General features: G+C 58.7%; 45 protein-coding genes, 2 tRNA genes and 2 rRNA genes (2 of these 49 running past the window's edge). 30 read left to right on the top strand and 19 right to left on the bottom strand.

Features of this window, described 5'->3' with window-relative positions; all coding sequences use genetic code 11:
- On the bottom strand, positions 1-920 hold the 5' portion of the coding sequence (locus Enr13x_RS06250) for an extracellular solute-binding protein (RefSeq protein ID WP_145385213.1). It extends 172 nt beyond the left edge of the window; the window shows 920 of its 1,092 coding nt (coding positions 1-920); it begins with the start codon at positions 918-920; its stop codon lies off the left edge, out of view.
- On the opposite strand from Enr13x_RS06250, the gene Enr13x_RS06245 reads away from it, so the two are divergent.
- The 3 genes from Enr13x_RS06245 to Enr13x_RS06235 all read left to right on the top strand — a co-directional run bounded on the left by Enr13x_RS06245 (position 911) and on the right by Enr13x_RS06235 (position 5,506).
- Positions 911-2,287 carry a hypothetical protein gene (locus Enr13x_RS06245; RefSeq protein ID WP_145385212.1) on the top strand — a complete coding sequence of 459 codons (1,377 nt, stop codon included), beginning with the start codon at positions 911-913 and terminating at the stop codon, positions 2,285-2,287. The genes Enr13x_RS06250 and Enr13x_RS06245 overlap by 10 nt on opposite strands.
- A 109-nt stretch (positions 2,288-2,396) precedes the next feature.
- The gene (locus Enr13x_RS06240; RefSeq protein WP_145385211.1) at positions 2,397-4,319 is read left to right on the top strand and encodes a S8 family serine peptidase; all 1,923 of its coding nucleotides are present in this window, start codon (positions 2,397-2,399) and stop codon (positions 4,317-4,319) included.
- 299 nt (positions 4,320-4,618) lie between these two features.
- Positions 4,619-5,506, top strand: a complete 888-nt coding sequence (locus Enr13x_RS06235; protein ID WP_145385210.1) for a hypothetical protein — start codon at positions 4,619-4,621, stop codon at positions 5,504-5,506.
- 41 nt (positions 5,507-5,547) lie between these two features.
- On the opposite strand, the gene Enr13x_RS06230 is transcribed toward Enr13x_RS06235, so the two are convergent.
- Together Enr13x_RS06230 and Enr13x_RS06225 are read right to left on the bottom strand one after the other, a co-directional pair.
- Positions 5,548-5,979, bottom strand: a complete 432-nt coding sequence (locus Enr13x_RS06230) for a four helix bundle protein (RefSeq protein WP_145385209.1) — start codon at positions 5,977-5,979, stop codon at positions 5,548-5,550.
- 96 nt (positions 5,980-6,075) lie between these two features.
- Positions 6,076-7,158 carry a M42 family metallopeptidase gene (locus Enr13x_RS06225; protein ID WP_145385208.1) on the bottom strand — a complete coding sequence of 361 codons (1,083 nt, stop codon included), beginning with the start codon at positions 7,156-7,158 and terminating at the stop codon, positions 6,076-6,078.
- 900 nt (positions 7,159-8,058) lie between these two features.
- Here Enr13x_RS06225 and Enr13x_RS06220 point away from each other — a divergent pair.
- The 3 genes from Enr13x_RS06220 (at position 8,059) to Enr13x_RS06210 (ending at position 10,629) form a co-directional block, all read left to right on the top strand.
- Complete coding sequence (locus Enr13x_RS06220; protein ID WP_094412462.1) at positions 8,059-8,631, top strand: response regulator; 573 nt, start codon at positions 8,059-8,061, stop codon at positions 8,629-8,631.
- Between the two features lie 219 nt (positions 8,632-8,850).
- On the top strand, positions 8,851-9,363 hold the full coding sequence (moaC, locus tag Enr13x_RS06215; protein ID WP_145385207.1) for a cyclic pyranopterin monophosphate synthase MoaC: 513 nt from the start codon (positions 8,851-8,853) through the stop codon (positions 9,361-9,363).
- A 111-nt stretch (positions 9,364-9,474) separates the two neighbouring features.
- Positions 9,475-10,629: a polyprenyl synthetase family protein gene (locus tag Enr13x_RS06210; protein ID WP_197455836.1), complete on the top strand. Its 1,155-nt coding sequence runs from the start codon at positions 9,475-9,477 to the stop codon at positions 10,627-10,629.
- Positions 10,630-10,654: 25 nt separating this feature from the next.
- Here Enr13x_RS06210 and Enr13x_RS06205 read toward each other — a convergent pair whose 3' ends face one another.
- Positions 10,655-11,278 (bottom strand): glycosyltransferase family 2 protein, encoded by a 624-nt coding sequence (locus Enr13x_RS06205; protein WP_197455835.1) that lies wholly within the window; start codon positions 11,276-11,278, stop codon positions 10,655-10,657.
- A 196-nt stretch (positions 11,279-11,474) separates the two neighbouring features.
- Here Enr13x_RS06205 and hisI point away from each other — a divergent pair, with 196 nt between their 5' ends.
- A complete protein-coding gene (gene hisI, locus Enr13x_RS06200) occupies positions 11,475-11,870 on the top strand; it encodes a phosphoribosyl-AMP cyclohydrolase (RefSeq protein ID WP_145385205.1) in 396 nt (131 codons plus the stop codon).
- A 101-nt stretch (positions 11,871-11,971) separates the two neighbouring features.
- Here hisI and Enr13x_RS06195 read toward each other — a convergent pair whose 3' ends face one another.
- On the bottom strand, positions 11,972-13,132 hold the full coding sequence (locus Enr13x_RS06195) for an outer membrane protein assembly factor BamB family protein (RefSeq protein WP_145385204.1): 1,161 nt from the start codon (positions 13,130-13,132) through the stop codon (positions 11,972-11,974).
- 228 nt (positions 13,133-13,360) lie between these two features.
- Between Enr13x_RS06195 and aroE the strand changes: the two genes are divergently transcribed.
- A complete protein-coding gene (gene aroE, locus Enr13x_RS06190; protein WP_145385203.1) occupies positions 13,361-14,854 on the top strand; it encodes a shikimate dehydrogenase in 1,494 nt (497 codons plus the stop codon).
- 19 nt (positions 14,855-14,873) lie between these two features.
- Positions 14,874-15,422 (top strand): GNAT family N-acetyltransferase, encoded by a 549-nt coding sequence (locus Enr13x_RS06185; protein ID WP_231744120.1) that lies wholly within the window; start codon positions 14,874-14,876, stop codon positions 15,420-15,422.
- Between the two features lie 128 nt (positions 15,423-15,550).
- Here the strand turns inward: Enr13x_RS06185 and Enr13x_RS06180 are convergent, their stop codons facing one another.
- Positions 15,551-17,548, bottom strand: a complete 1,998-nt coding sequence (locus Enr13x_RS06180; RefSeq protein WP_197455834.1) for a redoxin domain-containing protein — start codon at positions 17,546-17,548, stop codon at positions 15,551-15,553.
- Positions 17,549-17,894: 346 nt separating this feature from the next.
- Here Enr13x_RS06180 and Enr13x_RS06175 point away from each other — a divergent pair.
- The 5 genes from Enr13x_RS06175 to Enr13x_RS06155 all read left to right on the top strand — a co-directional run bounded on the left by Enr13x_RS06175 (position 17,895) and on the right by Enr13x_RS06155 (position 24,532).
- Positions 17,895-17,968, top strand: a tRNA-Ile gene (locus tag Enr13x_RS06175).
- 88 nt (positions 17,969-18,056) lie between these two features.
- Positions 18,057-18,129 (top strand) — tRNA-Ala (locus Enr13x_RS06170).
- A gap of 764 nt (positions 18,130-18,893) precedes the next feature.
- Positions 18,894-21,740 (top strand): 23S ribosomal RNA (locus tag Enr13x_RS06165).
- Positions 21,741-21,860: 120 nt separating this feature from the next.
- Positions 21,861-21,969: ribosomal RNA gene (rrf, locus tag Enr13x_RS06160) — 5S ribosomal RNA — on the top strand.
- Between the two features lie 835 nt (positions 21,970-22,804).
- Positions 22,805-24,532 carry an Ig-like domain-containing protein gene (locus Enr13x_RS06155; protein WP_145385201.1) on the top strand — a complete coding sequence of 576 codons (1,728 nt, stop codon included), beginning with the start codon at positions 22,805-22,807 and terminating at the stop codon, positions 24,530-24,532.
- Between the two features lie 199 nt (positions 24,533-24,731).
- On the opposite strand, the gene Enr13x_RS06150 is transcribed toward Enr13x_RS06155, so the two are convergent.
- Entirely contained in the window at positions 24,732-25,202 is a 471-nt protein-coding gene (locus Enr13x_RS06150; RefSeq protein WP_145385200.1) for a hypothetical protein, read from the bottom strand.
- Positions 25,203-25,774: 572 nt separating this feature from the next.
- Here Enr13x_RS06150 and katG point away from each other — a divergent pair.
- The 5 genes from katG (at position 25,775) to Enr13x_RS06125 (ending at position 32,097) form a co-directional block, all read left to right on the top strand.
- Positions 25,775-28,102 carry a catalase/peroxidase HPI gene (gene katG, locus Enr13x_RS06145; RefSeq protein WP_145392142.1) on the top strand — a complete coding sequence of 776 codons (2,328 nt, stop codon included), beginning with the start codon at positions 25,775-25,777 and terminating at the stop codon, positions 28,100-28,102.
- A gap of 511 nt (positions 28,103-28,613) precedes the next feature.
- Entirely contained in the window at positions 28,614-28,940 is a 327-nt protein-coding gene (locus Enr13x_RS06140) for an ArsR/SmtB family transcription factor (protein ID WP_145385199.1), read from the top strand.
- A 70-nt stretch (positions 28,941-29,010) separates the two neighbouring features.
- Positions 29,011-29,382, top strand: a complete 372-nt coding sequence (arsD, locus tag Enr13x_RS06135; RefSeq protein ID WP_145385198.1) for an arsenite efflux transporter metallochaperone ArsD — start codon at positions 29,011-29,013, stop codon at positions 29,380-29,382.
- 131 nt (positions 29,383-29,513) lie between these two features.
- Positions 29,514-31,313: an arsenical pump-driving ATPase gene (gene arsA, locus Enr13x_RS06130; protein ID WP_145385197.1), complete on the top strand. Its 1,800-nt coding sequence runs from the start codon at positions 29,514-29,516 to the stop codon at positions 31,311-31,313.
- 157 nt (positions 31,314-31,470) lie between these two features.
- Positions 31,471-32,097: an arsenate-mycothiol transferase ArsC gene (locus Enr13x_RS06125; RefSeq protein ID WP_197455833.1), complete on the top strand. Its 627-nt coding sequence runs from the start codon at positions 31,471-31,473 to the stop codon at positions 32,095-32,097.
- Between the two features lie 91 nt (positions 32,098-32,188).
- Here the strand turns inward: Enr13x_RS06125 and Enr13x_RS06120 are convergent, their stop codons facing one another.
- The gene (locus Enr13x_RS06120) at positions 32,189-32,500 is read right to left on the bottom strand and encodes a winged helix-turn-helix transcriptional regulator (protein WP_197455832.1); all 312 of its coding nucleotides are present in this window, start codon (positions 32,498-32,500) and stop codon (positions 32,189-32,191) included.
- Between the two features lie 607 nt (positions 32,501-33,107).
- On the opposite strand from Enr13x_RS06120, the gene Enr13x_RS06115 reads away from it, so the two are divergent.
- The 7 genes from Enr13x_RS06115 (at position 33,108) to sugE (ending at position 42,706) form a co-directional block, all read left to right on the top strand.
- Positions 33,108-35,471, top strand: a complete 2,364-nt coding sequence (locus Enr13x_RS06115) for a DUF1592 domain-containing protein (RefSeq protein ID WP_197455831.1) — start codon at positions 33,108-33,110, stop codon at positions 35,469-35,471.
- Positions 35,468-36,721 (top strand): DUF1552 domain-containing protein, encoded by a 1,254-nt coding sequence (locus Enr13x_RS06110; RefSeq protein WP_145385193.1) that lies wholly within the window; start codon positions 35,468-35,470, stop codon positions 36,719-36,721. Before Enr13x_RS06115 ends, Enr13x_RS06110 begins: the two co-directional genes overlap by 4 nt.
- 390 nt (positions 36,722-37,111) lie before the next feature.
- Complete coding sequence (locus Enr13x_RS06100; protein WP_231743739.1) at positions 37,112-38,032, top strand: ISAzo13 family transposase; 921 nt, start codon at positions 37,112-37,114, stop codon at positions 38,030-38,032.
- Between the two features lie 19 nt (positions 38,033-38,051).
- A complete protein-coding gene (locus Enr13x_RS06095) occupies positions 38,052-39,224 on the top strand; it encodes a sialate O-acetylesterase (RefSeq protein ID WP_145385192.1) in 1,173 nt (390 codons plus the stop codon).
- Positions 39,224-40,456, top strand: a complete 1,233-nt coding sequence (locus Enr13x_RS06090) for a two-component system sensor histidine kinase NtrB (protein ID WP_145385191.1) — start codon at positions 39,224-39,226, stop codon at positions 40,454-40,456. The genes Enr13x_RS06095 and Enr13x_RS06090 overlap by 1 nt, the downstream gene beginning before the upstream one ends.
- A gap of 238 nt (positions 40,457-40,694) precedes the next feature.
- Complete coding sequence (locus Enr13x_RS06085) at positions 40,695-42,125, top strand: sigma-54-dependent transcriptional regulator (RefSeq protein WP_145385190.1); 1,431 nt, start codon at positions 40,695-40,697, stop codon at positions 42,123-42,125.
- Positions 42,126-42,394: 269 nt separating this feature from the next.
- Entirely contained in the window at positions 42,395-42,706 is a 312-nt protein-coding gene (gene sugE, locus Enr13x_RS06080; RefSeq protein ID WP_145385189.1) for a quaternary ammonium compound efflux SMR transporter SugE, read from the top strand.
- Positions 42,707-42,783: 77 nt separating this feature from the next.
- Here sugE and Enr13x_RS06075 read toward each other — a convergent pair whose 3' ends face one another.
- The 3 genes from Enr13x_RS06075 to metH form a co-directional block, all read right to left on the bottom strand.
- Positions 42,784-43,203 (bottom strand): GreA/GreB family elongation factor, encoded by a 420-nt coding sequence (locus tag Enr13x_RS06075; protein ID WP_145385188.1) that lies wholly within the window; start codon positions 43,201-43,203, stop codon positions 42,784-42,786.
- A 133-nt stretch (positions 43,204-43,336) separates the two neighbouring features.
- The gene (locus tag Enr13x_RS37745; RefSeq protein ID WP_197455830.1) at positions 43,337-43,498 is read right to left on the bottom strand and encodes a hypothetical protein; all 162 of its coding nucleotides are present in this window, start codon (positions 43,496-43,498) and stop codon (positions 43,337-43,339) included.
- A 307-nt stretch (positions 43,499-43,805) separates the two neighbouring features.
- Positions 43,806-47,495 (bottom strand): methionine synthase, encoded by a 3,690-nt coding sequence (metH, locus tag Enr13x_RS06070; protein WP_145385187.1) that lies wholly within the window; start codon positions 47,493-47,495, stop codon positions 43,806-43,808.
- Between the two features lie 155 nt (positions 47,496-47,650).
- On the opposite strand from metH, the gene Enr13x_RS06065 reads away from it, so the two are divergent.
- The 3 genes from Enr13x_RS06065 (at position 47,651) to Enr13x_RS06055 (ending at position 50,667) form a co-directional block, all read left to right on the top strand.
- Positions 47,651-49,429, top strand: coding sequence for an NADPH-dependent assimilatory sulfite reductase hemoprotein subunit (locus Enr13x_RS06065; protein WP_145385186.1), 1,779 nt, complete (start codon positions 47,651-47,653; stop codon positions 49,427-49,429).
- Between the two features lie 173 nt (positions 49,430-49,602).
- Positions 49,603-50,184, top strand: coding sequence for a c-type heme family protein (locus Enr13x_RS06060; protein ID WP_145385185.1), 582 nt, complete (start codon positions 49,603-49,605; stop codon positions 50,182-50,184).
- A 48-nt stretch (positions 50,185-50,232) separates the two neighbouring features.
- Entirely contained in the window at positions 50,233-50,667 is a 435-nt protein-coding gene (locus tag Enr13x_RS06055) for a GyrI-like domain-containing protein (protein ID WP_145385184.1), read from the top strand.
- A 68-nt stretch (positions 50,668-50,735) separates the two neighbouring features.
- Here Enr13x_RS06055 and Enr13x_RS06050 read toward each other — a convergent pair whose 3' ends face one another.
- The 3 genes from Enr13x_RS06050 to Enr13x_RS06040 form a co-directional block, all read right to left on the bottom strand.
- Positions 50,736-51,167 carry an RrF2 family transcriptional regulator gene (locus Enr13x_RS06050; protein ID WP_145385183.1) on the bottom strand — a complete coding sequence of 144 codons (432 nt, stop codon included), beginning with the start codon at positions 51,165-51,167 and terminating at the stop codon, positions 50,736-50,738.
- Positions 51,168-51,251: 84 nt separating this feature from the next.
- Positions 51,252-51,464, bottom strand: coding sequence for a hypothetical protein (locus Enr13x_RS06045; RefSeq protein ID WP_145385182.1), 213 nt, complete (start codon positions 51,462-51,464; stop codon positions 51,252-51,254).
- 444 nt (positions 51,465-51,908) lie between these two features.
- Complete coding sequence (locus Enr13x_RS06040) at positions 51,909-52,904, bottom strand: IS110 family RNA-guided transposase (RefSeq protein WP_145385181.1); 996 nt, start codon at positions 52,902-52,904, stop codon at positions 51,909-51,911.
- 628 nt (positions 52,905-53,532) lie between these two features.
- Between Enr13x_RS06040 and Enr13x_RS06035 the strand changes: the two genes are divergently transcribed.
- Positions 53,533-53,802 (top strand): hypothetical protein, encoded by a 270-nt coding sequence (locus Enr13x_RS06035; RefSeq protein ID WP_145385180.1) that lies wholly within the window; start codon positions 53,533-53,535, stop codon positions 53,800-53,802.
- Positions 53,803-54,026: 224 nt separating this feature from the next.
- Here Enr13x_RS06035 and Enr13x_RS06030 read toward each other — a convergent pair whose 3' ends face one another.
- The 5 genes in view from Enr13x_RS06030 to meaB are tightly spaced (at most 32 nt apart) and all read right to left on the bottom strand, a layout consistent with a single transcriptional unit that may run on beyond the window.
- Positions 54,027-55,172, bottom strand: coding sequence for a sodium ion-translocating decarboxylase subunit beta (locus tag Enr13x_RS06030; protein ID WP_231744119.1), 1,146 nt, complete (start codon positions 55,170-55,172; stop codon positions 54,027-54,029).
- Entirely contained in the window at positions 55,169-55,564 is a 396-nt protein-coding gene (locus Enr13x_RS06025; RefSeq protein WP_145385179.1) for an OadG family protein, read from the bottom strand. The genes Enr13x_RS06030 and Enr13x_RS06025 overlap by 4 nt, the downstream gene beginning before the upstream one ends.
- Before the next feature lie 3 nt (positions 55,565-55,567).
- Positions 55,568-55,957: a biotin/lipoyl-containing protein gene (locus tag Enr13x_RS06020; protein ID WP_145385178.1), complete on the bottom strand. Its 390-nt coding sequence runs from the start codon at positions 55,955-55,957 to the stop codon at positions 55,568-55,570.
- Positions 55,954-57,507: an acyl-CoA carboxylase subunit beta gene (locus tag Enr13x_RS06015; RefSeq protein ID WP_145385177.1), complete on the bottom strand. Its 1,554-nt coding sequence runs from the start codon at positions 57,505-57,507 to the stop codon at positions 55,954-55,956. The genes Enr13x_RS06020 and Enr13x_RS06015 overlap by 4 nt, the downstream gene beginning before the upstream one ends.
- A 32-nt stretch (positions 57,508-57,539) precedes the next feature.
- Positions 57,540-57,671 carry the 3' end of a methylmalonyl Co-A mutase-associated GTPase MeaB gene (gene meaB / locus Enr13x_RS06010; RefSeq protein ID WP_145385176.1) on the bottom strand. 885 nt of this gene lie beyond the right edge of the window, so the window shows 132 of its 1,017 coding nt (coding positions 886-1,017); the start codon falls outside the window, past its right edge; its stop codon occupies positions 57,540-57,542.

Here is a 57,671-nt window from a genome sequence, read left to right as displayed (position 1 = left end):
TCGGTTTGGGCAGAAACCAGGTAGTCGGCAAGTGTTTCGGCGGCGACGGGGTGGGGGGCGTCTTTCAAGATCGCCAAGGTGTTGGGAATCCGCAGGGTACCCGGTTGGTCGGGTTGCTGGTCCGGAAAGACGATCGCGACCTTTCGCAATTGATCTTTTTCAATGATCGCGTCGTCGGTATCGGTCAGCCCCCAGGCGACTTCGCCGGCCGCGACCGCCAGGGCGACCTGCTTGTTCCCCGACAACACCACCGCGTTGTCGTGAATCTGTTTTAAAAACTGCAGCGTTTCATCATGACCGTCGCGGACGCGGAGCACCGCAAAATGAGTCGCCGTGGTGCCGAACAACGGTCGAGCCATCGCGCAGTTGTGTTTCCATTTCGGATCGATCAGATCGGCCACGCTGGCGGGGTAGTCATCTTTGGAAGGAATCATGTCGGTGTTGATCAGCAACACGCGTGCCCGGGCGGCGAACCCGCACCACGAACCGTCGCTGGCGATCATGTCGCTGGGCCAGCCCGGGGCGACGGCCCATGTCCGCGGTTTCAGCAGACCGAGTTTCTGCAATCGAACGGTGTGCATGATCTCGTTGTTCCAAAACACGTCACAAACCGGCGAATTCTGTTCGGCGAGAATTTGATTGACCAAGCCGACGGTTTTCGTCGATTCGACATCAAATTTGCCGACGATCCCGGTCTCATAGTCCACACTTCGTTCATAAGCCGCAAAAATCGGTGTCGCGAACTGCTCGTCGAGCGCCGAATAGACCACCACGTCCCGCTCCGCCTTCGGAACGCATGCCGCGGTGCAGATCAACAGCGGGCACAACAGAAGTGGGCGGACCAGCAGCGACCACCGCGACGTTGCAAAGGTGAATCGTCGTTTCGTGGCCTGATGGTTACAATGGTGCAATGGTTTCATCTTTTGAAGATCGTTTAGGCAACGTCGGATGCCGCTCCGACACGGCGCGAGATGGCATGTTGCGGCGCATGTTTGGAATGCAGGTGCATGCCCGCTGCCGCCGCGGCATTCTAACACTGATCGGCTTGATCAGCATCGCGGCGCTGAGTGCTCCGGACACCTCGGCGCAATCGCCGCCCCCAATGCAGGCGGTGGAGGGCAAGCACATTGTGCTGAAATCGGATTCGGGCTCACGGGAATCGTTGGTCGAACTGGTGGAAGCCTTTGACGCCGCGGTGCCCCAATGGGAACGGTTTTGGCAACTGCCGCCCGGAACGCTGGCTCGATGGCAGGTCGACGCATTTGTGATGGCCGATCCGCAGCGGTTTCGTGACAGCGGGGATCTGCCGCCAGATTTGAATTTCCCCTTCGGCTACGCCGTCGATTCGAACATCTGGGTGATCCGTCAACGAAGCGATTACTACACACGGCATTTGCTGTTGCACGAGGGCGTGCATGCACTGGCCATCGAACTGTTCGGCGGCACCGGGCCGTCTTGGTTCGCCGAAGGGCTGGCAGAAATGTTGAGCGTTCACCGCGGCACGGGTCGTCAGGTCGAAGTCAACGTGGTCCCCGAATCAACGCAAGTCGTTCCCTACTGGGGGCGTTTCAAGCTTCTTTCACAACGTCGCGACGAACAGCGAATTCCGACGCTCGATGCCGTGCTCCAGTACCCGCCGGATTTGAAAAGCGACGTTGAATCGTACGGCTGGAGCTGGGTCGCGGCGATGTTGCTGACCGAATACCCCGACTATCGACCGGCCGTCTTGGCCGAAGCCAACAATGGCAGCCTGCGAACCGTCGCGTTTTCGATCGCCTTCAAACGACGATTGAGCCGACAGTGGCCGATCGTGCAAGCCCGCTGGCGGATGTTGACGAACACCATCGACTATGGTTTTGATTGGCCTCGCGAGCGAATCGACTTGGCGATCGGCGACAAACTTTGGCGGGGCAACCCGATCGAGACGACGATCCAGGCTGATCGTGGCTGGCAGAGTGTCGGCGTTCGATTCGCCCCCGGCATGCGCGTCAAAATCTCGCCGCGCGGACGATGCAGTCTCGACGACGATCCGAAACCCTGGATCAGCGAACCGCCCGGAGTCACGATTCAATACGCCAACGATCGACCGCTCGGGCAGTTACTGGTGTGCGTGTTGCCCAACAAAACCGACGAGCAACGACAGCTCCAGCCACTGCTCGTCCGCAGCGTCGAATCCGACACCGAACTCGTCATCGACAAGCACTGTTGGTTGCTGTTTCGAATCAACGACCACCTCGGCGACCTGGGCAACAATCGCGGCGGCTACACGGTGTCGATCCGGAGGTAGGAACCACACGACAAAATTGAACCTGACCCGGCGGATCGGTTCTGATACGGTCGGCTCGAACTCGCTGGGTTCCCCGTTCTAATTCTTGCCAGTGTGTGGTGGGTCTGTGATGCGTCGACGAAAAGGATTTCGTGGTGGTGTTCATTTTGCCAGTTACCGACGGCTCGGGGTCGAATCCCTCGAAACGCGTCGACTGCTTGCCGGCGATTCACTTTCTCTTTCACAGCATCCGATTGATGACAGCTCAGCGATCGAAAGCGTCGCCCAACAAATCCAAGACCTTGCTGTCAATTTCACCGCCTCCGATGCCGCCGGGGACACGATGCGGACGGCGGCCGACTTGGGCGTGGTCGACGGAACGCTGCAACGGGCCGGGCGACTCAGTTGGTTCGACCGGATCGATGTGGTTCGTTTCGAAGTCGCTTCCGATGCCAAGGTGCGGATCACGCTGGATCAACTCAATCGCGATGCAGATCTGTATGTGCTGGATCGCAACGGCAATCTGATCGGTTCCTCGAAACGATCATCCAACCGTAGCGAATCGCTTTCGGGATCCCTGCCGGGTGGCGAATACTACCTCGCGATATCCTCGGTCGATTATCGCAGCATTTCCTATCGACTGACCTTGGACGTTCAAACGTCGCAATCCCCAGCGGTTGCAACACCGCCAGCGGCGCCGACGCCGGAACCTCAGCAACCGGCGCCGCCCGAACCGAGCACCGTGACGCCGTTGGCAGACGTGGCCTATTTCGGCGGCAGCCAGGATTGGAACATCAATGCCGTCGCGGCACCGGAAGCCTGGGCGGCCGGTTACCGCGGGCAAGGCGTCACCGTTGCCGTGATTGACACCGGAGTCGATCTGGATCATCCCGACTTGGCCCACAACTTGTACATCAATCCGGGCGAGATCCCTGGCAACGGGATCGACGATGATCGCAACGGGTATGTCGACGACATCACGGGATACGATTTTGTATCCGGTGACGCGGTCCCCGACGACGGCAACGGACACGGGACGCACGTGGCCGGAACGATCGCGGCGGGCGACAACGGTTTCGGCGTGACCGGGGTGGCCCCGGACGCCAAAATCCTGCCCGTTCGCGTGCTCGACGATTCCGGCAGCGGATCCGATGCCGGCGTGGCCGCCGGCATTCGCTACGCGGCCGATTTGGGCGCACAAATCATCAACCTCAGCCTCGGCGGCGGCGTCAGTTCACGGATTGCCAGCGCGATCGACTACGCGACCTCCTTGGGGTCGTTGGTGATCGCTGCGGCCGGGAACGAATCGGCGGCCAGCCCCAGCTATCCGGCCCGGCACAGCGCCGAATCGACCAGCGTGCTTTCGGTCGGCGCCTACGACTCGTCCGGCCGCGTCGCAGGATTCAGCAACGAGGTCGGCGGCAGCGGCGCGGTCCAAGTCGACGCTCCCGGCGTGAGTGTTGTCAGCACCTACGCCGGCGGCGGGTATCGATCATTGAGCGGGACCAGCATGGCCAGTCCGCATGTGGCCGGCGTGGCCGCGTTGACGTTGTCGGCCAACCCGCAGCTCACCTCGGCCGAGTTACGGGAATTGCTCGCCAGCGGAACCGTTGGGCAGGCCACGTCGAGTGATTCGATCGGCAAGGTCAGCACGTTGAACTCGGTCGCCTTTGCCGCCGCGGGACTGACGTCGGCTGGTGACGTCACAGATTCGCAGATCGCGACCTCGGCCACATCGTCGACTGACGTTCGGACGAAGACGGGAGATGGTGTTCCCGCCCCCTCCGATTTTTTGCCCCAGCGACCCGCGGTGGCGGCGGAGGAGCGGTTGGAGGGAGACATCGATTCCTTGCCCGCTGAAGTGAGTGGAATCAAGCAAGTCGCATCCGCCGAACCCCTGTCGTCGCAGGCCGTCGACCATGCGTTGGCGCATGTCGACGTGGATTGGACAGACGCGGTCCAACGTCAACACGATGCCGATTCGTTCATCGAGTTGCCAGGTGATCTCGATGCGGCGGGTAGCGGATTCTCGTTACGAGGCTCCGCCTCGTAACGCACTTCTCACGAGGCTCCGCCTCGCGACTCGGAGGCGGGGAACCTCAATCGTATCAGTGACGGATTTAATCGTCGCGGAAGTCGTCAAGACTTTTGCGAGCCGCCGGCCCTCTCTGGCGTTTGCTTGCTGCGCAAACGCCGTCTCTCCCAGAGGGAGAGAGACTCAATCGGTTTCCAAAAGCTGCCGTTACACAATCGATCTCCCGAGCCTGGGAACGAGTGTGGGTTCGATTGAGCTACTCCCCATCTGCCTTGATCGGCTAGAATGCTCGCATCCTTCCCACCGTGAGCTTCAGGATGACGCATCGGCAGACCAGCGCTTGGAAAAAAACACGCCACCGAACCGGCAAGACGCGGGCGACATCGCCTGGCATGCCCTCCGCTGGGCCTTCTGCTGGGCCTTCGCCGCGTGATCCCGAGGTCTTGGGGCAACTCGCCGGGGAAGTCGCCATCCGGACGTTTCCCGCGTCGCAGCGGGATCAGTGGCGACGCCAGATCTATGAGCAGATGCTGTTGACCAGCCGCTGCATCGACGGGCCGAACTTCCAAAAGGTTTCGCCCGAAGACGTTTCCAGGATGATCCGGTTGTACGACGACCGCTTCTTCGACGGCAAGATTCTCAGCGCGGCCTCGGCCGAAGGGATCACGTTCCATTTGTCGTCGCGGATGACCAGCGTCGGCGGCAAGCTGGTCACCCAGTATCCCGAAGGCAACTATGACGGTCGGCGAAACTTTGAATTGGTGCTTTCCAGCACGCTGCTGTTCCAAACCTTTGAAGACGTCTCGCGTCCGATCGAGGTGGCCGGGTGCGTGTGCCGCGACCGCTTGGAGGCGATGCAACGCATCGCCGAACACGAATTCGTGCATCTGGTCGAAATGTTGATATGGAACGACGGCAATTGCAGCGAGGCCCGTTACCAATCGATCGCCAATCGGTACTTCGGCCACACCGACTATCAACACAACTTGATCACCCAACGCGAACGCGCCGCGGTGCGTTTCAACATCCGCGTCGGCGATGACGTCTTCTTTTTCCACGAAGGCCACCGCATGCAAGGCCGCGTCAACCGCATCACCCGCCGTGCGACCGTGCTGGTCCCCAACGCGGCGGGTCAAAAGTTCAACGACGGCAAACGCTACTCGCGCTACTACGTCCCGCTGGAACGGCTCCGCCGGGTTAAATAGGTTTCAAGTTTCAAGTTTCAAGTTTCAAGTTTCAAGTCACTTCAGCAGATTTGGCTATCGACCATGTAGGGTTCGCGAAGTTCTCGGATGTACTTTCGACCGCGAAAATCAGATTTGTTCAGGTAGTTGATGAATCCGTTGATCAGTCGGCTGATTTCACGACATTTGTTCTGTAGGTCCTCAAACTCGGGCTCGTCGAGGTAGCGTTCATCGTAAGCAACGTAGAGCTGGGATCGAACCTCGCCGCACGAGGCCTTGGCATGCGAAAGGAATTGGACAAATTCCTTGTTGCCATCCCGTTCAAATCCCTCTGCGATGTTGGATGTGATCGAAATCGAAGCCCTTCGTATCTGATCTTTCAGCGCGAAGTCTCGCGCAAAATCGTCCTGACGTGAGCATCGATAAATCAGCTGGGTCAACTCACGGCCCTTTTGCCAAGCCAAAATGTCCTCAAACCTCGTAATCGCGGCCATCTCAACCTCCCGTTTGAACCTGAAACCTGAAACCTGAAACCTGAAACTTGAAACTTGAAACTTGAAACTTGAAACTTGAAACCTGAAACTTGAAACCTAAATCTGCCCCCCCGGCGTGAAGTCATCATCTGACTTCAGCGCCGCAGCGAAGTGGGCGAGAAGTTGCGCGACGTGATCGATGTCGTCCAGCGAGATCGCTTCGACGGCCGAGTGCATGTAGCGGTTGGGGATCGCGACCAGCCCGGTGGCGACGCCGGCGCCGTGGAGTTGCAAGACGTTGGCGTCGTTGGGGGTGGCTCGACCGATGGCGGCCAGTTGGTAGGGGATGTTGTTGGTTTCGGCCAGTTCGATCAGCCGCGCGGCGACTTTGGGATTGATGTTGGGTCCGCGAAAGATCACCGGTCCGCCACCGAGGCGGAGATCGCCTTGTTTGTTCTTGTCGATGGTGGGGCAATCCGAAGCGTGGGTCACGTCGACGGCGATGGCGACGTCGGGATGGATTCCACCGGCGGCGGTTTTGGCGCCGCGCAGCCCGATTTCTTCTTGCACGGTGGAGACGCTATGCAGGTGGCAGCCGAGCCCACCGGCGCCGGCCAGTGCTTTCGCCCGTCGCAACGCTTCGATCACCGTCCACATCCCGGTCTTGTTATCCATCCCGGGACCGCTGACGAGTGAATTCATCAGCGGGCGGAGCTGCAGGTCCAACGTGATCGGGTCGCCGATGCGAATCTTCTCGCGCGCCTGTTTGTCGCAACTCGCCCCGACGTCCAACCACATTTCGTCCAGGCCGACGACTTTTTTCCGTTCGTCCTGGTTGAGCAAGTGAATGGGTTTGCGGCTGATGACGGCGGGGACTTCTCCGGAGTCCGTCCAGATCGACATCGCTTGTCCGATCAACTGTTGGGGATCCCAACCGCCGATGGTTTGCGCGTACACAAAACCGTTTTCATCGATGTGGGAAACCAGCATCCCGATTTGATCGCAGTGTCCGGCCAACATCAGTCGCGGTCCGTCAGCGTTGCCGATCTCGGCGATCAGGTTGCCGTGCACGTCGATGCGAACGCGGTCGGCATGGGGAGTGATGTAATCCCGAATCAGTTTCTGGATCCGCTCTTCGTATCCCGAAGGACTGGGCGTGGCGATGGCTTGTTCAAAGAAGGCGCGAGCGTTGTCTTGCATGGTGATGGTTTGAAGGGAAACGGAAAGACGTGAAGTGGCGACCGATTTTGCGGCCAGATGACTCGTCGATTGGCATGCTGTCTAGACCGATCGGGGACGAAAATGAACTTTATAAAAAGTTTTTTTTCTTCGCAAATCGTCTGTTTCGGTGCAACAAAATCCGCGTCTTCAGTGTCGAAAGTTGCGGAAACACGGGTGTTTTGCATCACCGGCATCCAACCGGCCGTCCGGATTGATCCGGTCAAGGACCGTCACAGGGGCCATGACGCTTGTTCCCTTCCAAACGCCCTAAAGAATTGGGGCGGTTTTGCTCGACACTAAGTCTCGGATCGACAGTTTTCGACTGGGTTCTCTCGCGGAGAGCGGTTTTCACCGTCTCGATGCAGGAGGGCTGGTGGCAGCCGAATCGTTGATCCGCCCAGGGGGGGATTCTGGGAAAGCAGTCGAGTCGGGGGCGTCACATTCGTGACACCTCTCACGCTCGAAGGCAGATGGCGACTATAGCCGAACGTTCCTGTAAACACCGGCATGATGACAACACCCATCATCATGTCTGCCGTGTTTCGCGATTGGAACGTTGGGCGTTGGTCGCCGGACGTCACAGCATCTACCCCGACCAAAGCGGAGTGATCCGTTTGTAAACGTTTGAAACCTAGCAAGTGATCCCGTTCGGTAAGCGTCACAGGATGTGAGCCGGGTGGCCTGACCCAGCGTTCGGTTTGCAGCACACGACAGCATTCAGGTTCGTAAGACTTTGTCTCAGCGATCAGGACCGGTGAGACAGATGAAACGAACGAGAAGGCGTGCGGCACAACTGATCGACCAAGGCCATGAGAACATTGGGTACCGACGCACCATTGTTCGAGGGAATAATCAACGAGGCGTTATGGAGAGCCTGATATGAAGGTCTTTACGACTGGACAGGTCGCCAAGATTTGCAAAGTCGCACCCCGAACTGTTTCAAAATGGTTCGATTCGGGGCGTTTGAAAGGCTACCGAATCCCAGGATCACAAGATCGTCGTATTCCGCGTGAATACCTGATCAAGTTCCTGAAGGAGCACGGCATGCCGTTGGGTGACTTGGAGGACGAAGCGATGGCCAAGTGCCTGATCGTCGCCCAAGATCAAGTTTTGATCGAAAACTTGAAGCGAGAATTACCGCCGGAAAAATCGTTCAAGGTCGCCGTGGCGGCGAGCGGTTTCGAAGCCGGGATTCAAGCCGAAAGCTTCACGCCAGATTGCATCATCGTGGACTTTTCGATCGGCAAGATCGAAGCCGTACAGATTTGCCAGAACCTGCGCAAAAATGCGGATTTCACCGATGTCATTCTGATCGCGCTGTTGCCCGATGACGGCCAGCCGATGAGTTTTGATCGAAGCAGCATCAACGAGACGTTCAAAAAACCGTTCGACGCCCATCTGTTGGCTGAACGACTGAGAACGCTCGTCGGAGCAAAGAAAGAACTGGTGTGAACGGTTCCTGCCCCGGCCTTGTGCCGCCGCAGGACTCTCGCTTCACCACCGACCACAACAAGAACGCCACACATTTCCCGCAAATGTGTGGCGTTTTTTTTTTCAAGTTTCAAGTTGGCGGCAGCGGGTTGCGGAGTGGAGAGATTTCGTTACAGAATCGCAGCGACGGCCATCGGCAGCAAACCTTTGGAACTTAAAACTTGAAACTTGAAACTTAAAATGCCTTCCAGCCACTTCGACGCCGATGGCAACGTCCACATGGTCGACGTCTCGGCCAAAAACGTCACCCGACGCATCGCCACCGCCTCGTCGCGGATCTCCATGAATGCCCAAGCCGCCGAACTGGTCCGGCAGGGGGCCAGCCGCAAAGGCGATGTGCTGGCGGTCGCCCGCCTGGCCGCCATCGCGGCGACCAAGTGGACACCCCACCTGATCCCCCTCTGTCACGCGATCCCGATCGAGTCCGCCGAAGTCGACTTTCAATGGGCCGACGAAACCGCCCCGCCCCAGCCGACATCGCCCCCGCAGCTGATTTGTCGCGTCACCTGCGCGACGTCGGGAAAGACCGGCATCGAAATGGAAGCCCTGACCGGCGCCAGTGTCGCCGCGTTGACGGTTTACGATATGCTCAAATCCGTCGATCGAGCGATGCAGATCGGACCGACGCAACTGGAAGGGAAAGAAGGTGGCCAGTCAGGGACGTTCGTGCGAAATCCGGGGACGCATTCGTAATGCGACCAATCGTCCCCCTTTGATTTCGTTGTCCTTGGTTTCTAATTGCGGTTTCCTCTCTATTGCTACGGTTCGACCCGTTCCCCCCTTCCTGCAGACACGCGTAAGAAAATGGACGCTTCTGAGACGTTTCGAGACCGCTCCGACACGGTACAGGTCGACGCCGACAGCCGAGTCAGCGAGACACGCAGCGAGACACGCAGCGGCGCGGCGCGGAGCGAATCCCGCCGATCCCCCCCAGTCGCCGATCACCCGGTCCGCGCACCGAAGAACGGCACCACCGCCCCCCCCGCCAACCCGCTGCTGCAGCGTCTCTATGGCCCCGTCGCCGAGCCGTTGGCCGAGGTCGAGGCAATGCTCCGCTCGCAATTGCAAAGCCCCTTCGAAGGCGTTTCGGCGCTGTTGCGTCACGGTGTCGCGCTGGGCGGCAAGCGGCTGCGGCCGGCCGTGCACTTGCTGATGGCCGAAGCGCTCGGGGGTGTCGGGCCGAGCAACATCACCATCGGAGCGGTGTTGGAGATGGTCCATACGGCGACGCTGGTGCACGACGATGTGTTGGACGAAGCCGCGACGCGCCGGCATGTCCCCACCGTCAACGCCCAATGGAACAATCACACCAGTATCCTGCTCGGCGATTATCTGTTCGCCCAAAGTTTTCAGTTGGCCGCGACGCTCGACAACACCCGCACCTGCCAGTGGGTCGGTCAAGCCGCGCGGTTGGTTTGCGAAGGCGAGCTGCGTCAAGTGCTCGGTCGCGATGATCTCGAGATCGATCGCGACACGTATTTCGACATCATCCAAGGCAAAACCGCCGAGCTGTGCCGCGTGGCCTGTTCGCTCGCCGCGGCGGAGGCCGGATGCGATGCGGAAACGATCGATCGACTTGCCGAATACGGGAACAGTCTCGGAATCGCGTTCCAGATCGCCGACGATTTCCTGGACCTTTGGGGCGACGATGAAGCGGTCGGCAAAACGCTGGGAACGGATCTGGAACAGGGAAAAATCACGCTGCCGATCATCCGCCTGCTGGAAACGGCAACCCCCGACAGGCGAAACTCCATTTTGAAAGTGCTCCAAGGTCCGGCCGCCAGCCGAGTCTCACCGATTCGCACCTGGCTCGATCAATCCGACGCCAGAGCATTCACCGTCGCGACGGCGGCCGAATTCAAGCAACGCGCCCTCGATGCGATTGCCGATCTGCCCACCGGGGCGGCCAAAAACTGCCTGATTGAAATCGCCGAGTTTTCGATCCAACGCTCGTTTTGACCCCTCCCGTCCATCCACGACGGCTTCAACGCTTCGCTTCATTGCGGAGCCGTACCCCGACTTTCGCCCGCTCGACCTTTTTGATTCGATCGGTTTGCCCTTCCAACCAATAACGTTTGCCTTTGGGGGCCGAGAGACGCTGCAGATGGGGGCGGCGGATCATCTGGACCGAGCACGGGGCGCTCACGTCGGTTCGGATTTCGACCGTCGTATGCTTGTCGGTGCCCCATTGTCGCAAACGCCTCAACAGCGGCGGGGCGAGCGGCTCTTGGCGACTTTCTGCCCGTGCCGCAACGACCGACTCGTCTTCGCTCATCACCAGCAGCCGACGGAGATCGTCCATCCGCATCTCGGCGTCCGATTCTTGAATGAACACCAGCTCTCCGGTCGCCCGTTCCAAACCGGTTTGTCCGGCCGCTTCCATCCCGCGCGGCCGGTCGTGCCGGGCGATCCGAACTTGGGGGTACTTGGCGTGCAGCTCTTGCAAGATGTCTTGCGTTTCATCGCGGCTGCCGTCGTCGACGACAATGATCTCCGCGACCTCGTCGGTCAGATCGACCAGGCCTTCCAGGACGTGCTCGACCCGCTCCACGACCTCATGTTGCCGATCGCGAACCGGCAGAACGATCGATAGTTTTGTCGGTGACATGACGGAAAACCCCGAATCGGCAACCATGTGACGTGAAAGTGTAGGTTGCTTATCGTCCGCGCCATGGCGGTGCCTTCAGCGGCCGGGCTCGGCGAAACGATTCGGCTTCGGCGGCGTGCCAGTCGTTCCGTTTACTACGAATCTGCCTATAATCGTCGCTGCCGACCTTCCTCCCTTCCCCCCCGGACAACTTGCCGTGATCGACGTCTCCGCCGCAGTAGATTTTTCTCGAGGCGCCGACGGTTTGTTGCCGGCGATCGCGCAAGATGCCGACAGCGACCGCGTTCTGATGATGGCCTGGATGAACGAAGAAGCGTTTCGGGAGACGCTGGCGACCGGTCAAGCCGTCTATTACAGCCGCAGCCGCCAAGCTCTGTGGCGGAAGGGTGAAACCAGCGGGCATCGCCAGAGCGTCAAAGAGATCCGCGTGGATTGCGATCGCGACACGATCCTGTTGCGCGTCGAACAGGTCGGGGCCGCCTGTCACGAGGGATTCCAAAGTTGTTTCTTTCGCGCGGTCGACCCCCACGACGCCTCGCTGACCACCGTCGACCCGCGATTGGTCGACCCGAAGCAGGTCTATGGAACCTAAAGTAGGGCATGCTGTGCATGCCATTTCCGCGTAGGGCATGCTGTGCATGCCATTTCCGCGTAGGGCATGCTGTGCATGCCATCCGTCACGCACAGCGTGACCTACTCCTTACCCCGGAAGCAGCGGACCACGCCGTCATCATCGGCGACGAACAGCTCGGTGTCGGTGACGGCGACAGCGGCGACGAAGCTGCCGCGAATCTCATAGCTCCACTTCAGCGTTCCGTCGGCCAGTGAGAGCCGCAACAACCGTCCGTCGGTCGCCGCAATCCAGACGTCGTTGCCGGCGATCACCGGGGACGCGTCGGCGAATCGCCGCAGGGTGTGTCGCCAGATCCGTTTGCCCGTCTTCAGGTCGAGCGCATCGACTTGCTTGCGCTGGCTGCTGACGACGGCGACCTGTCCGGAGACCGCGGCACTGTTGCGATACTCTTGGACCTGCAGCGGGTCTTCGTAGCGCCACAGCTGTTTCCGGTTCTTCCAGTCAAAGGCAAACACCGAGCCGTCGTGGGTCGGCAGGATGGCGAGTTCACCGCGGATCGCCGGCGTGCTGCCGGTCGGGCCTTCCAGCGGCATCCCCTCCCCATCGGCCTTGCCCGTGTTCAAATCGACCACGTGCAGTTTGGCATCACAACCGCCCAGAAATGTCCGATCGCCCGCGATCGTGGGAGAGCATTGGATCTGGTCTTCGGCGGCGTAGGTCCAAACCGGTTCTCCGCTCGCCAGCTCGAAACAGTACAGCTTGCCGTCCTGGCAGGCGACCAGCACCTTGTCGTCGTAAATTGCCGCCGAGCCGCTGATCTCGCCGTCGGTCGTTTGGGTCCACAGCTGACTGCCGTCTTTGACTGATAATGCGTACAGGTTGCCGTCGTAGTCGCCGATGACCAGGCGGTCTCCGGCGATCACCGGCGAGGCCAGGAATCCGGTTTGATAATCTTTCCGCCACCGTTCCTGTCCGTCGCGACGCGCCAGGCAGTAGATTTTCCCCATCACATCGGCGACGAACACCTGATCGCCGATCACGATCGGAGTCGATTCGATCGCCTCCTCGGCGTTGAATTCCCACGCCACCTGCAATTCGTCGGGCAGCTGTGCCGTGGTCGCCCCCGACGCGGCGGCGTCGCCACGGGGAAAGGCCCAGTCCGATTCCTGGGCAAATCCCCGGTCGGTGTCTCCCCAGATCGCGATGCAAATCAATCCGATCACGGGGATCCGGACCGCAGGGGGCAAAGCGAACATCCATCGCGTTTTCGAACTCATCATTTAGGACCTGCTGTATGCTTTATCCGTGCGTGTCTGTGGCCGACCGGTTCGATCGTCCCGGCTGGCCGTTCCTCAGGGGAATCGGACTCCACCCCTGCTCGTTGCATTCGGTGCGATCTATTATACGCGGGCGGCACTCCGGGCAGTAAACTCTTCGCGGAGTTCACGTCCCGTTGCCGAGGCCGCCTCCCGCACTTCTTCATCACCTTCCTCGTACTTCAATCCCCTATGATTTGTGTCAGTCTCGGTCGCAGTCGCCACACTCGGATGATTGGCGAACACAAGCATTTGGTCGAACAAGGCGCCGAACTTGTGGAATTGCGGCTGGACTATGTCGGTCGAGCCGTCAATTTGAAACGTCTGATGGACAACCGTCCCGGCCCGGTCGTGATGACCGTCCGACGCCGCCAAGACGGGGGGCGATGGACCAAAAGCGAACAAGACCGTTTGATGCTGCTGCGTTCGGCGATCGTCGCAGGTGCTGAATACGTCGACATCGAAGCCGACATCGCGTCCCAGATTCCGCGTTACGGCAACACCAAACGCATCATCAGCTACCACGATTTTTCCGGAACGCCGGACAATCTGGAAGACCTGCATGCGGCGATGGCCGAAGAAGACGCCGACATCGTCAAGATCGCGACCATGGCGAATTCGTTTGCCGACAACGTGCGGATGTTCGATCTGATTCGCAACGCAAAACTCCCCACGATCGGGATTTGCATGGGCGAGATCGGCACGATCACGCGAATCCTGGCCAATCGATTCGGCGCCCCCTTCACCTACGCGACCTACAGCACGGACAAGAAGATGGCCCCCGGCCAGCTGAATTGGAAAGAAATGACCAATCTGTACGACGTCAAAAACATCAACGCCGAGACCGAGTTGTTCGGGGTGATCGCCGATCCGGTCGCCCACAGCTACAGCCCCCTGGTGCACAACACGGCATTCAAAGCCGAAAAAATGAACGCGCGGTACCTGCCGCTGCGGGTTCCGCAAGACGATCTGCATCGCTTCATGGACAGTGTCAACAAGATCGGACTCCGCGGGATCAGCATCACCATTCCCCACAAAGAGCGCGCGTTGGACTACTGCACCCAAGCCGAATCGAGCGCCAACGGGATCGGTGCGATCAACACCATGGTGTTTCACGAAGACGATCGCTTGGGCTACAACACCGACTATCGCGCCGCGATGGACTGCATCATCGAAGTGATGGAAAAGAAAGACGTGCCCCGCGAGAACGCGCTTCAGGGTGTCACCGCGATGGTGTTGGGCGCCGGCGGAGTCTCCCGCGCGATCGCCTGGGGGCTGCGGCAACGCCAGGCGGACGTCGTCATCGCCTCCCGCACCGAAGAACGGGCGCGACTGCTGGCCACCGAGGTCGGGTGTCGCGTGGTGCCGTGGGAAGATCGACACAACCAAAAAGTCCAGCTGCTGATCAACGGAACGCCCGTCGGCATGCACCCCGACGTCGACAAATCCCCCTTCAATGCATCGGCGCTCAACCAATTCATGGTGGTCTTCGATACCGTCTACAACCCGGAAAACACCTTGCTGGTCAAATACGCCAAGCAGGCCCAGTGCCGGATCATCACCGGAATCGATATGTTTGTCCGCCAGGCGGCCTATCAATTTAAATTGTTCACCGGGAAAGACGCGCCGGCGATGTTATTGCGAAAAACCATCAAGCAAGCGACCAATCCGGTCCAGCTTCACTGATCAGGGTTGGGCCACTGCATTGAACGATCTTCCGCCACCCGATCCCGCGCCGCAGGTTTTACCGCAACTGCGACAGGCATTGCCCAGCGATGCCGCGGCAATCCATGCCCTGTTGCGCCCCTTTGTGATGCAACGGCTGCTGCTTTCGCGGACCCACGCCGAACTGGTCGAACTGACCCGACACGGTTTCGTCGCGATGGTCAGCGAACCGTCCGATGCGGCCTCGCCCGACATCCCATCACCGAGCGACCCGGCACCGAGCGACGAAATCCCGCCCGAAGAACCGGCCGGGCGCTGCGTCGGTTTTTCCGCGGTCGAGGTCTACAGCCCCAAGCTCGCCGAACTGCAAAGCCTGGCCGTGCACCCCGATTACCAGCGATTCGGCGTCGGCAAGCGCCTGGTCCAGATGTGCGTCGACCGGGCCAGAGATCTAGGCATCATGGAAATCATGGCCATCAGCTCCTCCGATCGCTTCCTGGAAAACTGTGGCTTTCACTACTCGCTCCCCGACCAGAAGCGAGCCCTGTTCCAACAGCTCCGCCCCCGGCCGTACGAGGATCGGAGCTGAAGTTTCAAGTTTCAAGTTTCAAGTTTCAAGTTTCAAGTTTCAAGTTTCAAGTTTCAAGTTTCAAGTTTCAAGTTTCAAGTTTCAACCAACTTGGAACCTGGAACTTGGAACCTGAAACCCGAAAAACTTTACTTCACCATCTCTTCGATCACGGCATCCAGTTCGGCGGCGCGGACGTTGTGTCGCACGACGGTGCCGTCCTTGTCGACCAGCATCATCGTCGGCAACGTCTGCACACCAAAGGCCTTGGAAAGCCGGCTCGATTCTAAACCGCCCTCCTCGAACAGTTGAATCCACGGCAGACGGTTTTCGCGGACGAACGCTTCGGCATCGCCACGTCTGGCGTCGACGTTGATACCGACCAGCGTCAGCCCTTGGCGCTTGTAGCGGCCCTGCAGACGGCTGAGCAGTTTCATGTCCTGCTTGCAGGGTTCACACCAGGTCGCCCAGTAGTGAACGATCACCGGTCGGCCACGCAGTTGTGAGAGCTTGAACGATTTGCCGTCCAGCGTCGTGCCTTCGAGTTCGATTTTCCGTCCCACCGACTCCAGACGCCGCACGGCGCCCGCGGCTTTCTCCCCGGCTTCGGTGCCTTTGTATCCGTCACGCACTTTTCGGTAGTACGCCAACGCCTCTTTCTCGTCGTCTTCGAACTCTTTCGCCAGCGCCAACTGCAGCATCGCTTGTGCGGATTCGATCGTCCGGGGGTGCGCATCGACGAAAGCGGCCAGTGCCTCCAGGTACCACAGTTGCACCTTTTCGAAGTCCGCGTCCGGGGTTTGCTTGAGCACGTATTCGGCTTGGATCGCCTGGTAATCGGCATAGGCCGCCAGCGTCTCATTGGCGCGGGCGAATTTGCCGGCCACGCGTTTCAGCCGGTCCAGCCCTTCGGGGTACTGGCCGCTTTGCACGGCGACGCTGACCGTGTCGACCAATTGCCGCGTCCAAGTCGCCCGGTCTTCGTCATTGCCCGACCCGGCGATCAGCTTTTCGACCAGATCGGCGCGGGCGGCGTGCAGCGCCGGCAGCCCGGCTTCGGGGGCAGAGGCCAGTTTTTTGTCGAGCGATTCGAGCTGGGTGACCAGGGTCTGGAGCGCGGAATCAGAGGCCGGAGTCGCCGCGGTTGCCGCACCGCCGGGGGTAAAGAACAGTCCGCTGGACTGGGTCAGCGCGCCGTCGTCGCTGCCGACGTTCGGCAGTGACACCATTCGCCAGCGGTCACCGACCTGAACCAGCGTTCCGACCATCAATTGCCCACTTCGGCCGCCATTTTCGTACATCGCGACGACGTTTTCGTAGACCACCACGTCTTTCGTGCTGCCGTCGGTGCCCTCGGGGACCAATCCGGGTGCGGGGGCTGCGAATTGAAGCCACTCGGATTCGGGGCCGATGGAGGTTTGTGACTGGGCCAACTCGGCGAACTCGCGGGCGGCCAGCTTGGCCTTCATTTCCAGCTCGGCCAGCTTGGCTTCTCCCAGCCCCAAGGATTTCAGTTCCGTGGGGGTGGCCAACAAGCGGGCGAAGCGCCGTGGGTCCTGTTCGCGGAGCGCGGCAACGACTTCGGCGGAAACCTCTTCGGCCGAGATCCGCCGCCAAGCATCGATGCGGCCGTCTTCGTCCTGATCCACCCCCCAGCGGGTGCCGGTGTTTCCCAGCCACCGATACTGGTCGGCTTTGCCGTTGAAATCCCCGTCGATGTCTCGATAGGCCTCCACGCCGTAGTTGTAGTACGACCACAGGTCGATCTTTTTGTCGCCGTTGGTGTCGACGAAGCGACGCAGCAGATGGCCGTCCGGTCCGGTCACTTCCCAACCGTTTTGGCCCTCTTCGGTGATGTCGCTGACCGTGCACTTGGCCACTTGCCCGGCCGGAACGAGCTCGTAGTTGGCGTCTTGTTGCAGCGGTTTGAGAGAAAGTGCCTGGGCCGCGGTGGGGCTCTGCGCGGCCGCGGGGCAGGCCAAACCGGCCTGAACGGCCGCTGCAGCAGCGAAAATGCCTACGCCAAGCCACCTGGAAAGCAGCCTGCCGCGTAACGTGGGCGGCACGAAACACGCATCCCAACTGCGCCGTTGGCGTCGAGCGTTGACGTTGACCAGGGGAGGTCGCCGAGTGGAACGATCCATCATCTTCACGGGTGTCCATAGAGTGGGAGAGTTGATACGCCGACTATTTTGACCGAACCCGGGGCTTTGTTGGAATGTCGATTTAAGTGAAATGGTCGTTGTGCCGAATAAAACTGGTCCACCGGCAAACAATTCTCGTTCCAGGGTTGCTTTGGCGACGGTCGTTCCAGCGGTTCGTGTCGATTCGAAGAAGCTTTTTTCGCTTAGAATGCCAACTTGGCTTTGACAGCCCATTTGGTTTGCGTAAACTTCTCGCTCGCCCGGCGGGACTTGCCGTGTGGGACAGCTCTGGCTGGACGCTGGTTTGAAAGCACTGCTTTCAATCCAGATTGTTTTGCCGGGCAAACGAGGGCGTGTAGCTCAGTTGGTTAGAGCGCGTCGCTGATAACGACGAGGTCCCAGATTCGAGTTCTGGCACGCCCACTTGGTTGCTTTGCAGCCAAAATCGAAGTGAACTGAAGTCTCAAATTTGAGATTTCAAATCTGAGATGCATCCCTTGCGGATGCCCTCGGGGGTATAGCTCAGTTGGGAGAGCGCCTGCTTTGCACGCAGGAGGTCGTCGGTTCAAGTCCGTCTACCTCCACTTCGGTTGAACCGGAAAGAGGGCTGGTCGTCTTGACAAACACGTCGGGATGGATCAACCAGGGAAACCGCTCGTTGAATGCGAGCAAATGTCATGCCGGCATCGCCTGCGTGCGCCCCGCAAGGCGGCTATTTGCCCGCTTTGACGAAGGGGTCGGACGCAGCCAACGCGGTTTGGCGCCTGACTCTTTCCACTCCTGCACGAGGGAAACCTCATTGCGGGACCGCGGAAGGCCGCGGCGGAACGCTGAGAAAAAGTTTTCTCAGTTTTCCGATGAAGAACGGTTGACGGCCGCGGCCGTCGGCTCTATCTTCCCGCCTCGCTTGTGAGTGACCGCCCGCCGCAGAGTTCTGCGGCGGGCGGCTGCTAACACAGCGTCCTTCGATTTCACCCTGATGGGGTGCGGATCGGAGAACTGATTTTTGACAATTTGGTTGTTTGGTAATTGGCATCAGTAATCTGCCGATCAGTTCTTTGGATTGGTCGGCGACTACAAAGTTCTTCGGAATAAGCGTGGCCAGTGTCGTCCATCGGGTTCCTTAAGCCTGGTGAAAATGGTGCTGGCCGATAGAAGCGAATCTGACAGGATTCTGTGCGAATACTGAATTGATTTGTTGTGGCATCGCACTGCGGTGTTGTGACGGATCATTCCAGTCATGTGATATCGTTATGGTGATTAGCATCAACGGCGAATTGCGATTCTTGGCGTTGGGTTGATTTGGCTTCGGCCGGGTTGACCTGAGTGTTGAGTTCGGGATTTCGTTGGCCAATCTACCAAGGGCACATGGGGGATGCCTTGGCATTAAGAGTGTGGGCGTGGAAGTCTGCGAAATGCCTGGGGGAGTTGACAAACAAGCGATGATCCCGGGATACCCAATCCAACCTGGTGAACTGAAACATCTAAGTAACCAGAGGAAGAGAAAGAAAAATCGATTCCGTCAGTAGCGGCGAGCGAAATCGGAATAGCCCAAACTCAGAGGGTTTCCCTCTGGGGGTTGTAGGACTCCAATATCGAATTGTGTGTTGTTAGTGGAAGGTTCAGGAAAGTTCCGCCACAGAGGGTGACAGTCCCGTACACGAAAATAAACACACATCGTAGGAGCACCTGAGTAGGTCCAGTCACGTGAAACCTGGACTGAACCCGCGGGGACCATCCCGCAAGGCTAAATACTCCTTAATGACCGATAGCTAACCAGTAGCGTGAGTGAATGGTGAGAAGAACCCCTGCAAGGGGAGGACAGTGAACCTGAAACCATGTGCCTACAAGCGGTCGGAGCCCGATTTGAACGGGTGACGGCGTGCCTTTTGCATAATGATCCGGCGAGTTGTGGTATGCGGCTTGGTTAAGTTCCTCCGGAACGAAGCCCAAGGGAAACCGAGTCTGAATAGGGCGAAATTGTCGTATGCTGCAGACGCGAAAGCTGTGTGATCTACCCATGGGCAGGTTGAAGCGTGGGTTAAACTGCGTGGAGGACCGAACCCACTTAGGTTGAAAACTGAGGGGATGACCTGTGGGGAGGACTGAAAGTGTAATCAAACCAGCAGATAGCTCGTTCTCTCCGAAATATCTTGAGGGATAGCGTCGAGCCACTATTTACCGGGGGTAGAGAGACTGAATCGGATGGGGGCCCTTCCCGGGGTACCCCACCGAACCAAACTCCGAATACCGGTAAAATTATCTCGGCAGTCAGTCCCTGGGGGATAAGCTCCAGGGTCGAGAGGGAAACAACCCAGATCGCCTGCTAAGGTCCCTAAGTAATACTTAGTCACTAAGGAAGTTGAAGTGCTGTGACAGCTGGGATGTTGGCTTAGAAGCAGCCACCATTTAAAAAGTGCGTAACAGCTTACCAGTCGAGCATTTCTGCGCCGATAATGAACGGGAGTAAGTATTACACCGAAGCAGCGGGCTCTAGTTTACTAGAGCGGTAGGAGAGCGTCGATGATCAGATACGAGCCATACGGTAACGAGTGGTGTCGGGGTCATCGAGTGATTATGCCGGAATGAGTAACGATAAAACAGGTGAGAATCCTGTTCGCCGAAAGCCTAAGGTTTCCTGGGGAAGGCAATTCCGCCCAGGGTTAGCCGGTACCTTAGTCGAGGCCGAAAGGCGTAGACGATGGATAGAAGGTCAACATTCCTTCGCCGGTTGTGTATTCGATGCAGGGACGGCGTCCAGAAAGTGAGCGGTACGAATAGAAATGTCCGTAGCGAAGGCCGAGTTGGCGGGGGTTAAATGACCCGCATAATACAAGGCATAGCTCGAGAGCACTTAAGTTCTCGAAGTCATTGGAAGGACGTCCAAGAAAAGCTGCTAGGTTAAGCAACTGACCGTACTAAAACTGACACAGGTAGGCGAGATGAGTATTCTAAGGCGCTCGGGAGAACGGTGGTTAAGGAACTCTGCAAAATGGCCCCGTAAGTTCGCGATAAGGGGCGCCTCCGATGGTTCACGCTTTTGGAGGCCACAGAAAATCGGCTGTAACGACTGTTTATCAAAAACACAGGTCTCTGCTAACACGCAAGTGGATGTATAGAGACTGACGCCTGCCCGGTGCTGGTAGGTTAAGGAAGACTGTTAGCGTAAGCGAAGCAGGCGACCGAAGCCCCAGTAAACGGCGGCCCTAACTATGAGGGTCCTAAGGTAGCGAAGTTCCTTGTCGGGTAAGTTCCGACCTGCATGAAAGGCGTAACGATTTCAGCACTGTCTCAACCACCGACCCGGTGAAATTGTAGTCGTGGTGAAGATGCCACGTACCCGCGGTTAGACGGAAAGACCCCGTGAACCTTTACTGTAGGCTGATATTGGGTTGAGATATGTCTTGTGTAGGATAGCTGGGAGGCTTTGAGCTCGGCACGCCAGTGTCGAAGGAGCCGTTGTTGAAATACCAGCCTGGTCATATTTTAATTCTAACTTTGATCTCGTGAATCCGAGCAAAGGACAATGTCAGTCGGGCAGTTTGACTGGGGCGGTCTCCTCCCAAAGAGTAACGGAGGAGTGCAAAGGTACACTCAGCCTGGTCGGCAATCAGGCGTAGAGCGTAAAGGTAGAAGTGTGCTTGACTGCGAGAGCCATCACTCGAGCAGGAACGAAAGTTGGCCTTAGTGATCCGGTAATCCCGAATGGAAGGGTTATCGCTCATCAGATAAAAGGTACTCCGGGGATAACAGGCTTATCGCATCCGAGCGTCCACAGCGGCGATGCGGTTTGGCACCTCGATGTCGGCTCATCACATCCTGGGGGTGTAGAAGCTCCCAAGGGTTTGGCTGTTCGCCAATGAAAGTGGTACGTGAGCTGGGTTCAGACCGTCGTGAGACAGGTCGGTCCCTATCTGCCGTGGGCGTTCGAAACTTGAAGAGATTCAACTTTAGTACGAGAGGATTTAGTTGGACGAAGCTCTGGTGTACCAGTTGTCGCGCTAGCGGCACGGCTGGATAGCTAACTTCGGAAAGGATAAACGCTGAAAGCATCTAAGCGTGAAGCCCGCTCTAAGATTAGGTTTCGTAGACAACTGTCGAAAGTCCCCTGGAAGACGACCAGGTTGATAGGCCGGATGTGTAAGCGCCGTAAGGTGTTCAGCTAACCGGTACTAACGGACGAAGGGTTGGCCATCGATATCCCGCACTCATGATTCTGTCATGCGTCGCTTCCGGATAACGCATTAGGCCGAACGAACTGCCAATTTACCAAACAACCGGCCGTGTGCTGGGCGAAATATCCCTCACACGGTCCTTTGGCGACCATATCGGAAAGGTCCCACCTGTTCCCATCCCGAACACAGCAGTTAAGCTTTCCGAGCCGATGATAGTGCCCACCAGCGTGAAAGTAGGTCTCGCCATTTTTTCATTTTAAAAACCCTTCGACGGATTCCGTCGAAGGGTTTTTTTGTGCGCCGATTGTTTTGTGCGCTGATTGTACGCCGGCCCTTCTGGGCCGGCGTACAACAACCGTACGCCGGTCCTTCTGGGCCGGCGCCACCGCCGCAGGCGGTGCCCCGGGATGGCGGCGCTGCAATAGGACCAATGGGACCGATAGGACTCATAGGTCGTATGCGGCCCATGGGTCCTATTCACCCTGGCCAGCGTCCCTCGCGCCGCCCGGTAAACCGGGCGGCGCCCGCCCGGAAGGGCCGGCGTACAACAACCGTACGCCGGCCCTTCTGGGCCGGCGCCACCGCCACAGGCGGTGCCCCGGGATGGCGGTGCTGGCAATAGGCCCCATGGGACCGATAGGACTCATAGGTCGTATGCGTCCTATTGGTCCTATTTCCGTGGCCAGCGTCCCTCGCGCGCGCCCGGTAAACCGGGCGGCGCCCGCCCGGAAGGGCCGGCGTACACCAACCGTACGCCGGCCCTTCTGGGCCGGCGCCACCGCCGCAGGCGGTGCCCCGGGATGGCGGCTCTGCAATAGGACCCATGGGACCGATAGGACTCATTGGTCGTATGCGTCCCATGGGTCCTATTCCCGTGGCCAATTCTCCAGCGCCGGCCCGGAAGGGCCGGCGTAGGATCGGCCTGTCGCCCCTGCTCATCCCCCCCTCGCAAGATCGGCCTGTTTGACACCCGCAGCGCAGCCGGGCTATCATTGCACTATCACGCTGGTACACCAGCGTTCGTGTGTGATCAATCGGCTCGAGACAACGAGCGACTACATTTGCAATTTGGGGTGGCGATCCAATGAAGGTTTCAATCGGTTTCCGGCTAACGTTTTGCGTGGCGGTGATCCTGAGTTCCGCTGTAGCCGAGGAACCTGAAAACGATCTGACGCTTTCGCTACTCAGCGATTCATCCGGGCCCGTCATGCAGTCCACCGAATCGTTTCAGTTGCGTGTTGTTGACGACAACGACGAACCGATCGCCGGTGCCCGCGTGACACCTTGGGCATTACGCAGCAGCCAAGGGCACGGTAGCTGGACGAGCGACGGCGACGATCGCTCGGAAACCGCCCCCATATCGACGTTAACCGACGAAGCCGGCATCGCCATCGTGAAATACCCGATGCTGCGAGATGTGAACGAGCGCACGAAGACCATTGGAGTTTCTGTCTGGGTCGACCATCCCGACTATGTCCTTGAAGGATCCATCCATCTTGATCTTCCACACGATCTGCAGACCGCCGAGCCGGTAGTGCTGAAACAGGGTGTGGATCTGTTTGTTCGCCCCATGATTGACGGAGAACCTGTCGACCCAAATTCGATCGTGGCCAACTGGTCGGACAGTCGCAGTTGGAAGAATCCGGGGGTGATGGAATCAGTCGATTCGCAGACGCTGAAATTTCCGTCCTTGGAAATCGGCGCTGCCAGCGTGCTGCTGATGTGCGTCCACGATGATCAGATCACCCATTCCAGCCGGATTGTCGACGTGACACTTAGCGCCGATCAGCGCAACGAGATCACGGTTGACCTGAAGCCAGTCGTTCCGATCAAAGGCCAGTTGGATCCGGCGGTGCCGAGACCGATCCGCAATGGTCGTGTGGTGTGCTGGACGCTGGATCCAACAGTCGACTACGAACGCGCCGGATTTCATTCGTGGAGTCCAGTCTCCGAGAACGGCGATTTCGTGATCCCGGTGTGGCCGACCGGCGAAGCGATCCAGCTGGCAGGGATCTGCGACGGATACATCGGCATGTCGGGTGAAGCACCTCCCGAAGTTTCCGACCCACGCAATCCCGACCCCTATTTGCGTTCCCAAGTGATACGTCCGGATCAAGGTGATCCGGTCGTCTTGCGAATGGAGCCGCTACTCCCTTGTGACATCACCGTTGTGGACGAGCAAGAGCAGCCGGTCGAAGGCGTTAAGGTCGATTCTTGGCCCAACATCCAGTGGTGGAACAACGGATCCCAGGTTTACTGTGACTCTTTATTGCGGGGCGAAGACATGATTCGCGTTCGCGACCGTAAACGAAATTACGAGGCGTTTCTCAATGAAGACTACGGCCTTCCGTTTGAAATCCAAACCGATCAAAAAGGCCATGCCACGCTGATGCTGCCGAAGGGTTCACAAAGCCTGGGAATCCGAGACGATCGATACGAGCTGCCCGCCTTTCTGGGTCGTCGATACACGAAGATTAAAATGGTCCCTGGGGAACGTTCCGAGATCACGCTGACGGTCCAGCGGAAAGGCACGGATCATTTGGGCGAGTGGGACAAACTGGCCGGCGTCGTCTTCGGATGCTCCACACGCGAAGGCCGAAGGATCTGCGCACTGCCGGAAGTGCGCGAGAAGATGGACGAATTTGCGAAGACCTTTCGCGAAGGCAAGAATCAAAAGGACCCCAAGCTGCTGGCCGAAGCCTTCACGATCGTCGCCGACGCCTTTGTCAAAGCCGGCGACCTTACCGAATCGATGAAATGGCGCAGGAAGGCAGCCGAACAGCAGAGCAAGATCGCCGCGGAAGCACCGTAGCGCGCGCCCGGTCAACCGGGCGGCGCCCGCCCGGAAGGGCCGGCGTACACCAACCGTACGCCGGTCCTTTCTGGCCGGCGCCACCGCCGCAGGCGGTGCCCCGGGATGGCGGCGCTGCAATAGGACCCATAGGACTCATAGGTCGCATGCGTCCTATTGGTCCTATTTCCCCTGGCCAACACCCGAAACCCGGCGTCCACTACACGACCGGAATGATCTTGAAAAACTCGCGCACCCAGGGCGATGTTTGTTGCTGATAAGCAACCAAGTAGCGGCGCCGCGTGAAATAATAAATCGCATTGCCGCCCTGAAAAATCACGCTCAGCACGATCACGCTTCCGTAGACCGTCAGGTTCAACGCCTGGTAGAGCTGCTGACCGTCGGAACCGAGCAACCGGGACAATTCGGGGTTGGCACTGATGTCGGGCGCTTCGCCCAGCAGCATCCAGAGACAATAAGCGACGATCAGGGCCAGAAAGCCGACCTGGTTCCAGCCCAGCCAGATGCCCGCCGACGGGTCAAGTTTCAACAGCTTGCGGCGCCCCAATACCTCAAACACGCAGACGGCCGACAGCCCGACCGTGATCGCCAACCCGTCCAGCCCGAAGAAGGCGAACGGAAACGAGAGGGCCGCAATCAACCCGACCGTCCAGGCGTTGAACGCGGCCACGCGCGACGCCCGACGAATCGGCTTGATCAGGTTTGTCGCTGCCAACAACTCGCGGTAATGGCCTTCGTTTAACGGTCCGCCCGATGGGGGCGCGATCGGTTCGGTATCCACGGTTTCCAGCTCCCAAAGAGTCTTCGGCTTCGTTTGTCGAGAACCCGGAGGTTACGGCGGGGATCGGGCGAAAGCAAGCATCGCAGCGGGTGACCAGGCGACAGTCCACTGTCTGCTGTCGACCCCAAAATGGATGGGTCAAGAAACGGGAGCCACGAAAAAAGGGGGGGCCGGTAGCTACCCCGCGACGGACGTCTTTCATTTTTTGCCCCCCATTCTCCCGCCGTCAGGCGAAAACGCTTGCAGCGTGACGGGCTGCACGACTCCCTGATGCACGCGGTGCATGGCAGGCATGACCAGAATGCATTGGACCGACAAGGTGTTTGAAGCGAAGATTCTTTCCAAACAGCTAGCCGAGCTGCAATACTGGTCTCAACACGAATGGCTTGCAGCTCACGCACCGAATCCCCCACACTTCCCCAGGAAAAACCATGCGTTCGATCACCCATCTCGCTCGCGGAATGACGAGCGTTGCGGTGCTCTGCATCGGCACCACCGCGTTCGCACAGGACTCTCCATCGGCCAGCTCATCCGGCGGAGACGACAACGCCCTCAGCAAGTGTCCGGTGATGGGCGCCATCCCTGACCCGAGCAATCGGCACACCGCGGCCGGAGTTTACTCCAACAGCGACTGGTGGCCGAACCAGTTGAACCTGCAAATCCTGCATCAGAATTCGCTCAAGAGCAATCCGATGGGCGAAGGGTTCAACTACGCCGAAGAATTCAAGAAACTGGACCTCAATCAATTGAAGAAGGACGTCAATGAGCTGATGACGACTTCACAGGACTGGTGGCCGGCGGACTACGGCCACTATGGGCCGTTCTTCATTCGAATGGCCTGGCACAGTGCCGGCACGTATCGCGTCGCCGATGGCCGCGGCGGTGCCGGTTACGGGACACAGCGATTCGCGCCCCTGAATAGTTGGCCCGACAACGGCAATCTCGACAAGGCGCGGCGACTGCTCTGGCCGATCAAACAGAAGTACGGCAAGAAAATTTCCTGGGCCGACCTGATGGTCTTTGCCGGCAACTGCGCCCTCGAATCGGCCGGGTTTGAAACGATGGGCTTCGCCGGAGGTCGGGAAGACGTTTGGGAACCTCAGCAAGACGTCTACTGGGGTCCCGAAACCGAATGGCTGGGCGACAAACGCTACTCGGGTGATCGCGAATTGGAGAACCCGCTCGCCGCCGTGCAAATGGGACTGATCTATGTGAACCCGGAAGGGCCCAACGGCAAACCCGATCCGCTGGCGGCAGCGAAGGACATTCGGGAAACGTTCGGCCGCATGGCGATGAACGACGAAGAAACGGTTGCGTTGATCGCCGGCGGGCACACGTTAGGCAAAGCGCATGGTGCGGCCGACCCGAGCAAGTTCGTCGGTCCGGCACCCGAAGGCGCGACGTTGGAGGAGCAAGGCCTGGGCTGGAAAAACACGTTCGGAAAAGGCAACGCGGAAGACACCATCACCAGCGGGCTGGAAGGCGCCTGGACGACCACGCCGGCCACCTGGTCGCACGAGTACTTCGACAACCTGTTCTCGTACGAATGGGAATTGACCAAGAGCCCCGCCGGCGCACACCAGTGGACACCGAAGGGCGAGGCCGCACAGGGGACGGTTCCCGACGCGCATGATCCGTCCAAGTCCCACGCCCCGATGATGTTCACGACCGATTTGGCGCTGAAGATGGACCCGATCTATGGACCGATTTCGAAGCGATATTATGAGGACCCGGACGAGTTCAACCAAGCCTTTGCCAAGGCCTGGTACAAGCTGACCCATCGCGACATGGGCCCAGTCTCCCGCTGCCTCGGTCCCTGGGTTGCCGAGCCGCAACTGTGGCAGGACCCCGTCCCCGCGGTCGATCATGAATTGATCGGAGCGGACGACATCGCGGCGTTGAAAACTCAGTTACTCGACTCGGGGCTTTCGGTCTCGGATTTGGTGGAAACCGCCTGGGCGTCGGCGTCGACGTTCCGCGGCAGCGACAAACGTGGCGGGGCCAACGGCGGCCGGATTCGTTTGGCACCGCAAAAGGACTGGAAGGTCAATCAACCGGATGCGTTGGCAGCGGTCTTGAAGACGCTGGAGAAGATCCAACAAGACTTCAATGATTCGCAATCCGGTGACAAGAAAGTCTCGCTGGCAGATCTGATCGTGTTGGGCGGATGTGCCGCCGTGGAAGAAGCCGCGAAGCAAGCCGGGCACGAGGTCCAGGTTCCGTTCGCGCCCGGTCGCACCGACGCCTCGCAAGAGCAAACCGACGTGGAGGGCTTCGCGGTGTTGGAGCCGAAGGCCGACGGGTTCCGCAACTACTTCGGTCACACGTTGAATCGGCCGGCGGAGGAACTGTTGGTCGATCGGGCGAACCTGCTCACGCTGACCGCTCCGGAAATGACGGTGCTGGTCGGCGGCCTGCGCGTCCTCAATGCCAACGCTGACGACCTGAAACTGGGCGTGTTCACCGAGCAACCGGGGGTTCTGACCAACGATTTCTTTGTCAACCTGTTGGACATGGGCACGACATGGAAAGAGTCTGCCGTCTGCGAGAACTTCTATGAAGGCCGTGACCGAGAAAGCGGAGACGTCAAGTGGCGCGCGACGTCGGTCGACTTGGTGTTCGGATCCAACTCGCAACTTCGCGCCATCGCAGAGGTTTACGCCAGCGAAGACGCGAAGCAAAAGTTTGTCAACGACTTCGTGGCAGCCTGGACCAAGGTGATGAACCTGGACCGCTTCGATCTCGATCCGGATCAACGAATCGGAACGGCTGAACTGGCCGCCCGTTAGCACGATTCGCCAGCGACCAATCGCTGTGGCCAATCTGAGCGGGCAGCAAGAGGATGCGGCCCGTGCTGACATCTGTTTGTCCCCAGGCTCTGCCTGGGGACAAACAGTCCTGGAGGCTCCGCCTCCGCTCCGAGTCGAGCAAGTGGCAAGAGACGTCGCTGCTTTTACTGCAGGATTAGGCAACCGATTGAGATTCTCCCCCTCTGGGAGAGACGGCGTTTGCGCAGCAAGCAAACGCCAGAGAGGGCCGGCGGCTTGCGAAAGTCTTGACGGCTTCCGCGACCATCAACTCCGACACTTAGGCAATCGACGTCCCAAGCCACACCGACATTGCGTTCCAGGGGCAAAACACCGGAGGGCTCGCGCCCTTTCGCGAACCAATCGACGCCCGTGTGGCGTCCGGCGACGCCACGGCGGAAACAAATTCCCCCTTTCTCCCTTGCCCGATTCGGAAAAGTCGCTTAAGATTCAATCGTTGATCGACGATAAACATTAAAGCGGGTCGGGCTCGATGGCCAAGAAACAGTCAAAGAAGAAATGCGATGCCTCCTCGGTGAAGCTGAAGGCGGATCCGATGGCGGAGGAGCTGGCGAAGTTGGCGTGGGCCATCGCGCATCCGGCCCGGGTACAGATCGTGCGACTGTTGATCGGACGCGACGCCTGCATGTGTGGCGAGATCGTCGACTGCTTGCCGCTGGCCCAATCGACCGTCTCGCAGCACCTGAAGATTCTCAAAGAGGCGGGGTTGATCCAAGGCGAAGTCGACGGCCCGAAGGTCTGTTACTGCGTCAATCCCGATCGTCTCGAACAACTCAAACAATGGGTCGCGGCCCTCTGACCACCGTACTTTTTTTGCCCTGGCATTCGTTAATCGACGATAGACGATTTTTCCCCGTGGAGGTTTCCCAATGAGTACTGTCCAAATCTACGACCGCGCGATGTGCTGCAGCACCGGAGTTTGTGGCCCCCAGGTGGATCCCACGCTGCCCAAGTTTGCCGCCGACCTGGACTGGCTGCAGGGCCAGGGCCATCAGGTCCAACGTTTCAATCTGGCCCAAGATGCGATCGAGTTTGCCAACAACCCGGCCGTTCAAGAAATGCTCGGCCGCGAAGGTGTCGATTGCTTGCCGCTGATCTATGTCGATGGCCGAATCGTCAGTCGCAGTGAATATCCGAGCCGTGAAAATCTGGCGTTGTGGACGGGCACGTCGCTGGCGCCCCAACGGACGCTTCCCGTGGCGGGTTCGGGTGGTTGCTGCGGCGACACCGGCTGCTGTTAAGCAATACGCAACAAACAGGTATCGGATTTCATCAGTGGGATAGGCTTCCAGCCTGTCATTCCCTTGCCGACAGGCTGGAAGCCTATCCCACTTTTCTTGCTCATTGCTGAGTTTCAAACCAGGAGAGAACGATGGAGTTTTTGGAGACACCGACGCGGAATTTGTTCTTTACCGGAAAGGGCGGTGTCGGCAAAACCTCGATGGCCTGTGCCACTGCGATCGGGCTGGCGGATCGAGGGCTGCGCGTGCTGCTGGTTTCAACCGACCCGGCGTCCAATCTGGACGAAGTGCTGGCAACGCAGCTCAGCAACAAGCAGACCGCGGTCGACTCGGTGCCCAACTTGTGGGCCCTGAACATCGATCCGGAACAGGCGGCGCGGGAGTACCGTGAACGCATGGTGGCTCCCTACCGGGGCGTGCTGCCCGACGCCGCGGTCGAGAGCATGGAGGAACAGTTCTCGGGATCATGCACGCTTGAGATCGCCGCGTTCGATGAATTTGCCAAACTGCTCGGTGACGAGCAGGCAACTGAAAACTTCGACCACATCATCTTCGACACCGCGCCGACCGGCCATACGTTGCGATTGTTGACGCTGCCTTCGGCCTGGTCGGGGTTTATGGAAACCAGCACATCGGGCACGTCGTGTTTGGGCCCCTTGGCGGGGCTGCAGGCACAACAGTCGCTTTACAAAAAGACGGTCGAAGCGCTCAGCGATCAGGATCGGACGACGCTGGTTCTGGTCACCCGCCCTGAGGATTCGGCCTTGCGCGAGGCGGATCGCACCAGCGGAGAACTGCAGGTGTTGGGCGTCACCAATCAGCACCTTGTGATCAATGGTGTGTTCCAAGCCGGCGATGCGTCGGACCCGATCGCGGCGGCAATGCAAGCGCGTTGTGACCAAGCCATCGCAGCGATGCCGGGCGGGTTGGAAGGCCTCGATCGCACGTCGGTTCCGCTCGCCGGGCGCGGTTTAATTGGTGTCGATGCGCTGCGGCAGCTGGGCAGCACGAACCAGACGGTCGCCGAACCGGCCGTCGCGGCGTTGATCGATTCCGATCAAGACCGAGAGACCGGCGCGACGCTGGCGATGGATGCGTTGACCGATGCCTTGTCGGCACAGGGTCATGGGGTCATCCTGACGATGGGCAAGGGCGGCGTCGGCAAGACCACGGTCGCCGCCGGGGTCGCCGTTGCATTGGCCGAAAAGGGTTTCGCCGTGCATCTTTCGACCACGGATCCCGCTGCCCACGTTGCCGCGACGATGGCGGCCGATCAGATCGACGGCCTGACGGTCAGCCGCATCGATCCGGCCGAAGAAATCCAAGCCTATCGCGATGAAGTGATGCGCACCGCCGGGGCTGCCCTCGACGAACAGGGCAGAGCGTTGCTGGAGGAAGACCTGCGTTCGCCCTGCACCGAAGAGATCGCCGTCTTTCGGGCCTTTGCCCAAACGGTGGCCGAAGGCGAAGACCGGATCGTGGTGCTCGACACGGCGCCCACCGGGCACACGGTCCTGTTGCTCGATTCGGCGCTTGCCTATCACCGCGAGGTGACGCGCCAATCCAGCGAAATGCCCGAGTCGGTCGAGAAACTGCTGCCTCGGCTACGCGATCCGAACTTCACCAAGGTGCTGGTCGTCACGCTGCCCGAGTCGACTCCCGTGCACGAGGCGGCCCGATTGCAGGACGATCTGCGGCGAGCGGAGATCGAGCCGTTTGCCTGGGTGATCAACCAGTCGCTTCGTCCGCTACAGCTAACCGATCCTGTGCTGCGGGGTCGGCAAGCAAGCGAAGCTGTGTTTATCCAAGAAGTGATCTCCCAGCACGCCAAGCGGGCGACGATCCTGCCCTGGCAAGCCTCGCCACCCACCGGGGTCGAAGGTCTGCGCGAGCTTTTCCTCGTGTCGACAGCGAGCGCCGCTTCGAGTTGACAATCTCTCTCTCGCCGCAAGCTTGGGAAACGAAACGCTGACGTTTCCTGCCAAAACGCGACTTCCAAACAGACGCGTCGGACCGGGACCAGCAGCCAGCACGATGCACAATAGTAGCACTACTAATAATACAATTGATCAAGGACTCGTGAGTTATATGAAAGGTATCAGTCTGTATCCTGAATTGTCTCGTTTCATGGACCAGCGCAAGGCGGAGTTTGACCAGATCCCCGCGTCGCGCAAGACGGAACTGGAAGAAGTCGCTGCCTACGTTCGGCAACGTTTGGATGCCGGGGGGGAGGCCAAGTTGACCTTTATTTGCACCCACAATTCGCGACGAAGTCACTTTTCCCAGATCTGGGCCAAAGTGGCCGCGGATGTTCATGGTCTGGGCGTCACGACGTTTTCCGGCGGAACCGAAGCGACCGCGATGAACGCCCGCGTCGTCGATTCCTTGCGGCGCAGTGGCTTTGCGGTCGACACGAACCACGCCGGTGCGGACAACCCGACCTACAGCGTGCGGTATTCGGGCGACGCGGCACCGCTGGAGTGTTTTTCTAAGGTCTTCGACCAGGCCCCCAATCCGACCGCCGATTATGCAGCCATCATGACCTGTTCGAGCGCGGACGAGGCATGCCCGATCGTGCATGGATGCGACCTGAGGGCGCCGATCCGCTACGAAGATCCCAAGGTCGCCGACGACACGGCGGACGAGGCCGACATCTACGACCAGCGATCTCGGCAGATCTGTCGCGAGATGCTTTACATGATGTCGGGGGTCTAAGTGACCGTCCGCTAGAACGGAGACTTTCACTGACTAGCCCGATGCTCACTAACCAGCCCGATGCAACGAGCCGTCCTCGCCCTCGGCGGTCCTACTTGCGGGCGATTTCTAGAACGCGGGCAGCGTCATCGATCGCCGCTTTCGCCTTGTTCGCATCACCGCATGCCTGGATCAGTTGAATCGCGGGTTCCAGGCGATCGATGACCGATCCGCCGGCAGACTTGGTCGCTTTGCGGATTGCCGATGCTTTGGCGGAACGCTTCGTCATGCCGGCTTTTCTTTTTGCCGCCGAGACGGTTGGTACCGAAACCCCACACGCTTTCGCGGTGACCGCGATCGTCGCGCCGGGGTTCTTCTTCAAGTAGTCGATTACTTTCTCTTGCTTGTTTGCTTTTTTCGCCATCGTTGGACTATCAGTGGGGGGAAAACGAAAGAGACAAGATGATTGCATGCTTGCCCACATCAAACAGAAGGTCTGATGCAATCAATGATATGCCCAGCCTACATTATCAGACATTATCGTTCGCGTCATAAAAGACGTTAAAAGGAAAAAAGATCCTCTTGATCTTATAGCAAGAGAGTTTTCTTACGACCATTAGCTTCAGGCTGGCGAACAGTCGTCAAACCATTAGACTGCGCCACCGATTGCCTCCCCCCGACCGATCGACCATCACTGCCTGCTAAACGATCGAGCGACAACAACAGACCAGCATGGTCGGCTCGTTGGGCAGGAAGGATGAAAGCGTTGCGGCACGTATGAGAATACAATCAGTCGTGGCATACTTCAGGTCGTCGCATCGGCCCTGGGGGTAACGCTGTGAAGCTTTTATTTTCTGTGTTTTACGGGGGTGTTAGCGGCAGGGCGCGAGCCCTCCGGTTCCTCATCGCTGGCAACATACCGGAGGGCTTGCGCCCTACCGCTAAAAAATGCTTCACAGCGTTGCCCCGGGGGGCGTGCAGGTGGCGTCGCCTCCCCCATGCCATGCTATAAGTCGCTAAGATCGTCGATTATGAAACTTCAAATGATTATCGTGGCCGTGGTTGCGGCCCTGCCATACACCGGCGCTTCGCTACGGGCCGAAACACCGGCCGAATGGACTGGATTCACCGAAGCCCACTGTGTCGGTTGCCACAGCGGCGAGTCCCCCGAGGGCGGTTTCAGCATTGATCGGTTGGACGTCGATCTTGCCGGTGAAGAAACGGCGCGGCGATGGATTCGGGTTCACGATCGGGTCGCTGCGGGCGAAATGCCGCCGGCCGATGAACCGCGCCCGGATTCCGCCGAGTCGGCCGCGTTCACCGCGGCACTGGCGAAGGAGCTGGTCGCAGCCGAATCCCGCCGCCGTGATGTGGTGCTGCGGCGATTGAATCGTCACGAATACCAAAACACGGTGCGCGATCTGTTTCAAATCCAAATCACGGTGAACGGATTGCCCGACGATGCTTCGACCGACGGTTTCGACACCGTGGGCGAAGGCTTGGCGGTTTCCGCCGAAGCGATGGCAGCCTACCTGGAAGCCGCCGATCAAGTTCTTGATGCCGTTTTTGGCGGCGGCGCCCCGCCTGAGCGGATTCGTCATGAAACGAATCTGCTCGAACAAGTGGACTGGCGGGGCCGTCCGCAATTGGACAAACAAATCGGCAAGATGTTTCGCCGCACTGACGACGGATTGGTGATTTTCCAGTCCGGCTATTGTCCCACCAACCTGGTCAACTTTGCTCGCTTGCGAGCCCCCGCGGGAACGTATCGTGGCACGATGCGGGTCCGGGCGGTGCAGAGCGACAAACCGGTCACGTTGCGAATCTATGGAGGCGATACGATTGTCAATCGTAGCGAACGTCACTTGGTGGGTTACTATGACGTCTCGCCCGGGCAGTGGACGACGATCGAATTCACCGATCGCCTGGTGGAAGACGGAGGCACATTCCAGCCCAAATGTTATGGCACCCGCGACACCCGAAAGGACGCCGACACCTGGCCGGAACCGGGAATTGAAATCGGTGACATCGTGATCGAAGGTCCCCTGGACGAATGGCCCCCGCCGGGGCGTGCCCAATTGCTCGGCGATCTCGATCTTGAGACGGCCGGCCGAGACGATGCGAGAGAGATTCTGCAGCGGTTGTTGCCGCGGGCCTTTCGACGCCCGATCGAGCCGACCGAAGCGGATGCCTACTTGCAACTGTTCTCTTCAGCGGTCGCCGATGGTCGGACGTTTGAATCCGCATTGCGAGTCAGTTTGAAAGCCGTCCTCTGTTCGCCCGACTTTCTGTTCCTAAACGAGCCGGGAACATCGCAGATCAGCCCCCACGCGTTGGCGGCACGGTTGTCGTACTTTTTGTGGAGCACGATGCCGGATGACGAATTGACGGATCTGGCCGACGACGGTGCGCTGCGGCAGGGCGACGTGCTGGTGCAGCAGGTGGAACGGATGTTGGCATCGCCCAGGGCGTCGGCCTTTATCAAAAACTTTGCCGGCCAGTGGCTTGACCTGCGCGAGATCAATTTCACCGAACCGGACGCGAATCTGTACCCGGAGTTTGACGAATTGTTGCGGCTTTCGATGGTCGAGGAGACGGAACGGTTTTTCGACGAGATCCTGGACAACGATCTCAGCCTCGTGAACTTTGTTGATTCGCAGTTCAGCTTTCTTAACGGGCGGCTTGCCAGTCACTATGGCATCGAGGGTGTGGAGGGCCAGGCGTTTCGCAAAGTACAGCTGCCACCGGACAGCCCACGTGGCGGATTGTTAACGCAGGCCAGCGTGTTGAAGGTCACCGCCAATGGAACGTACACGTCACCGGTGCTGCGTGGTGCGTGGATTTTGGAGAACATCCTGGGTCAACCGACGCCGCCGCCGCCGGACAATGTGGGGTCGATCGAACCAGACATTCGTGGCGCGACCACGATCGGCGAACAGCTGGCCAAACATCGTGACATCGAGTCGTGTGCCGCCTGCCATCGCCAGATCGACCCGCCCGGATTCGCGCTCGAGTGTTTTGATCCGATCGGCGGTTATCGCGACGCCTACCGAACCATGTCACCGGACGCACGACGACCGAATCGGAAGCAAGCGCCGTTTACCTATGCCTGGGTGCGATACCGGATCGGATTGCCTGTTGATGCCACGGCGGTCATGCCGGATGGGCAAACGATCCATCACGTCGACGACTTCAAGCGGATTCTCGCCGCCAACCCCGATCAGCTGGCCCGAAATCTGGCCGGCAAGCTGATGACGTATGCCTTGGGGCGTAAGATAGGATTTGCCGATCGCCGCTCGGTCGAAGACATCGTTGGTCAAACCCGCCGGCAGGATTACGGGTTCCGTTCGCTGATCCATGCCATCGTGCAACACCCCACCTTTCAAGAACCATGACAAAACATCATCGTCGAACGATCCTGCGCGGCTGCGGAGTGGCCATGGCGCTCCCGTTTTTTGAATCCAGGACTTCTGCCGCTGCGGCCAATCGCCCGCGACGGCGGATCGTTGCGATCGACGTCGGACTGGGCCTGCACGCCCCCAACATGATTCCGCAGCAATCGGGGCGCAACTATGAACCGCCGACCTACTTGAAGTTGTTGGCCGAGTTTCGCAATCAATTCACCGTGATCTCGGGCGCGTCACACCCCGAAGTCGGCGGCGGACACTCGTCCTACAAGTCGTACCTGACCTGTGCGCCCCATCCCAACAGCGCAGGATTTCGCAACACGATTTCGTTGGATCAATTGGCCGCGGCCCAGTTCGGCAGTGAAACGCGTTTCGCGTCGCTTTCATTGAGCAGTTCCGGTCCGGGGCTGTCGTGGTCGCGGAGCGGCGTAGAAATCCCGACGCTGACGCGACCGTCGTTCGTCTTTCGAAAATTATTTCTCGCCGGAAAAGCAGACGAGCAGGCGCGGCAGATGCAACGATTGCAAGATGGCCAAAGTGTTTTGGATGTCGTGATGGACAAAACCAAACGCCTGCAGAGAAACCTGACCGGTCGCGACCGCGAGAAATTGGACCAGTATTTCGAAGCCGTTCGGGAAGCCGAACGGCGATTGGCCAAAGCCGAAGCCTGGGAACAAAAGCCCAAGCCACACGTCGATGCAAAACCGCCGCGGGACGAACCGGACAGCAAAAAGATTGTGGAATGCATGCGGCTGATGTACGACGTCATGCACCTGGCACTGGAGACCGATTCGACGCGTTTCCTGACATACAACATTTCCGGCATGAACGCGGTCCCCGTGATCCCCGGTGTCGACGCCGATTATCACAACCTGTCGCATCACGGCAAAGATCCGGACAAAATCGCTCAACTGACGCTTGTCGAATCCGCGCTGATCCAAGAACTACGTGGTTTCCTGAAGAAACTGCACGAGAGTACGGAGGAGGAAGGATCGCTGCTCGATTCGACGATGGTGCTGTTCGGTTCGAACCTGGGCAACGCCAGCAGCCACGATACCAAGAACATGCCGATGCTGTTGGCCGGTGGCGGATTCCGACACGGACAACATTTGGCGTTTGACCGCGACAACAATTATCCGCTGCCCAACTTGTTTGTTTCCATGCTGCAACGACTGGGCATGGAAACCGACAGCTTCGGGACCGGCAGCGGCACAATGACCGGGCTGGAACTGTCCTAAGGACCGCCGGAACAATTAGTGTCGCGGGTTTTCGCTGGATGGGGTAGACTTTCCGCGTCTCAATCCACCAGCGAGGGTGCCAAGGATGGCGTTTGTATTCGAAAATCAGCTTGACGATCTGGCTGCCAAGCGAGCAGTCGATTTTTATTCAACCTTGTCCGAAAAGGATCGCCGTCGGTTCGCGGCTGTCGAGGCACAGCGTCTCGGGCGAGGAGGTGTACCGTACATCAGTCAATTACTGGGCTGCTCGACTCGCACCATCGAACGAGGTATCGCTGAGCTCGATCAACTCTCCAATGATCCGGCGAAAGGTAGGATACGGCGGCCAGGTGCTGGACGAAAAAAAAGATCGAAACCGATCCCGACCTCGAAGACAATCTGAACGAACTATTGAGCGTTCGTGTTGGAGGCGATCCTGATGAGCCCGACGTGGTTTACACAAACCTGGCCTCCACTGAAATGGCTGAGAAGGCGGCCGAGGCCGGCACCCCTGTGAGCGACAAGACGGTCTCCGCTTGGCTGAATAGCTTGAAGATCGGTTTTCGAAAAATGATCAAAACTATTTCCGGTGGCTTGTCAGCGGATCGCGAGCAGCAGTTTGATCTCATCGCAGGACATGTGGAGAGCTATCAGGCTGCCGGCAATCCGGTCTTTTCGATCGACACAAAAAGCAAAGAATTCCTGGGCCGTCTTTACCGGGCCGGTCGCATTCGCACCACAGAGCCCATTGAAGCGTTCGACCACGACTTTCCGAGTTGGGCTGATGGCGTTGTGATTCCTCACGGAATCTACGACATCGGACGAAATGCTGGGCACGTCAACATTGGACTCTCTCACGAGACGAGTCGCTTCGCGACCGATAGCCTCAAATGGTACTGGAACCGGATAGGGAAACGTTGTTATCCGGATACCAATTCCATTTTGCTATTGTGCGATTGCGGCGGTAGCAACTCAGCTTCAAAATACATCTTCAAGCACTACCTTCAAAAGTTGGTCGACACGATCGGCATCGAAATTCGGGTAGCCCACTATCCAAGCTACTGTTCAAAATACAATCCGATTGAACGCCGTTTTTTTCCGCATCTTGGACGTGCTTGCTCCGGGATGCTTTTCGATAAGTTGGAAACAGTTGTCAAGTTGATGCGGAACACATCGACTCGGACCGGCCTTCGCACTACGGTCAACGTCTTGCGAGGGTTGTACGAGACGGGTGAGAACGCGACCGCAACAATGAAAGCAGCTCTGCGTACAGTTTTTGACGAACAAATACCGAGATGGAACTATCGATTCTCGCCAATTAACCGACACTAATTGTTCCGGCGGTCCTAAGATGAAAACTGTCATCAGACTCGCCGCAACGGCGATCACTGCGTTCTCCTTCCATGCCGTTTCGGCTGCCGGACCCTTGAAGGTCTACATCCTGGCCGGGCAGTCCAACATGCAGGGCTCGGCGCATCAACACACGTTCTCGGCCTTGCGGGACGATCCGGCAACCGCGGGGCTCCTGGACGTGGTCCTGAACCGCGAGGGTGATCCGGTCGTCTGTGAGGACGCCTGGATCACCTACCGGACGGGCGGACGCGACGGTGAGACGGTACGGCAAGGCAAGGTAGCCATCGGTTACGGTTTTGACGATCAACGGATCGGTCCCGAATACGGTTTTGGCATCTTCATCGACCATGCGATCGACGAACCGGTGTTGATCATCAAGACCGCGTGGGGCGGTAAATCGCTGGCCGTCGACTTCCGCCCTCCCGGCGCGGGAACGTACCAGCCCAGCGCGAACGAGATAGAACGTGGCAACGTCCCCGAGGTGGAGAGTGTGGGACACTACTACCGCGAAATGATCCGGTTCGTGCAGTCGACGCTCCGGGACACCGAGGGTCTCAAGAAATTGGTCCCGACGTACGATGCAAGCCAAGGCTATGAACTTGCCGGGTTCGTCTGGTTCCAGGGCTGGAATGACATGTGCAATCGACATCACATCGATCAATACACCGACAACATGATCCATTTCATCCGCGACGTCCGCCAGCAGTTCGATACACCGACGCTGCCGTTCATTGTGGGCATCTTGGGCGTCTACGGCACGGACCCAGACAGTCGGAAATTTGACAAGGGGTTACCGGTCAGTGAATTTCGCAAGGCCCAATTCGCAGCCGTGCAGCAATACGACCAGTACGTAGCAGCACGCTTTCGCGGCAACGTCATCGCGGTCGACAGCGGACCGTTTTACGATCTCCAGCTGAGCGACATCTACTGGAAACGGCGGCTGACCGGCAATTGGAAGCAGCGGGTCAAACAGGGTCAGATGACGCCGGAGACGTTTCAGAAGGAATGCGACCGATACGGATTCGGTGACGGTGAATTGACCGCGCAGGAGCAGAGCATCTGGGATCGCTGTGCATCCAACGCCGAATACCACTACCTGGGAAGCGGCAAGACCTTCATTCGTTTCGGCAAAGCACTCGCCGAGGCGATGCTGCAGTTGGAGAAACAGTGATGACAGTGGAGAATCCCCAACCCCATCCACTTGATCCGCCGTTGCCGCGCCGCGGCGAGCCGATTCCGGCGGAGTATTTTCGGGCGATCGCCGACTGCACGTACGACTGGGAAGCCTGGCACGGCACGCAGGGGGAATTGTTGTGGGTCAATCCCGCGGTCGAACGATTCACCGGTTACTCGGCCGCCGAATGTTTGCAGATGGACGACTATCCGTTGCCGTTGTTTGACGCTCAGGATCACGAACGGCTGACCGGCTATTTGCGGGAGATGGCTGAGGGCAGCACCGGCAATCACATTGAGTTCAAGGTGTCGCGTCGCGACGGAACCGGCCGCTGGGTCGCCGTCTCCTGGCAGCCGATGATCGACGCCGCCGGCCGGTCGTTGGGATGCCGCGTCAGCATCCGCGACATCGAAGACCGCCGTGCGATGCGGGAACAATTGCGGCTGCACAACGAACACTTGGAACAACTGGTCCAGGAGCGGACCGCCCGTGTCGCCGAACTGGAGAAACACCGCGCGAAAATGCAGCAACTCGCCGCGCTCGGCGAATTGGCCGCCGGGGTGGCTCACGAAATCAACAACCCGCTGGCCGGCATTCGCAACGCGCTGTTGCTGATCAAACGACGATTGCCGACGGACATCCAACACTTCGACAAGTTCGAAATGATCGACCGGGAAATCGATCGCATCAGCGGAATCACGCACCAGATGTATCAGCTGTACCGTCCCAGCCGGCAAGCGGCCACGCAGTTTTCGATCCAGCGGACCATCGAGGTCGTCGTCTCGCTCGCGCGGCCCTTGGCACGGAAAACCAAAGTCGATCCCCAGATCGAATTTTCCGCGATGGAACCCGTCGCGAACCTGGACGCGGATGAAGTGGTCTTGCGTGAAGGCGAACTGAAACAAGTCCTGTTGAATCTGGTGCACAACGCGATCCAGGCGTCGCAGCCCGGTCAATCGGTCCGCGTGATCACCCAGACCGACGCCGACACGTTGAAGATCACCGTGTCCGACCAGGGATGTGGGATTCCCGTTGAGCACCTGGATCAGATCTTTGATCCGTTCTTCAGCACCAAGACCGAAACCGTCGGCCAAGGCATGGGGCTCGGACTGTCGGTCACGCGGAGCATTGTCGAGGCGATGAACGGTACGATTGACGTCGCCAGCCGGCCCGGTCACGGCAGCCGCTTTACCGTGCACTTGCCCAGACGGTTGGAGATCAAAACGTAGTGTTGTGGTGCCAACCGCTGAACCCCGGGCGAACCCGGACAACGCATTGCCTGGCAGCCTACACGGTGAAGCATTTTTTAGCGGTAGGGCGCGAGCCCTCCGGTGTGTTGGCAAAGATGAGGAACCGGAGGGCTCGCGCCCTGCCGCTATAACCCAAAGAAACACAGGGAAAAAATGCTTCACAGCGCTCCCTGGCAGGCCGCGTTCCGCTTTGGATCAGTTTCGCTAAACTTGATGGATGAACCAGCCACAACATCGCATCCTGATCGCCGACGACGAGCCGCTGTATCGCAACACCACGGCCGAACTGCTTCGCGACGAAGGCTATGAATGCGTTTGCGTCGAGAATGCCGACGACGCGATCCATGTCCTGGCAGAACACCGATTTGACCTGGTCCTTTCCGACCTGAACATGCCCGGCAATTTGAAGCTGGAACTGTTGCAGCAGGGCCGGACGCAGTATTCGCACATCCCGATGATCGTGGTCACCGGCGTGCCGTCGGTCACCAGTGCGATCGAGAGCGTTCGCCTGGGGATTACCGATTACTTGCTCAAACCCGTCAAGTTCGACGAGTTACTGACGGCGATCGAGCGGGCGATCGGGCAGCCGGCCCAGTCCGTCACGGCACAGTCCGCCACGGCCCAGTCCGCCACGGCCCAGTCCGCCACGGCACCGGCGTCCCCGTCCGGGGCTGCCAATCGGCCTGACGGGTTTTCAAACATCATCGGCCGGAGCGCGGCGATGACCGAAGTGCTGGACATCGTCGATCGTGTCGCGGTCAGCAACACGAACGTCTTGATCACCGGTGAAAGCGGTACCGGAAAAGAAGTGATCGCCCAGGCGATTCATGAGCGCAGCGGGCGTCGCGAAAACGCGTTTCAAATCATCGACTGCACGGCAATCCCCGAGTCGCTGTTCGAGTCCGTCGTCTTCGGACACGTCAAGGGATCGTTTACCGGAGCCATCAAAGACCAGCAGGGATTGCTGCGTCGTTGCGACGGCGGCACCGCATTTTTTGACGAGATCGGGGAACTCCCCGCCGCCTCGCAGGCCAAGTTATTGCGTGCGATTCAGGAACAGACCTTCACACCGGTCGGTGAAAACAAGCCGATCAAGGTCGACACGCGATTCGTCTGTGCGACCAATCGCGACTTGCACGCCGAAGTCGATGCGGGCCGTTTCCGCCAAGATCTGTTTTATCGGTTGGCGGTCATCCACATCGAATTGGCTCCTCTCCGCGAGCGGGGCGACGACGTCCTGTTGCTCGCCGAGCATTTCCTCAAACTCCTCCGTCCGCACGATTCGGCACTCCAAGGTTTTTCGGCGGAAACGTCGGAGTGCTTTCGGCGCTACCACTGGCCGGGAAACATTCGTGAGCTTCGCAATGTGATCGAACGTTCCACCGCGTTGGCTCGGGGCAACCGAATCGACGTGGGTGATTTGCCGCTGCAACTTCAACATCCAGATTCCCCCCCAACCGACACATCCGCCTTGGCCGAAATCTCTCGCGATGAAGCCCTCGATACGGCCGACCGAGCTTACCTGTCTGCATTGCTGAAGAAACACGAGGGAGTGATCGCCAGCGCCGCACGACAGGCCGGACTGTCACGCCAAGGATTGAACAAGTTACTCAAGCGACACAAGATCAGCGCGGATGAATATCGGTAGGATCGTCGGAACAACAAGTGGAAGAGGCTTGATCGGAAGTGGTTTCTTTGGCATGGTCGGGTGGATATTGCGTGGCCCGTTTTTCACCGACCGGTGGCGTCAATCGACGCGCAGGATGCGGAGGGCAGAAGCGGCACGACGCTCCCTGGCACGACGCCCCCAAAACCGCTAACGTTTTGGATTGATCCCGACTGCGCGTTGACCAAGGATCACCGATTGCCTTGGAACACCCCCAGATGAAACCGCCCCTCCGTCAATGATTGTCGCCTATGGCATGGATTTATTTACTGATCGCCGGCTGTTTGGAAATCGGCTGGGCGATCGGCTTGAAATACACCGACGGCTGGTCACGGTTCTGGCCGAGCGTGTTGACCCTGGTGACGATGATCGCCAGTTTCTATTGCTTGGCACTGGCTGTGAAAGAGATTCCGATCGGGACCGGCTATGCGATTTGGACCGGCATCGGCGCGGTCGGGACGGCCACGTTGGGGATTCTGTTGTTCGCCGAACCCGTCTCCGCGATGCGGATCGCCTGCATCGCGTTGATCGTCGCGGGCATCGTGGGTCTGAAACTTGCCTGATGCCCCATCGCACGCTGGCTGACTGGGATCGCAAGCTGGAAGCTTACGCCACTTGTTTTTGACCGCTGAATTCGAGTTTACAACTGGAACGCTCCGGCGCGTTCGGGTTGAAAGTAGATTCGGGTGACTCGCTTGTTTGTTTTGCAATGAAGCAAATGCAGGCTCACGCTCTGGCCGACGCGGCGTCCAAACACCGCTGCGCCCAGCGGCGACAGGATCGACAGCTTCCCTTCGGCAATGCATGCCTCGTCCGGATACACCAACGTGTAGGTTTCCGCGTCGTTTCGATCCAAGTCCAACAGCTCGACCGTCGAGTTCATCGTCACCACGTCCGGCACCATTTCCTCCGACTCGACTACCGAAGCCCGTGAGAGGGCGTTGTCCAGCTCCGTCAGGTGCGAGCGGCCGCCACCCAACGCGACGGCAAACTCACTCTGCAGTAGCGTCTGAAGTCGCTGAAGATCGACGCGGGTGACGGCAACGATTTGAGAAGTCATGGGGCTAGGTGGTGAGGGGACGATCGCGAGGAGCCTAGGTAAGCCGCAGGTTTCGATTCGACAAACCGACCGAGATAGCGGTCAACGTTTGTTATGGCGAGCACGTCGCCATCCCATCTCGCTCCGGTTGGTACTAAGCCAGTGCACGCAACAGGAGCGCCGCGGAGAACACCGCGATTAAGGTGAGTTGCCCGAATAGCATTTGATGAGAGGTGTCGATGGCGGCAGGTTCGCTGTGTTCGGCAGAACCGTCTTGCTGTTGACGGACCCGATGCTGTGGGTTGCGCATTAACATGATTGTGTCTACGGCAATGAGGAAAAGACGGGGCACCTCCATGGCGTAGGAAGTTTGATGAAGCAATCAGCATGCCAATCACTCGGATCAGCAGACGGAACACGTTTTCGCTGTGGAAATCCACGTTCCAGGCGGGAGAGTTGACGTCATCGAGTCGGTCGCCGCGTCAACCGGCGGTTCCGCGTCAACCGGCGTTGACGCAGAGGAGGGTGCCGCGGAAAAGGGGCTGGGTACCCGCTGGAATGCAAGAAATGCGACGAGACGGCGCCGCCGGATTGGCGTTAGTGGGCGTGAAAGACCTCCGTCCTCAATACGCCAAATTTGGCCCCAGCCAGCGCTGGATCTCTTCGATCGGTTTGCCCTTGCGATTGGCGTAGGCTTCGATCTGGTCTCGGGTCATCCGCTCGACCGTGAAGTAACGTGCCTGGGGATGACCGAAATACAGACCGCTGACGCTGGCGCCGGGCGTCATCGCGAAACTGCTGGTCAACTCGATCCCGGTCTGCTTCTCGGCGTCTAGCAGGTCGAACAGCGTCCGTTTTTCGGTGTGATCGGGACAGGCGGGATAACCGGCGGCCGGGCGGATGCCGCGATACTTCTCTGCGATCAGGTCTTCCCGGGACAGGCCTTCGGATTGGCCGAACCCCCAGTCGTCGCGGGCGCGCTCGTGCAGCATTTCCGCCAGCGCTTCGGCGAATCGATCGGCAACCGCTTGCACCATGATGGCTTTGTAATCATCGAGTTCGGCCTTGTATTTCAGCGCCAATTCCATCGCCCCGATGCCGGCGGTGACGGCGAAGCCGCCCAGGAAATCCTGGCGGCCGGATTCCCGCGGCGCGACGTAGTCGGCCAGCGAGCGAAAGTCCTTTTGTCCCTTGCGTTCCCATTGTTGCCGCAGGAAGTGCAGCCGCGTCAATTCGTGATTCCGAGTCGAATCGGTAAACAGGATCACGTCATCACCTTCACTGGCGGCGGGCCAAAATCCGTAGACGGCGTTGGCGGTCAGTGACTTGTTGGCGATGATCTCGTCAATCAATTGATTGGCGTCCTCGTACAGCTCTTTCGCTTGCCCGCCGACGACTTGGTCATTCAAAATTTTTGGGAACTTGCCTTTCAATTCCCACGTGCTGAAAAACGGCGACCAGTCGATGTAGGGCCGAATCTGTTCCAGGGGAATGTCTCGCAAGACGCGGGTGCCGGTGAACGACGGCGTGTCGATCGGGACGGAATTCCAATCGGTGACGAATCGCTTTTCAAGGGCTTCGGCATAGGGCACGAGTTTCTGCTTGCGATCACGAAAACTCTCGGCCAGTTTTTTTTGCGACGAGACATTCTCGGCGACGAATGCATCGCGGCCGTCGCTGAGCAAACGCTCGACGACGTTCACGCTGCGACTGGCGTCGAGCACGTGCAAGACGGGACCGTCATAGGCGGGGGCGATTTTAACGGCGGTGTGCTTGGCACTGGTCGTCGCGCCGCCGATCAACAGCGGCATCGTCATCCCGGTCCGTTTCATTTCGCGAGCGACGTGTGTCATTTCGTCCAGCGACGGCGTGATCAGCCCGCTCAGCCCGATCATGTCGACGTTTTGCTTGGCCGCTTCTTGCAGAATCGTTTCGGAGGACACCATCACACCCAAGTCGATGACTTCATAGCTGTTGCACTGTAGCACCACGCCCACGATATTTTTGCCGATGTCATGCACGTCACCCTTGACCGTCGCGATCAGAAACTTGCCGCGGGCCGCTTCGTGCAGCGTTCCCGCCAGTCGTTTTTCTTCCTCCATGAAGGGTTCCAGGTAGGCGACGGCTTTCTTCATCACGCGGGCCGACTTGACGACTTGGGGCAAAAACATCTTGCCGGCGCCGAACAGATCACCGACGACTTTCATCCCGTCCATCAACGGCCCTTCGATCACTTGGATGCAGCGATCGAAATGTTGGCGAGCGTCTTCGGTGTCCTGGACGATGTACTTGTCGATTCCCTTGACCAGTGCGTGCGTCATTCGCTCGGCCACCGGCGCGTCACGCCAAGCCAGGTCTTCCCCCGACTTTTTCTTGCCATCGCCCTTGACCGTTTCGGCGAATTCCAGCATCCGTTCGGTCGCGTCGGGGCGACGATTGAGTAGCACATCTTCGACGCGCTGGAGCAGGTCTTGGGGAATTTGCTCGTAGATATCCAACTGGCCGGCGTTGACGATTCCCATGTCCAGCCCGGCGTCGACGGCGTGGTACAAGAACGCGCTGTGAATGGCTTCGCGGACCGGATCGTTGCCGCGAAAGCTGAAGCTGATGTTGCTGACGCCGCCGCTGGTTTTCGCACCGGGACAGACTTGTTTGATTCGTCGCACGGCGTTGATGAAATCGACGGCATAGTTGTTGTGCTCGTCCATCCCCGTTGCGATCGTCAAAATGTTGGGATCAAAGATGATGTCTTCGGTGGGGAAGTGCAGTCGCTCGGTCAGCAGATCATAGGCCCGTTTACAGATGCGGACCTTGCTTTCTTCGTCGGCGGCCTGGCCTTGTTCGTCAAAGGCCATCACCACGGCGGCGGCACCGTATTGACGGACCAAGGCTGCCCGTCGCAGAAACTCGGTTTCGCCGTCTTTTAATGAGATCGAATTGACGATCGCTTTGCCTTGGACGTTGCGAAGCCCCGCCTCGATCACTTCCCATTTGCTGCTGTCGATCATCACCGGAACCGATGCGGCGACGTGATCACCGGCCATCAGACGCAGAAACCGAGTCATCGCCTCAACGCCATCGAGCATGCCTTCGTCAAAATTGACGTCGATGATGGTGGCACCGTTTTCAACTTGTTCCCGCGCGATTTCGACCGCCTCTTCGTATTTTTCATCTCGGATCAGGCGGGCGAACTTTTTGCTGCCCATCACGTTGGTGCGTTCACCGACCATGGTGAAGGGGACTTCCGGACGCATCACCAACGGCATCTGCCCGGACAGTCGCGTGTAAACGGGGCCAGGCGTGTCTTGTTTGGGCCGGCATCCTTTCACGCGATCGGCCATCGCCCGAATATGGTCGGGCGTCGTGCCGCAGCAACCGCCCAAGATGTTCACCCAGCCGTTGTCGGCGTACTCACCGACCTTGTCCGCCATCGCCTTGGGTCCAAGGTCGAATTCGCCCATCTCGTTGGGCAATCCGGCATTGGGATGACAGGAGGCGGGAATCTCGGCGACCTTGGCAAGTTCTTCGATGTGCGACCGCATCACGTCGGGACCGAGCGCGCAATTCATGCCGACCGAAAGCAACGGAAAGTGATTGATGGCCGTCCAAAACGCTTCGACACTTTGTGCGCTGACAAAGGTCCGGCCGCCATCGCCGAACGTGCCGCTGGCCATCACCGGAACCCGCCGACCACCGGCGTTGAAGAAGTCGGCGATCGCAAACAAACATGCTTTTAAATTCAACGTGTCGATCGCGGTTTCGGGCAACAGCACGTCGACCCCGGCGGCGACCAGCGATTCGACTTGAGCCCGGTAGCTGTCCACCATCGCCTGGAACGTCGTGCCGCGATACGCCGGATCGTCTTCGGTGCTGATCGCCAGCTGCTTGGTCGTCGGACCGATCGAACCGGCCACGAAACGCGGTTTGTCGGGCGTTCGTTCGGTCCACTCCTGGGCCGCGGTGCGCGCACACGCCACCGCCGCACGGTTGATCTCATCGACCAGGTCAAGCGGCAAGTCAAATTCGACCATCCCAACCGGGGACGCGCCGAACGAGTTTGTTTCCACGATGTCACTGCCGGCCTGGAAGTAGGCCCGATGGATGTCCGTGATCTTTTCGGGATGCGTCAGACAGAGGATGTCAGAAAAATTTTTCAGGTCCTTGTGGTGATCGGCAAAACGGTCGCCCCGCACGGCCGCCTCGTCCAACCCCAGACGCTGAATCATCGTCCCCATCGCACCATCAAGCAGCAGGATTCGCTCGCGGACCAGTGCGCCGAGGATGGATGTGTCGTGTGGTTCGGCTTGAATCATCGTGATCCTTCAAACGGGGGAAAACGTGTGGGCGCACACCGTGACGGCAGGGTGTACAGCTCGAGGTTGACACGGGCGCGACCGAGTCCTACAAACATGCACCCAAGATACATGTTTAGACGCTTTGCGTTAACCCGCGTGCTGAGAAGACATCCATGACCGATGAGCAGTCGAAAAAGTCGAAGGTCGAATTGATCAAAGAAGCCAGCGTCGGGCTGCGCGGCACTATCACCGAAGAACTGGCCGACGCGACGACCGAGCATGTCGCCGACGCAACGACAAAATTACTGAAATTTCACGGCACCTACCAACAAGACGACCGCGACCTCCGCAAGCTGCGCCGCAAAGAAGGGCTCGGCAAGGCGTATTCGTTCATGGTCCGCAATCGCATTCCCGGCGGAAAGATGACGGCGGCACAGTTCCTCGGTGAACTCGACATCGCCGACGAGTTGGGCAACGGCACGATCCGGATCACGACGCGGCAGAGCATTCAATTGCACGGTGTGGTCAAGGGCAACCTGTGGGACGTGATCCATCGCATCAATGCAATCAAGCTCTCCACTCAATCGGCGTGCGGCGATGTGACGCGGAACGTCTGCTGCTGCCCCGCTCCGTTGCGGCACAACGGTTTGCGCGATCAACTGCAACGGCTGGCCGACGAGATCGCGGTGCATGTTCGGCCGACAACCAAAGCCTATCACCAGATCTGGATCAAAGATCCGGAGACGGGCGCGCGTGAGCAGGTCGCCGGGCCGCCGAGTGAGCCCGAACCCGATCCGATTTACGGCAAAGCCTACCTGCCGCGCAAGTTTAAAATCGGTCTCGCCTTATGCGACGACAATTGCATCGACGCTTACGACAACGACATCGGATTGTTGGGCGTGACCGAGGGCGAAACGTTGATCGGATTCAACGTCCTGGCCGGCGGCGGCATGGGGACCACGCCCAGTAAAAAACAGTGTTTTCCGGCGCTCGCGAAACGTCTCGCGTTCATCCAAACCGAACATTTGCTGCCGGTCATCACCGCCATCATTCTCGTGCAACGTGACTTCGGCAATCGCGCCGACCGCAGCCAAGCGCGGATGAAGTACCTGATCCACAACTTGGGTGTGCTGGCCTTCAAAGCCAAGGTGGAGGACTACCTGTCCCAAGCCGAGGCGATTTGCGGCGTCGCCGAGGGCACGGTGCCACGGCCCTTGCCACAGCCGCACCCGGCTGATGTGACCGGTCACGATGACCACCTGGGCTGGCACGAACAGGGCGACGGAAAGTGGTTTCTGGGGCTGCCGATCGAAAATGGTCGCGTCAAAGACGAGGGAGAGCTGCGGTTGAAAACGGCGCTGCGAATCTTGTTCTCCGATCATGTCACCAACGCCCGCCTGACCGCACAACAAAACATCTTGTTGTGCGACATCGAATCGCATCAGCGGGCGACGATCCAAAAGGTGCTCGCCGATCACGGTGTCGTCACCGTCGACCAAATCAGCAACACGCGGCGATTTGCGTTCGCGTGCCCCGCACTTCCGACGTGCGGTCTGGCGGTGACCGAGAGCGAGCGGGCACTGCCCGGCGTGATCGACGAAGTGGAGGCGGAACTGCGCGAACTGGGCTTGGCCGACGCACAGTTCACGATCCGGATGACCGGCTGCCCCAACGGCTGCGCACGGCCCTACAACGCCGACATCGGTCTGGTCGGCCGCAGTGTCGATGGCAAGACCGGCGAGGGGCGATACACCGTTTTCCTGGGCGGGAATCTGATCGGCACGCGAATGAATGCGGTGTTCAAGGACCAAGTCCCACGCGGAGAAATCGTTGCGACGTTGCGTCCCGTGTTCATCCACTTTCAAGAGAATCGTCAAGGCGAGGAGACCTTCGGCGACTTCTGCGATCGGATCGGGGTGGAAGCCTTGGCGAAGGTCGGACAAGCGGTCTGACCGGCGCCGGTTCATCGGCACAACGCGGCGATGGTGCCGGCAACGTGCGGCAAGCGGATCGCGAAAGCGAGAACTGAAGAATTGACAAGGGCAGCTCCGCCAATCAATAATGCACACCGACGTGCAGATTTAAGCACCTCGTCCATTCCCCACCCTTGATTCAGGAAATCCCCATGAAACGCCTTCCCCTGCTTGCCTGTTTTGTCGCGACGCTGGCCCTCTCGCTGGCCAGCGAATTCCCCTGGATGATCCGGCCGGTTGACGCACAAGAACCAGCTGCCACCGCGCGGGCCGACGCTGCCAACGCTGCGAAGAAGCCAGGCAGAAAAGCGGTCGAGCGATCGCGCAAGACGGTGCAAACGTTGGACAACATTTTTAAGCAAACGATCGTCTTGGTGACCGACAAGTACGTCAACGACGATGACGATTTTGCGGCCGGCAGTGCAGCGGTGTTGTTGTTCAAGAAAATTTCTGATGCCAGCGACAACACGATTCGGTTGATCGACGCGACGGGGGATCCCTATGAATCCGACAATGTCGCCAAGGATGAATTTGAAAAGCAGGGCATCAAGAAGTTGAAGGCCGGGGCCAAGGGGGTCGACGAGGTCGTCACGCTGGACGGCAAGCATTACTTGCGCGCCTTGACACCGGTACCTGTCGTCATGCAAAAATGCGTGATGTGTCACGCACACTATGAAGATGTCGCCGAGGGCGAGCCGATCGGGGCGATCAGTTACACCGTGCCGATCGAGTAGCCGACCTCGCCCTCTCAATCGCATCAAAACGAGTAGCCTTGAGCCCTGATGAACACCGAAACGCACCCCTCCCGAACGTTGTACGGCATCCAAACGCGGACCTCCAACGAGACGCCGCATGAGATCGCGGCGCTTTGGCAGCGATTCATGGCCGACGGCATCGCCGACGAGATCCCAGAGCGGGCCGACGATCGACTGATCGCGGCCTACTTCGACTACCAGGGCGATCACACTCAGCCGTACACGTTCTTCCTCGGATGCGAAGTGATCGACGTCGATTGCGCTCCCGAGGGTTTTGCACTGCGTTCGTTGCCGGCCGGACGCTATGCCGCCGTCCAGGCTCGTGGCCCGATGCCGAAAACGCTGATCGAATCGTGGCAGCAAATCTGGCAGAGCGACCTGCCGCGCAGCTACCTCGCGGACTTCGAAGTCCATGACCCATCCCAACCGGATGAAGTCGCCATCTACATCGGTGTGCAATGACGGATCCATAACGTGGCGTAAGCTTCCAGCTTGCGATCCAGGCAACGCAAACTGGAAGCTTACGCCACTTATTCAATCGACGCTTCGACGCGATTGAGTTGTCGCCGCGTCGGAATCACCTCTGCGAGCGTGATGCCTTGGAGATACTCCTGCTGCAGACGCTCGGCCTCTGCCAACACCCCCTTGAGTTTGCAGAACGAGTGGATCACACAGGAGTCATCGCTGCCGACGCATGACAGCAGATGGGTGTCGGATTCCATGGTCGCGATCACATCACCGACCGATATTTCTTCCGGAGCACGCGCCAATTCAATTCCGCCGCCGATGCCGCGTGTGCTTTGGACATAGCCCGCCCGGGCGAGCAGATTGACGACCTTGGCGACGTGATTCGTCGAAATACCGAATAACGTGGCAACATCCGCCACGTTGGCTCGCTCCGTGCGTGTTGCCAGGAACATCAACGTCCGCAAGGCATAGTCGGTCTGGGTGGTGAGCTTCATGGGATTCGCAATCGCAACGCGTCCCCCCCGCTCTTAGAGGTCGCCTAAGCTGTACAAAAGATACTTGTTTCGGTAAGCCTAAACCTAACGGGTATTTCGGTCAACGGACCGCGCGGTCGTGATGGCCTGACGCAGTCGCTCAAGCACCTCCGGCGGACTGAGGCCTTGATGGACGCATACGTACCGCAACGATTTGCCGGCACAGCTGATGTCCAATCTCAAATCACCGAAGACTCCCGTGGTTTCTGGATGCTCGATGATCCATTCGGGAATGCTGCTGTCGAGGTCACAATTCATGTTTCAAGTGTAGCAAAATCCGCCCGAAAGGAGCATTCCAGCACGTGGCGTTCGCCAAGGGGCGTCGATTTTATTACTGCAAGAATCATGGCTCCCTTCTCCCCCACAAATCGCAACAAGCTTGCTTGTCGATTTGTGGGGGAGAAGGGCTGGGGATGAGCGACGGTCTTAAATTGTGGCAAGAGGTCAGATCGAAAATCTTGGATTTTTCGATTCCGAGATCCAGTGTGGTCAGGGGCCAGCCCCCGAACCCCCGAGATTTTCTTAGGCATTGCGCCGGTGTTCAATGATTTTTGGAAATTTGGGTGACGCGATTGTTGCGCAGCAGTAAACTTGAGCCGCTGGGTGAAACGCAACAGGGCTCTGCAGAGATGCAACCGTGCCAGGGATAACTCAGTCGCCGGTGTGTCAATGACGCATCGAGCACGTATGGCGACTACGGTCCTAGTTTAGCGACGGTGCCGTAGTCGCCTTTTGCTCCTTTTTCGCATTGACCTGAGGGTTCTTCCATGATTCGCCGCAGTGAATCATGTTGTTGAGAATCGTCAGGAGTTTGCGCATGCTCGCTACCAAAGCTAACTTTTTGATTTTACCTTTGGCGATAAGCCGATCGTAGAAACGTTTGATGACTGGGTTGTGTTTCGTTGCAACCAGTGTCGCCATGTAGAGCACGCTTCGGACTTGTGAACGTCCACCTCGGACCTTTCGTTTCTTGTCGCTCTTGCCTGTTTGGTTGGCCAACGGAGCAACACCGACAAGTTTGGCAATTTGACCTCGGTTGAGTTGTCCCAGTTCTGGCAGCTCGGCCAGGAGTGTCGCAGCGGTGACTGGACCAACTCCACTGACGCTGAACAAGATTTCTACTTTGGGATCGACTTTACTGAGGTCCTTGAGCATCTTTTCGATGCGTTTGTCGAGGCTTTTTAGCTGCTTTTTCAGGTGCGAAATCGTTTCCTTGATTTGTTGAGCGGCAAACTTGTCACGGGTTTGACTGAGTCGGTTTTGCTCCTGGGAGAGCAAATCTTTCACTTGGGTTCGACGCCGCACTGTTGAAAGAAATTCTTTCTCTTGCGCCGTGCGAGGAGGTGTCAGATGGATTTCCACATCTTCGCCAAAACGGCGGATCATGAATGCATCGATCACATCGGTCTTCTCCAAATAGCCATGCCCTTTGGCAAAGTCACGGACCTGCCTCGGGTTGGCCACGCAAATCGGTACACCAGCGTCGTGAGCAGCCTCCACAATCAGATATTCGTAGCCGCCAGTTGCTTCACAGACAACCAATGTATTTTCAGTGTCTTGGATTCTCTTGAACAGCTTTTTGCTGATCGCTGAAATCGTGTTGGGCAATTGTTTGGCAATCTTTCCTGCGGAGTCATTGACATCAATTTTGTCTGACGCGACGTCAATACCAATGACACGGTTGTACTTCTGTTTCATAGTTAAGTCCCATCCTAGTGAATACGATCTGACCACATGCGATAACGCGATTGGGTCGATCGAGCGACGGTTCGGGTTCAAAACGAACTGCTGTGCGACTCAAGCTCATCCACGGCGTTGAATACCACCTAGGGGAAATTACGATCTACACAGCAGTGTTGGGAAACCGCTGCAGGCAGCCACCCAACATCGACAGCCCAAACGATGATCAAATCGCCTGGAATTGCCAGTCAGGCGAGATACTAGGGGGCTGGTGATCGGTTATGCAGTCCACATCGATCGTCGCTGAAGTCGCTAAGCCTTTCGCGAGCCGCCGGCCCTCTCTGGCGTTTGCTTGCTGTGCAAACGCCGTCTCTCCCAGAGGGAGAGAATCTAAATCGGTTGCCAAATCCTGCAGTAAAAGAATCGACGTCCCATGGCGCGTGCTGATTGTGGATTCACCACGCCGCTCGCCCACGCGTCCCGCTGGGATGCCGGTCGCCCACGCGTCCCGCTGGGGTGGCAACCCGCGTTGCCGGCGTCAACCTGGGTTGACGGTTTTTGTGCCCGAACAGCGGTTTTGGCAATCCTTTCGCCGTCGGTCCAAATGTTGCTCTGGTGGTGAGGGTAACCATGAGAGGGCACCACGATGATTCATGCACTGATCGCCAACTGCAATTCGAAGCCCCATCCGCCAGATCGACCAGCGGTGACGGATCCGTCGCCGAACCAAACGCGGCGGGAATCCACTGCCGTTCAACAAGCCGATCTGGATCCTCCGGGACTGCTCAGCCGTGAAGAGCTGCGGATCCTCCTGCTCCTGCTACCGTTGTTGATTCTGTCCGTTTCACCACCGATCGTGTTGTTCGTGTTGCACTGGTTCCATCCGGAACTGATTCTGATCGAGACGACGCCGTGATCCGTTGCGATCGGGTTGGCAGAATGATGGGGAACGCTAGGAAGCATCTTTTCCCTGTGTTTCTTTAGGTTTTACCGGCAGGGCGCGAGCCCTCCGGTTCTTCATCTTTGCCAAAACACCGGAGGGCTCGCGCCCTACCGCTAAAAAATCCTTCACAGCGTAGAATGCATCCAGGTTTCCCATCATTCTGCCCCGTATCATTCTGCCTCCTTGCTTCTCGTCCACTAATTCGCCAACTGTGACCACAACACACCGGCGGCGATGGCTGAACCGATCACGCCGGCGACGTTGGGTGCCATCGCGTGCATCAACAGATAGTTGCCGGGGTCTTCTTCTTGGCCGACCAATTGCACCACGCGAGCTGATCCGGGGACCGCGGACACGCCGGCGGCACCGACCAGCGGATTGATCTTTTCTTTCAAAAACACGTTCATCAACTTGGCGAACAACACGCCGCACCCGGTCGCAATCGCAAACGAAACGGCACCGAGCACGAAGATCAAGATTGACTCGCCCTTCAAAAAGTACTGGGCGGTCGTGCTCGCGCCGACACAAAACCCGAGCAGGATGGTGACGATGTCGATCATCGCCGTGCGTGCCGTCAGCGCCAGCCGGTCGGTGACCGCGCATTCTTTCAACAGGTTTCCGAAGAACAGCATGCCCATCAGCACGATCGAGCCGGGCGCCAACAAGGTGCAAATCAGAAAGGCGACGATCGGAAACATGATCAGTTCCTGACGCGTCACCTTGCGCGACGGTTTCATCCGAATCAAACGTTCCTTTTTCGTCGTCAGCAATCTCATGATCGGCGGCTGAATCACGGGCACCAGCGCCATGTAGGAATACGCCGCGATCGCGATCGCCCCCAACAGTTCGGGGGCCAGATTCGATGCGAGGAAAATCGCCGTGGGACCGTCGGCGCCACCGATGATCCCGATCGCGCCGGCCTGCTGGGGTGTAAACGCCAGACACAGCGCGCCCAGGTACGTCAGGAAGACGCCGACTTGTGCCGCGGCACCCAACAGCACCAGTTTGGGATTGGAGAGCATCGTGGAAAAATCGGTCATCGCGCCGATGCCTAAGAAGATCAACGGCGGGTAGATCTCTTTCTCGACCCCGAAATACAGAAATCGAAGTACGCTGTCTTCGGCGTAGACCAGCGGCACACCGGACTCGGTCGGCATGTTGCCGACGATGACACCGAAACCGATCGGGATCAACAACAGGGGTTCGTAGCGTTTGGTGATCGCCAGATAGATGAATCCCAGGGCGATCACCATCATCACCACGTTGCCCAGTTCCAGCCCTGCAAAGGCCGTCGTCTCGTACAGCTGGACCACTTTCTGGCTCAGGTATTCCATGACGTTCATTTGGGGTCTCGATGTTGAATGCGGTGCGACATGTGATGCTTCATGCGTCCTTCCAGGGACCAGGCATACTCGCCGGTTCCCAAGCCACGGATCTTGACGATCCGGTGCGGTCGATCCAACGCTTCGGCGACCGCGGCGGCGATAACCACCAAAATCTCTTCCGGCAGTTCATCGTCGTGAACGACCGGTGACGCGGCTTGGGGTGCGAGTTCGGGTTGAATGAAGGGTGCAACCAGACGCGGCAGGACGGTGATAAAAACGACGATCAGCACGAGCGCCGAAAAGACCACGACGATGCCCATGATGGCCATCGGAATCCCATGTTCTTCTGTCAGGGGCGCCCACGAAAACTCGATCAGCCGTTTGCTTTCCTCTTGAGCGAGCAGCAACATCACTTACTCCAGGACGACAAGGGTTTGGCCTTCGGCGACAGAATCACCCTCCGCGACATCGACACTTTTCACCGTGCCGGCGACCGGCGCGGTGATCTGGTTTTCCATCTTCATCGCTTCCAGGATGACCATGCCTTGTCCCCGCTCGACCGCGTCACCGGGCTTGACCAGGATCGATCGAATCGCGCCCGCCATCGGGCTGGTGACCGCGCCGCTACCGGCGGGCGGCTGGGCTTTCGTCGGCGTCTGGCGGGCGATCGGCGCGGGCGCTGCGGCGCTCGGAGCCGCCGCGGGCGCAGGCCGCGTCGGAACCGGATACGCTTCGGTCTCGCTGAGATCCTCCACGGTGACGTCGTAGGATTTATTTCCGACGGTGATGCGTAATCTTTTCATAGCGGAATCAAACCATGCTTCTTAGGAGGACGGGTCTCGCTTTTGTTCAGCGTGTTCTGCAGTGCAAGTGACACGACCGCTCGGGTCTGCGCCGGGACGATCACATCGGTGATCATTCCGTGGGACGCCGCCAAATAGGGCGACGCAAATCGGTCACGGTACTCTTGGATGAATTGTTCACGCATCGCCGCTTTGTCGTCTGCCGCGGCCAGCTCTTTGCGGTACAGCACGTTGACCGCACCTTCGGCACCCATCACCGCGATCTCGGCGGTCGGCCAGGCAAACACCATGTCGGCTTTCAAATCGCGGCTGCACATCGCCAGGTACGATCCGCCGTAGGCCTTGCGGATGATGACGGTGATCTTGGGCACGGTCGCCGATGCGTAGGCGAACAACATCTTGGCCCCGTGACGAATGATGCCGCCCTGTTCCTGGCCCACGCCGGGCAGGAACCCAGGGACGTCGACCAAGGTCAACAGCGGGATGTTGAACGCGTTGCAAAAACGAATGAACCGGGCCGCTTTGTCCGAAGCGTCGATGTCCAGCGTGCCCGCTTTCACGTTGGGCTGGTTAGCAATGATGCCCGCGACCACACCATCGACTCGTGCAAAACCCACGATAATGTTGGGGGCAAATTCGCGATGGACCTCCAAGAAACTGTCTTTGTCCGCGATTCGCTCGATCACCGCGTACATGTCCATCGGGTCTTTGATGTTCTCCGGCACCACGTCGTTCATCGACAGATCCGGATCCAGACACAGGTCTTCCACGAGGGCGTGCGGCGGGTTCTCTGCGTTGTTCTGGGGCAAGTAGGACAGCAATTGCTGGACGATCTGCATGGCGTGCTGGTCGTCATCGGCGACGAAGTGAACGTTTCCACTGATGCTGGCGTTGGCCGCCGCGCTGCCGATTTCCTCCATCGTGCAATCGACGCCCGTTGCCGCCTTGATGACCTGCGGCCCGCAGATGAACATGTTGGCGTTCTCACGCGTCATCACCAAGAAATCCATCAGCGCCGGCGAGTAAGCCGCTCCGCCGGCACAGTTGCCGGCGATCACCCCGATTTGCGGGACACAGCCGGAAAGCATGACGTTGCGATAGAAAACCTGCCCGTATCCCGACAACGAGTCGACGGCCTCTTGGATCCGTGCACCGCCGGAATCGTTGATCGCGACAAACGGCATCCCGCTTTCGAGCGCGTAATCCATGATGTCGCAAATCTTCTTGGAGTGACGCATGCCCAACGCGCCGCCGCCGACGGTCGCATCCTGGCTGAACGAAGCGGCCGGCCGACCGCCGACGCGTCCCACTCCGGTGACCACGCCGTCACAGGGCATCGGTTTGTTCTCCATCCCGAATTCATGACAGGAATGATCGACGTGCATTCCCCATTCTTGAAACGTGTCGGCGTCGAAAAAGTTATCCAGTCGCTCGCGTGCCGAAAGCATTCCCTTTTCGCGGCGTTTGGCGTGCCGGCTTTCGCCACCGCCCGCACGCAGTTTTGCGCGGCGTTCTTCTAGCCCAGTCAAAAACTCTTTTCGAATACTCATGGTACTGCAGTTCTATTTCCGTCAGGTCTAAATTAAATGCCGCAAGGTTCCTGCATGCCGAACGTCTGTAGGATTTTGCTGGCCGCTGCTTCGGGCGGCAGGCTGCCGGCAAGCACTTCGGATTCCAGTCCTTCGCGGATGCGGCGGACGCCGGGATGCTTGCG

It is taken from the genome of Stieleria neptunia (assembly GCF_007754155.1).
GTDB classification, from domain to species: Bacteria; Planctomycetota; Planctomycetia; order Pirellulales; family Pirellulaceae; genus Stieleria; species Stieleria neptunia.
This window is presented reverse-complemented; position numbering and strand designations above follow the sequence as displayed.

What these genes read in the sequence shown, in the direction of transcription:
- Enr13x_RS06035 (WP_145385180.1), top strand. Translation starts at nt 53,533, where the DNA reads ATGATTCATGCACTGATCGCCAACTGCAATTCGAAGCCCCATCCGCCA.
- aroE (WP_145385203.1), top strand. Translation starts at nt 13,361, where the DNA reads ATGATTTGTGTCAGTCTCGGTCGCAGTCGCCACACTCGGATGATTGGC.
- Enr13x_RS06230 (WP_145385209.1), bottom strand. Translation starts at nt 5,979, where the DNA reads ATGGCCGCGATTACGAGGTTTGAGGACATTTTGGCTTGGCAAAAGGGC.
- katG (WP_145392142.1), top strand. Translation starts at nt 25,775, where the DNA reads ATGACGAGCGTTGCGGTGCTCTGCATCGGCACCACCGCGTTCGCACAG.
- Enr13x_RS06030 (WP_231744119.1), bottom strand. Translation starts at nt 55,172, where the DNA reads ATGAACGTCATGGAATACCTGAGCCAGAAAGTGGTCCAGCTGTACGAG.
- Enr13x_RS06085 (WP_145385190.1), top strand. Translation starts at nt 40,695, where the DNA reads ATGAACCAGCCACAACATCGCATCCTGATCGCCGACGACGAGCCGCTG.
- Enr13x_RS37745 (WP_197455830.1), bottom strand. Translation starts at nt 43,498, where the DNA reads ATGTTAATGCGCAACCCACAGCATCGGGTCCGTCAACAGCAAGACGGT.
- Enr13x_RS06210 (WP_197455836.1), top strand. Translation starts at nt 9,475, where the DNA reads ATGGACGCTTCTGAGACGTTTCGAGACCGCTCCGACACGGTACAGGTC.
- Enr13x_RS06180 (WP_197455834.1), bottom strand. Translation starts at nt 17,548, where the DNA reads ATGATGGATCGTTCCACTCGGCGACCTCCCCTGGTCAACGTCAACGCT.
- Enr13x_RS06040 (WP_145385181.1), bottom strand. Translation starts at nt 52,904, where the DNA reads ATGAAACAGAAGTACAACCGTGTCATTGGTATTGACGTCGCGTCAGAC.
- sugE (WP_145385189.1), top strand. Translation starts at nt 42,395, where the DNA reads ATGGCATGGATTTATTTACTGATCGCCGGCTGTTTGGAAATCGGCTGG.
- Enr13x_RS06220 (WP_094412462.1), top strand. Translation starts at nt 8,059, where the DNA reads ATGAAGGTCTTTACGACTGGACAGGTCGCCAAGATTTGCAAAGTCGCA.
- Enr13x_RS06095 (WP_145385192.1), top strand. Translation starts at nt 38,052, where the DNA reads ATGAAAACTGTCATCAGACTCGCCGCAACGGCGATCACTGCGTTCTCC.
- Enr13x_RS06140 (WP_145385199.1), top strand. Translation starts at nt 28,614, where the DNA reads ATGGCCAAGAAACAGTCAAAGAAGAAATGCGATGCCTCCTCGGTGAAG.
- Enr13x_RS06025 (WP_145385179.1), bottom strand. Translation starts at nt 55,564, where the DNA reads ATGTTGCTGCTCGCTCAAGAGGAAAGCAAACGGCTGATCGAGTTTTCG.
- moaC (WP_145385207.1), top strand. Translation starts at nt 8,851, where the DNA reads ATGCCTTCCAGCCACTTCGACGCCGATGGCAACGTCCACATGGTCGAC.
- Enr13x_RS06045 (WP_145385182.1), bottom strand. Translation starts at nt 51,464, where the DNA reads ATGAATTGTGACCTCGACAGCAGCATTCCCGAATGGATCATCGAGCAT.
- Enr13x_RS06225 (WP_145385208.1), bottom strand. Translation starts at nt 7,158, where the DNA reads ATGCAAGACAACGCTCGCGCCTTCTTTGAACAAGCCATCGCCACGCCC.
- Enr13x_RS06235 (WP_145385210.1), top strand. Translation starts at nt 4,619, where the DNA reads ATGACGCATCGGCAGACCAGCGCTTGGAAAAAAACACGCCACCGAACC.
- Enr13x_RS06075 (WP_145385188.1), bottom strand. Translation starts at nt 43,203, where the DNA reads ATGACTTCTCAAATCGTTGCCGTCACCCGCGTCGATCTTCAGCGACTT.
- Enr13x_RS06115 (WP_197455831.1), top strand. Translation starts at nt 33,108, where the DNA reads ATGAAACTTCAAATGATTATCGTGGCCGTGGTTGCGGCCCTGCCATAC.
- Enr13x_RS06120 (WP_197455832.1), bottom strand. Translation starts at nt 32,500, where the DNA reads ATGGCGAAAAAAGCAAACAAGCAAGAGAAAGTAATCGACTACTTGAAG.
- arsD (WP_145385198.1), top strand. Translation starts at nt 29,011, where the DNA reads ATGAGTACTGTCCAAATCTACGACCGCGCGATGTGCTGCAGCACCGGA.
- Enr13x_RS06015 (WP_145385177.1), bottom strand. Translation starts at nt 57,507, where the DNA reads ATGAGTATTCGAAAAGAGTTTTTGACTGGGCTAGAAGAACGCCGCGCA.
- Enr13x_RS06020 (WP_145385178.1), bottom strand. Translation starts at nt 55,957, where the DNA reads ATGAAAAGATTACGCATCACCGTCGGAAATAAATCCTACGACGTCACC.
- Enr13x_RS06050 (WP_145385183.1), bottom strand. Translation starts at nt 51,167, where the DNA reads ATGAAGCTCACCACCCAGACCGACTATGCCTTGCGGACGTTGATGTTC.
- arsA (WP_145385197.1), top strand. Translation starts at nt 29,514, where the DNA reads ATGGAGTTTTTGGAGACACCGACGCGGAATTTGTTCTTTACCGGAAAG.
- Enr13x_RS06055 (WP_145385184.1), top strand. Translation starts at nt 50,233, where the DNA reads ATGAACACCGAAACGCACCCCTCCCGAACGTTGTACGGCATCCAAACG.
- Enr13x_RS06110 (WP_145385193.1), top strand. Translation starts at nt 35,468, where the DNA reads ATGACAAAACATCATCGTCGAACGATCCTGCGCGGCTGCGGAGTGGCC.
- Enr13x_RS06060 (WP_145385185.1), top strand. Translation starts at nt 49,603, where the DNA reads ATGAAACGCCTTCCCCTGCTTGCCTGTTTTGTCGCGACGCTGGCCCTC.
- Enr13x_RS06240 (WP_145385211.1), top strand. Translation starts at nt 2,397, where the DNA reads ATGCGTCGACGAAAAGGATTTCGTGGTGGTGTTCATTTTGCCAGTTAC.
- Enr13x_RS06065 (WP_145385186.1), top strand. Translation starts at nt 47,651, where the DNA reads ATGACCGATGAGCAGTCGAAAAAGTCGAAGGTCGAATTGATCAAAGAA.
- metH (WP_145385187.1), bottom strand. Translation starts at nt 47,495, where the DNA reads ATGATTCAAGCCGAACCACACGACACATCCATCCTCGGCGCACTGGTC.
- Enr13x_RS06090 (WP_145385191.1), top strand. Translation starts at nt 39,224, where the DNA reads ATGACAGTGGAGAATCCCCAACCCCATCCACTTGATCCGCCGTTGCCG.
- Enr13x_RS06195 (WP_145385204.1), bottom strand. Translation starts at nt 13,132, where the DNA reads ATGATGAGTTCGAAAACGCGATGGATGTTCGCTTTGCCCCCTGCGGTC.
- Enr13x_RS06245 (WP_145385212.1), top strand. Translation starts at nt 911, where the DNA reads ATGGTTTCATCTTTTGAAGATCGTTTAGGCAACGTCGGATGCCGCTCC.
- Enr13x_RS06155 (WP_145385201.1), top strand. Translation starts at nt 22,805, where the DNA reads ATGAAGGTTTCAATCGGTTTCCGGCTAACGTTTTGCGTGGCGGTGATC.
- Enr13x_RS06125 (WP_197455833.1), top strand. Translation starts at nt 31,471, where the DNA reads ATGAAAGGTATCAGTCTGTATCCTGAATTGTCTCGTTTCATGGACCAG.
- Enr13x_RS06205 (WP_197455835.1), bottom strand. Translation starts at nt 11,278, where the DNA reads ATGTCACCGACAAAACTATCGATCGTTCTGCCGGTTCGCGATCGGCAA.